The organism is Streptomyces sp. NPDC001410, from assembly GCF_042895235.1.
Classification (GTDB): domain Bacteria; phylum Actinomycetota; class Actinomycetes; order Streptomycetales; family Streptomycetaceae; genus Streptomyces.
Map to the genome: position 1 here is coordinate 170,935 of NZ_JBIAWE010000007.1, position 55,067 is coordinate 226,001.

Annotated in this window: 58 protein-coding genes and 3 pseudogenes (2 of these 61 only partly in view); 24 read left to right on the plus strand and 37 right to left on the minus strand. The window is 70.1% G+C overall.

Features of this window, described 5'->3' with window-relative positions; translation table 11 throughout:
• Both ACFY3C_RS16935 and ACFY3C_RS16940 read right to left on the minus strand, forming a co-directional pair.
• Nucleotides 1–314, minus strand: the 5' end (the start) of a protein-coding gene (locus ACFY3C_RS16935; RefSeq protein ID WP_390771251.1) for a hypothetical protein. It extends 358 nt beyond the left edge of the window; the window shows 314 of its 672 coding nt (coding positions 1–314); the start codon lies at nt 312–314; its stop codon lies off the left edge, out of view.
• A complete protein-coding gene (locus ACFY3C_RS16940) occupies nt 311–799 on the minus strand; it encodes a sigma factor-like helix-turn-helix DNA-binding protein (protein ID WP_390771252.1) in 489 nt (162 codons plus the stop codon). The genes ACFY3C_RS16935 and ACFY3C_RS16940 overlap by 4 nt, the downstream gene beginning before the upstream one ends.
• Before the next feature lie 115 nt (nt 800–914).
• On the opposite strand from ACFY3C_RS16940, the gene ACFY3C_RS16945 reads away from it, so the two are divergent.
• On the plus strand, nt 915–1,418 hold the full coding sequence (locus ACFY3C_RS16945; protein ID WP_386572827.1) for a SigE family RNA polymerase sigma factor: 504 nt from the start codon (nt 915–917) through the stop codon (nt 1,416–1,418).
• Entirely contained in the window at nt 1,408–2,148 is a 741-nt protein-coding gene (locus ACFY3C_RS16950; RefSeq protein ID WP_390771253.1) for a L,D-transpeptidase, read from the plus strand. Before ACFY3C_RS16945 ends, ACFY3C_RS16950 begins: the two co-directional genes overlap by 11 nt.
• A gap of 14 nt (nt 2,149–2,162) precedes the next feature.
• On the opposite strand, the gene ACFY3C_RS16955 is transcribed toward ACFY3C_RS16950, so the two are convergent.
• Nucleotides 2,163–2,945 carry a hypothetical protein gene (locus ACFY3C_RS16955; RefSeq protein WP_390771254.1) on the minus strand — a complete coding sequence of 261 codons (783 nt, stop codon included), beginning with the start codon at nt 2,943–2,945 and terminating at the stop codon, nt 2,163–2,165.
• Nucleotides 2,946–3,306: 361 nt separating this feature from the next.
• On the opposite strand from ACFY3C_RS16955, the gene thrS reads away from it, so the two are divergent.
• Nucleotides 3,307–4,581, plus strand: a complete 1,275-nt coding sequence (gene thrS, locus ACFY3C_RS16960; protein WP_390771255.1) for a threonine--tRNA ligase — start codon at nt 3,307–3,309, stop codon at nt 4,579–4,581.
• Between the two features lie 40 nt (nt 4,582–4,621).
• Nucleotides 4,622–5,587, plus strand: coding sequence for a nucleoside hydrolase (locus tag ACFY3C_RS16965; RefSeq protein WP_390771256.1), 966 nt, complete (start codon nt 4,622–4,624; stop codon nt 5,585–5,587).
• On the opposite strand, the gene ACFY3C_RS16970 is transcribed toward ACFY3C_RS16965, so the two are convergent.
• Nucleotides 5,584–5,877, minus strand: coding sequence for a hypothetical protein (locus ACFY3C_RS16970; RefSeq protein WP_390771257.1), 294 nt, complete (start codon nt 5,875–5,877; stop codon nt 5,584–5,586). The two genes, ACFY3C_RS16965 and ACFY3C_RS16970, sit on opposite strands and share 4 nt — an antisense overlap.
• 252 nt (nt 5,878–6,129) lie before the next feature.
• Between ACFY3C_RS16970 and ACFY3C_RS16975 the strand changes: the two genes are divergently transcribed.
• Nucleotides 6,130–7,776: a glycoside hydrolase family 13 protein gene (locus ACFY3C_RS16975; protein ID WP_390771258.1), complete on the plus strand. Its 1,647-nt coding sequence runs from the start codon at nt 6,130–6,132 to the stop codon at nt 7,774–7,776.
• On the opposite strand, the gene ACFY3C_RS16980 is transcribed toward ACFY3C_RS16975, so the two are convergent.
• On the minus strand, nt 7,773–8,525 hold the full coding sequence (locus ACFY3C_RS16980; protein ID WP_390771259.1) for a DUF4142 domain-containing protein: 753 nt from the start codon (nt 8,523–8,525) through the stop codon (nt 7,773–7,775). The two genes, ACFY3C_RS16975 and ACFY3C_RS16980, sit on opposite strands and share 4 nt — an antisense overlap.
• A 252-nt stretch (nt 8,526–8,777) precedes the next feature.
• Between ACFY3C_RS16980 and ACFY3C_RS16985 the strand changes: the two genes are divergently transcribed.
• The 3 genes and pseudogenes from ACFY3C_RS16985 to ACFY3C_RS16995 form a co-directional block, all read left to right on the plus strand.
• Complete coding sequence (locus tag ACFY3C_RS16985) at nt 8,778–9,464, plus strand: DUF6445 family protein (RefSeq protein ID WP_390771260.1); 687 nt, start codon at nt 8,778–8,780, stop codon at nt 9,462–9,464.
• Nucleotides 9,465–9,585: 121 nt separating this feature from the next.
• The gene (locus ACFY3C_RS16990) at nt 9,586–10,002 is read left to right on the plus strand and encodes a hypothetical protein (RefSeq protein WP_390771261.1); all 417 of its coding nucleotides are present in this window, start codon (nt 9,586–9,588) and stop codon (nt 10,000–10,002) included.
• Between the two features lie 123 nt (nt 10,003–10,125).
• Nucleotides 10,126–10,275: pseudogene (locus ACFY3C_RS16995) on the plus strand (FAD-dependent oxidoreductase); the annotation flags it as partial.
• Here the strand turns inward: ACFY3C_RS16995 and ACFY3C_RS17000 are convergent.
• A pseudogene (locus ACFY3C_RS17000) lies at nt 10,275–10,667 on the minus strand (hypothetical protein); the annotation flags it as partial. The pseudogenes ACFY3C_RS16995 and ACFY3C_RS17000 sit on opposite strands and share 1 nt — an antisense overlap.
• Before the next feature lie 180 nt (nt 10,668–10,847).
• Between ACFY3C_RS17000 and ACFY3C_RS17005 the strand changes: the two are divergent.
• Nucleotides 10,848–11,153, plus strand: coding sequence for a hypothetical protein (locus tag ACFY3C_RS17005; protein WP_390771457.1), 306 nt, complete (start codon nt 10,848–10,850; stop codon nt 11,151–11,153).
• On the opposite strand, the gene ACFY3C_RS17010 is transcribed toward ACFY3C_RS17005, so the two are convergent.
• A complete protein-coding gene (locus ACFY3C_RS17010; RefSeq protein ID WP_390771262.1) occupies nt 11,089–11,643 on the minus strand; it encodes a DUF2871 domain-containing protein in 555 nt (184 codons plus the stop codon). The genes ACFY3C_RS17005 and ACFY3C_RS17010 overlap by 65 nt on opposite strands.
• Before the next feature lie 58 nt (nt 11,644–11,701).
• Between ACFY3C_RS17010 and ACFY3C_RS17015 the strand changes: the two genes are divergently transcribed.
• The 6 genes from ACFY3C_RS17015 to ACFY3C_RS17040 all read left to right on the plus strand — a co-directional run bounded on the left by ACFY3C_RS17015 (nt 11,702) and on the right by ACFY3C_RS17040 (nt 19,018).
• Complete coding sequence (locus ACFY3C_RS17015; protein WP_390771263.1) at nt 11,702–12,628, plus strand: LysR family transcriptional regulator; 927 nt, start codon at nt 11,702–11,704, stop codon at nt 12,626–12,628.
• A gap of 353 nt (nt 12,629–12,981) precedes the next feature.
• Nucleotides 12,982–15,711, plus strand: coding sequence for a magnesium-translocating P-type ATPase (gene mgtA / locus ACFY3C_RS17020; RefSeq protein ID WP_390771264.1), 2,730 nt, complete (start codon nt 12,982–12,984; stop codon nt 15,709–15,711).
• Nucleotides 15,712–15,909: 198 nt separating this feature from the next.
• Entirely contained in the window at nt 15,910–16,443 is a 534-nt protein-coding gene (locus tag ACFY3C_RS17025; protein ID WP_386573123.1) for an NUDIX hydrolase, read from the plus strand.
• A gap of 60 nt (nt 16,444–16,503) precedes the next feature.
• A complete protein-coding gene (locus ACFY3C_RS17030; protein WP_386572841.1) occupies nt 16,504–17,229 on the plus strand; it encodes a DUF4328 domain-containing protein in 726 nt (241 codons plus the stop codon).
• Nucleotides 17,230–17,300: 71 nt separating this feature from the next.
• Nucleotides 17,301–17,966: an SDR family NAD(P)-dependent oxidoreductase gene (locus ACFY3C_RS17035; RefSeq protein WP_386572842.1), complete on the plus strand. Its 666-nt coding sequence runs from the start codon at nt 17,301–17,303 to the stop codon at nt 17,964–17,966.
• Nucleotides 17,967–18,061: 95 nt separating this feature from the next.
• Nucleotides 18,062–19,018, plus strand: coding sequence for an MIP/aquaporin family protein (locus ACFY3C_RS17040; protein ID WP_390771265.1), 957 nt, complete (start codon nt 18,062–18,064; stop codon nt 19,016–19,018).
• A gap of 17 nt (nt 19,019–19,035) precedes the next feature.
• Here the strand turns inward: ACFY3C_RS17040 and ACFY3C_RS17045 are convergent, their stop codons facing one another.
• The 7 genes from ACFY3C_RS17045 to ACFY3C_RS17075 form a co-directional block, all read right to left on the minus strand.
• On the minus strand, nt 19,036–19,389 hold the full coding sequence (locus tag ACFY3C_RS17045) for a winged helix-turn-helix domain-containing protein (RefSeq protein WP_386572844.1): 354 nt from the start codon (nt 19,387–19,389) through the stop codon (nt 19,036–19,038).
• A complete protein-coding gene (locus tag ACFY3C_RS17050) occupies nt 19,386–19,850 on the minus strand; it encodes a hypothetical protein (RefSeq protein WP_390771266.1) in 465 nt (154 codons plus the stop codon). The genes ACFY3C_RS17045 and ACFY3C_RS17050 overlap by 4 nt, the downstream gene beginning before the upstream one ends.
• A gap of 147 nt (nt 19,851–19,997) precedes the next feature.
• Nucleotides 19,998–21,422 carry a DUF6177 family protein gene (locus ACFY3C_RS17055; protein ID WP_390771267.1) on the minus strand — a complete coding sequence of 475 codons (1,425 nt, stop codon included), beginning with the start codon at nt 21,420–21,422 and terminating at the stop codon, nt 19,998–20,000.
• Nucleotides 21,419–25,414 (minus strand): type VII secretion protein EccCa, encoded by a 3,996-nt coding sequence (gene eccCa, locus ACFY3C_RS17060; protein ID WP_390771268.1) that lies wholly within the window; start codon nt 25,412–25,414, stop codon nt 21,419–21,421. Before eccCa ends, ACFY3C_RS17055 begins: the two co-directional genes overlap by 4 nt.
• Entirely contained in the window at nt 25,411–26,769 is a 1,359-nt protein-coding gene (locus ACFY3C_RS17065; protein ID WP_390771269.1) for a type VII secretion protein, read from the minus strand. The genes eccCa and ACFY3C_RS17065 overlap by 4 nt, the downstream gene beginning before the upstream one ends.
• A 10-nt stretch (nt 26,770–26,779) precedes the next feature.
• A complete protein-coding gene (gene eccD / locus ACFY3C_RS17070; protein WP_390771270.1) occupies nt 26,780–28,126 on the minus strand; it encodes a type VII secretion integral membrane protein EccD in 1,347 nt (448 codons plus the stop codon).
• 31 nt (nt 28,127–28,157) lie between these two features.
• Nucleotides 28,158–28,451: a hypothetical protein gene (locus ACFY3C_RS17075; protein ID WP_386572850.1), complete on the minus strand. Its 294-nt coding sequence runs from the start codon at nt 28,449–28,451 to the stop codon at nt 28,158–28,160.
• 208 nt (nt 28,452–28,659) lie between these two features.
• On the opposite strand from ACFY3C_RS17075, the gene ACFY3C_RS17080 reads away from it, so the two are divergent.
• Nucleotides 28,660–29,109 carry a hypothetical protein gene (locus ACFY3C_RS17080; RefSeq protein ID WP_390771271.1) on the plus strand — a complete coding sequence of 150 codons (450 nt, stop codon included), beginning with the start codon at nt 28,660–28,662 and terminating at the stop codon, nt 29,107–29,109.
• A 111-nt stretch (nt 29,110–29,220) separates the two neighbouring features.
• Here the strand turns inward: ACFY3C_RS17080 and ACFY3C_RS17085 are convergent, their stop codons facing one another.
• Nucleotides 29,221–29,499, minus strand: coding sequence for a hypothetical protein (locus tag ACFY3C_RS17085; RefSeq protein ID WP_390771272.1), 279 nt, complete (start codon nt 29,497–29,499; stop codon nt 29,221–29,223).
• A complete protein-coding gene (locus ACFY3C_RS17090; protein ID WP_390771273.1) occupies nt 29,499–29,810 on the minus strand; it encodes a hypothetical protein in 312 nt (103 codons plus the stop codon). Before ACFY3C_RS17090 ends, ACFY3C_RS17085 begins: the two co-directional genes overlap by 1 nt.
• Nucleotides 29,811–30,024: 214 nt before the next feature.
• On the opposite strand from ACFY3C_RS17090, the gene ACFY3C_RS17095 reads away from it, so the two are divergent.
• Together ACFY3C_RS17095 and ACFY3C_RS17100 are read left to right on the plus strand one after the other, a co-directional pair.
• On the plus strand, nt 30,025–30,801 hold the full coding sequence (locus ACFY3C_RS17095; RefSeq protein ID WP_390771274.1) for a GntR family transcriptional regulator: 777 nt from the start codon (nt 30,025–30,027) through the stop codon (nt 30,799–30,801).
• Between the two features lie 10 nt (nt 30,802–30,811).
• The gene (locus ACFY3C_RS17100; RefSeq protein ID WP_390771275.1) at nt 30,812–31,324 is read left to right on the plus strand and encodes a GNAT family N-acetyltransferase; all 513 of its coding nucleotides are present in this window, start codon (nt 30,812–30,814) and stop codon (nt 31,322–31,324) included.
• Nucleotides 31,325–31,356: 32 nt separating this feature from the next.
• On the opposite strand, the gene ACFY3C_RS17105 is transcribed toward ACFY3C_RS17100, so the two are convergent.
• From ACFY3C_RS17105 to ACFY3C_RS17125, 5 genes are all read right to left on the minus strand, one after another.
• Nucleotides 31,357–32,217, minus strand: a complete 861-nt coding sequence (locus tag ACFY3C_RS17105) for an immunity 49 family protein (protein ID WP_390771276.1) — start codon at nt 32,215–32,217, stop codon at nt 31,357–31,359.
• A gap of 144 nt (nt 32,218–32,361) precedes the next feature.
• A complete protein-coding gene (locus tag ACFY3C_RS17110) occupies nt 32,362–33,228 on the minus strand; it encodes an immunity 49 family protein (protein ID WP_390771277.1) in 867 nt (288 codons plus the stop codon).
• 13 nt (nt 33,229–33,241) lie between these two features.
• Nucleotides 33,242–33,382 (minus strand): hypothetical protein, encoded by a 141-nt coding sequence (locus ACFY3C_RS17115; RefSeq protein WP_390771278.1) that lies wholly within the window; start codon nt 33,380–33,382, stop codon nt 33,242–33,244.
• Nucleotides 33,383–33,386: 4 nt separating this feature from the next.
• A complete protein-coding gene (locus ACFY3C_RS17120; protein WP_390771279.1) occupies nt 33,387–33,734 on the minus strand; it encodes a DUF397 domain-containing protein in 348 nt (115 codons plus the stop codon).
• Nucleotides 33,735–33,744: 10 nt separating this feature from the next.
• Entirely contained in the window at nt 33,745–34,593 is an 849-nt protein-coding gene (locus ACFY3C_RS17125; protein ID WP_390771280.1) for a helix-turn-helix domain-containing protein, read from the minus strand.
• A gap of 197 nt (nt 34,594–34,790) precedes the next feature.
• On the opposite strand from ACFY3C_RS17125, the gene ACFY3C_RS17130 reads away from it, so the two are divergent.
• Complete coding sequence (locus ACFY3C_RS17130; protein WP_390771281.1) at nt 34,791–35,219, plus strand: ATP-binding protein; 429 nt, start codon at nt 34,791–34,793, stop codon at nt 35,217–35,219.
• Nucleotides 35,220–35,617: 398 nt separating this feature from the next.
• Entirely contained in the window at nt 35,618–37,270 is a 1,653-nt protein-coding gene (locus ACFY3C_RS17135; RefSeq protein ID WP_390771282.1) for an immunity 49 family protein, read from the plus strand.
• A gap of 27 nt (nt 37,271–37,297) precedes the next feature.
• Here the strand turns inward: ACFY3C_RS17135 and ACFY3C_RS17140 are convergent, their stop codons facing one another.
• The 10 genes and pseudogenes from ACFY3C_RS17140 to ACFY3C_RS17185 form a co-directional block, all read right to left on the minus strand.
• A complete protein-coding gene (locus ACFY3C_RS17140; RefSeq protein ID WP_390771458.1) occupies nt 37,298–37,495 on the minus strand; it encodes a DUF397 domain-containing protein in 198 nt (65 codons plus the stop codon).
• A 109-nt stretch (nt 37,496–37,604) separates the two neighbouring features.
• A pseudogene (locus tag ACFY3C_RS17145) lies at nt 37,605–37,885 on the minus strand (IS5/IS1182 family transposase); the annotation flags it as partial.
• Between the two features lie 56 nt (nt 37,886–37,941).
• Entirely contained in the window at nt 37,942–38,283 is a 342-nt protein-coding gene (locus ACFY3C_RS17150; RefSeq protein ID WP_390771283.1) for a hypothetical protein, read from the minus strand.
• A 318-nt stretch (nt 38,284–38,601) separates the two neighbouring features.
• Nucleotides 38,602–38,916: a hypothetical protein gene (locus ACFY3C_RS17155; protein WP_390771284.1), complete on the minus strand. Its 315-nt coding sequence runs from the start codon at nt 38,914–38,916 to the stop codon at nt 38,602–38,604.
• On the minus strand, nt 38,909–39,922 hold the full coding sequence (locus tag ACFY3C_RS17160) for a hypothetical protein (RefSeq protein ID WP_390771285.1): 1,014 nt from the start codon (nt 39,920–39,922) through the stop codon (nt 38,909–38,911). Before ACFY3C_RS17160 ends, ACFY3C_RS17155 begins: the two co-directional genes overlap by 8 nt.
• Entirely contained in the window at nt 39,919–42,270 is a 2,352-nt protein-coding gene (locus ACFY3C_RS17165) for a hypothetical protein (protein WP_390771286.1), read from the minus strand. The genes ACFY3C_RS17160 and ACFY3C_RS17165 overlap by 4 nt, the downstream gene beginning before the upstream one ends.
• Nucleotides 42,267–42,671 (minus strand): DUF6507 family protein, encoded by a 405-nt coding sequence (locus ACFY3C_RS17170; RefSeq protein ID WP_390771287.1) that lies wholly within the window; start codon nt 42,669–42,671, stop codon nt 42,267–42,269. The genes ACFY3C_RS17165 and ACFY3C_RS17170 overlap by 4 nt, the downstream gene beginning before the upstream one ends.
• Before the next feature lie 65 nt (nt 42,672–42,736).
• On the minus strand, nt 42,737–43,048 hold the full coding sequence (locus ACFY3C_RS17175) for a pore-forming ESAT-6 family protein (protein WP_390771288.1): 312 nt from the start codon (nt 43,046–43,048) through the stop codon (nt 42,737–42,739).
• Between the two features lie 88 nt (nt 43,049–43,136).
• Nucleotides 43,137–43,469 (minus strand): hypothetical protein, encoded by a 333-nt coding sequence (locus tag ACFY3C_RS17180; RefSeq protein WP_390771289.1) that lies wholly within the window; start codon nt 43,467–43,469, stop codon nt 43,137–43,139.
• 179 nt (nt 43,470–43,648) lie between these two features.
• Nucleotides 43,649–45,016, minus strand: a complete 1,368-nt coding sequence (locus ACFY3C_RS17185) for a hypothetical protein (RefSeq protein ID WP_390771459.1) — start codon at nt 45,014–45,016, stop codon at nt 43,649–43,651.
• Between the two features lie 134 nt (nt 45,017–45,150).
• On the opposite strand from ACFY3C_RS17185, the gene ACFY3C_RS17190 reads away from it, so the two are divergent.
• Complete coding sequence (locus tag ACFY3C_RS17190) at nt 45,151–46,443, plus strand: molybdopterin-dependent oxidoreductase (protein ID WP_390771290.1); 1,293 nt, start codon at nt 45,151–45,153, stop codon at nt 46,441–46,443.
• Nucleotides 46,444–46,789: 346 nt separating this feature from the next.
• Here the strand turns inward: ACFY3C_RS17190 and ACFY3C_RS17195 are convergent, their stop codons facing one another.
• The 3 genes from ACFY3C_RS17195 to ACFY3C_RS17205 are packed head-to-tail and all read right to left on the minus strand — an operon-like array spanning nt 46,790 to nt 49,093.
• A complete protein-coding gene (locus ACFY3C_RS17195; RefSeq protein WP_390771291.1) occupies nt 46,790–47,734 on the minus strand; it encodes a class I SAM-dependent methyltransferase in 945 nt (314 codons plus the stop codon).
• Nucleotides 47,731–48,348 carry a DUF2064 domain-containing protein gene (locus ACFY3C_RS17200; RefSeq protein WP_390771292.1) on the minus strand — a complete coding sequence of 206 codons (618 nt, stop codon included), beginning with the start codon at nt 48,346–48,348 and terminating at the stop codon, nt 47,731–47,733. Before ACFY3C_RS17200 ends, ACFY3C_RS17195 begins: the two co-directional genes overlap by 4 nt.
• Nucleotides 48,349–48,373: 25 nt before the next feature.
• On the minus strand, nt 48,374–49,093 hold the full coding sequence (locus ACFY3C_RS17205; protein ID WP_390771293.1) for a glycosyltransferase family 2 protein: 720 nt from the start codon (nt 49,091–49,093) through the stop codon (nt 48,374–48,376).
• A gap of 113 nt (nt 49,094–49,206) precedes the next feature.
• Between ACFY3C_RS17205 and ACFY3C_RS17210 the strand changes: the two genes are divergently transcribed.
• Both ACFY3C_RS17210 and ACFY3C_RS17215 read left to right on the plus strand, forming a co-directional pair.
• Entirely contained in the window at nt 49,207–49,986 is a 780-nt protein-coding gene (locus ACFY3C_RS17210; protein WP_390771294.1) for a response regulator transcription factor, read from the plus strand.
• Between the two features lies 1 nt (nt 49,987).
• Nucleotides 49,988–51,100 (plus strand): sensor histidine kinase, encoded by a 1,113-nt coding sequence (locus ACFY3C_RS17215; protein ID WP_389179459.1) that lies wholly within the window; start codon nt 49,988–49,990, stop codon nt 51,098–51,100.
• A 19-nt stretch (nt 51,101–51,119) separates the two neighbouring features.
• On the opposite strand, the gene ACFY3C_RS17220 is transcribed toward ACFY3C_RS17215, so the two are convergent.
• Entirely contained in the window at nt 51,120–52,580 is a 1,461-nt protein-coding gene (locus ACFY3C_RS17220; RefSeq protein WP_390771295.1) for an FG-GAP and VCBS repeat-containing protein, read from the minus strand.
• Between the two features lie 40 nt (nt 52,581–52,620).
• The gene (locus tag ACFY3C_RS17225) at nt 52,621–54,027 is read right to left on the minus strand and encodes an FG-GAP repeat protein (protein WP_390771296.1); all 1,407 of its coding nucleotides are present in this window, start codon (nt 54,025–54,027) and stop codon (nt 52,621–52,623) included.
• 256 nt (nt 54,028–54,283) lie between these two features.
• On the opposite strand from ACFY3C_RS17225, the gene ACFY3C_RS17230 reads away from it, so the two are divergent.
• On the plus strand, nt 54,284–54,895 hold the full coding sequence (locus ACFY3C_RS17230; RefSeq protein WP_390771297.1) for a nucleotidyltransferase family protein: 612 nt from the start codon (nt 54,284–54,286) through the stop codon (nt 54,893–54,895).
• Between the two features lie 82 nt (nt 54,896–54,977).
• Here the strand turns inward: ACFY3C_RS17230 and ACFY3C_RS17235 are convergent, their stop codons facing one another.
• A protein-coding gene (locus ACFY3C_RS17235) for a hypothetical protein (protein WP_390771298.1) crosses the window boundary here: on the minus strand, nt 54,978–55,067 show its 3' portion. It continues 411 nt past the right edge of the window; the window shows 90 of its 501 coding nt (coding positions 412–501); the start codon falls outside the window, past its right edge; it ends in the stop codon at nt 54,978–54,980.

Sequence of the window (55,067 nt, forward strand, 5' to 3'; positions counted from 1 at the left end):
AACTCCTCGCCGGACAGCGGCCGTACGTGCTCACCGGCCGCCACCACGCGCACGGTCCCGGCGGCCACCGACCGTCCGGGCGTCACGGGCCCGCCCCCGGACACGCCCGCCAGCCGCCAGACGGCGTAGCCGAGCGGGCCCAGCACCAGCAGGCAGCAGGTCAGCAGCAGGGTGATCCGGCGCCGCCGGCGCCGCGCCCGGCCCTCCCGCACGATGGCGGCGAGCGGGACGGGCGTGCGGGGCGCCTCGTCGCGGGCGGCGGCGAAGACCTCGCCCAACTCGCCGTCCAGGGAATTCAGTTGCTTATGCCTCATGTCGCCCCCAAGGCCTTCAGCCCCCGTCGTTCGTACGACTTCACCGCGCCCACCGACCAGCCGAGCATCTCGGCGACCTCCAGCCGGCCCAGGTCCTCGCCCAGCCGCAGGACCAGCACCACCCGCTGGCGCGCGGGCAGGGCGGCGAGGGCGCGGGCGAGCGGGGCCTGCGGGGCCTGCGGCGCGGGTCCCGTGTGGTGCGGCCGGCGGCCGAGAAGCCGGCCGAGGTGGCTGCCGAGGTGGTGGCGCACCAGCAGCCGTCGTACGTAGAAGTCGGTGTCGTCGCCCGGGATGCGCCGCCAGTGGGCGTACGCGTCGGACAGGGCGGTGCGCGTCAGGGCGTCGGCCTCCGCCGGGTCGCCGGTCAGCAGATGAGCCGTGCGCAGCAGACGCGGCCAGGCCACGGCGGCGTAGCCGCCGAACTCGGTCCGGCGGCCGGAGCGACCGGCGCGATGACGGGTTCGGCGGTCGGCTCTGGTCGTCATCGGGTTCCCCCTGCGATGTGTTTCGATGTGCGGCGTACGGGACCTGTACGCACCGCGAAGCGATCCGGGTTGCACGGCGGTACGGGGAAGTTGGGGCACGAGTGGCAGGGGAGGCATGACCGAGGACGAGTTCGACGCGTTCTACGCCGCCGCGTTCCCCCGGCTGACCGGCCAGCTCTACGCCTTCACCGGGGATCACGGCGAGGCGCAGGACGTCGTGCAGGAGGCGTTCGTACGGGCCTGGGACCGGCGGCGCGACTTCCTCGCGGACGGCGCGCCCGAGGCATGGGTCAGGACCGTCGCGATGCGGCTCGCCGTCAGCCGGTGGCGGCGCGCCCGGCGCTGGCTGGAACTGGTGCGGCGCACCCCGCCGCCGGAGTCCGTGCCCGGGCCCGACCCCGAGCACGCCGCGCTCGTCTCCGCGCTGCGCACCCTGCCCGAGGCCCAGCGGATGGCCGTCGTCCTGCACCATCTGTGCGACCTGAGCGTGGAGCAAGTAGCCTCGGAAACCGGTGCCCCGGTGGGGACGGTCAAGGCCCGTCTGTCCCGTGGCCGCGCGGCACTGGCCCGGGTGCTGGCCCCGGGCGAGGGGGAGAGGGAGGGCGACCGTGTCCGATGACCGCGACTACGACGCCGACCTTCACCCCGACTTCCACCCCGAACTCTCCGGCGGGCTGCGGACGTTGGCCGAGAGCCACCAGTCCTCGCCGCCCGTCGCCGGTGCCGAGGTCCGCCGTCTGGCCGTACGGCGTGGCCGTCGCCGGCGTACGACCGTCGTGGTCGGCGGGGTGGCCGCCGCCGCGGCCCTCGCCGTCACGATGACCGTCGGCCTCACCCACGGCCACGACTCCGACTCCGGCCGCCGCACCACTCCGGCCGCCAGTCCCCGGCTGCGGACCGGCCCGGCACCCACCCCGACTCCGACCCCGGCCGCCGCCGACGCCGTGGTCGACCTCACCAAGATGACGATGACCGTCGACGGACGGATGATGCCCATCTCCTCCGGTGTTTCCGAACTGCCCACGCCCACCGGCCGGTTCACCGTCGTCGCCAAGTCCCCGAAGGCGGAGATGGAGTTCGGGAGCGGCGGTGGCAGCGGCAGCGGCGCGTCGATGCCGAGCGTTCCATGGGTGATCGAACTGCGCTCCGCGGACCGGAAGAGGAGCACCGCCGTCGTCGCCCTCACCTACGACCTGAAGGCCCCCGGCAACTACGCGTCCACCGGCGGCTGGATCGGACTGCCCGAGGCCGACGCGAAGTGGGTGTACACGCGGCTGGACAAGGGCGCGGTGGTGCTGGTGACGGGGAGGACGCCGTCGCTGCGGCCCTCCGCGTCGACGCCGTCCTAGCGGAAAGGCGCAGGTCAGACCTGGGCCCGGCCCTGCTTGCGTACGTCCGCCAGGCGGAGTGCGCCGATCTGGACGGCGAGCTGTGTCGCGTCGTTCGGTACGTCGCCCAGGCCGGCGTTGGTGAGGGCGAAGGCGTCCTCGCCGACGCGGACGGCGGCCAGGTCCATCGTCAGGAAGACGTCCTGCTCGTCGGACGTGGTGGTGGCGACGGTGACGTGCAGACCCTGGCGCACGTCCCCGACCTCCGGCAGCGGGGCGTCCTGGACCTGGACGTCCTCGACCAGGCCGTTCTCCGAGGTGGCCGTGAAGCGGGCGCACTGGACCGGCATCGTCTGCAGCCACTCCAGCGCGGCGTCGACGTCCGACGGGCGGCGGGCGGCGATCTGGTAGCGGAGCTGGGCTTCGGTGTCGTCGTCGTCGAGGCCCACGGCGACCCGGGCGGGGGCGCCGAGGAGTTCGTCGGAGTAGAGCGCGTCGAGCAGGCGCTGGCACTCCCCGGCCGTGGTGGTCGCCTTCAGCAGGGCGTCCCGCCAGGTGGCCGCCCCGCGCGTCGCGGTCCAGGGGGCGCCGAGGTCGGTCTCCGTGATGAGCGCGGCCCGGGCCTGGTCGTCGGTGAGCGTGGATCCGTCGGCCCGGGCCGAGGGCTTCGCCGAGGGGGAGGGCTTGTCGACGGTGGGCAGGGGCTGCTGCGCGGACGGCGGGCGTTCCAGGCCGAGGGCCGCGCAGCCGGTGAGGGTGAGGAGGCCGGTGGCGAGAGCGGCGAGAGGGAGGGCGCGGGGGCGTATGGCGGCGGTCATCTGGGGTGCCTCCCTGGCGGGGCAGGTGGGGGTGGAGGTGCCTCCTCTCACGGCACCACCGCCGCGACCCGCCCACCAGCGCTCCGGGCCGTCCGGGTGAGGGCGGGAAAACCCGTCCGGGTGAGCGGTGGGGGAGACGTCCGGGTGGGCGGCGGGAAGGCCCGGGGAAAACCGATGGCCCTACGACAGGGGCCGTCGTTACGGTCGCTTCATGAAGCGCGCCCAGCCGTGTCCGCAGAGCACGACGACGCCGGAGACCGTCCCGGCGCGCTGACACCTGACCAGTCCGAAGCCCCGGGGCGAACGCCCCGGGGTTTCGTCATGCCCCGGGGTGTTCGCCTCCCGCACCAAGGAGACCCCGATGACCGACCCGATCAGCGACATCAGCGACATCAGTGACGTCAGCGCCATCAGCGACCGCGTCCCCGACCACCGCCGCCTCGGCCGTGAACTCGGCCTGTTCGACACCGACCCGCTGATGGGCGCGGGCCTGCCCTACTGGCTCCCGGACGGGGCCGTCGTACGGCACACCCTGGAGGAGTACATCCGGGAGGCGGAACGCGCCGCCGGCTACCGGCACGTGTACTCGCCCGCGCTCGGCAAGCGCGAGCTGTACGAGACCTCCGGACACTGGGACCACTACAGCGACGACATGTACCCGCCGATGAACCTGGGCGCGGAAGAGGTCGTCCTGCGCCCGAGCCTGTGCCCCCACCACGCCCTGATCTACCGCTCCCGCTCGCACAGCTACCGTGAACTGCCGCTGCGCATCGCCGAGCTGGGCACCATGTACCGCGCCGAACGCTCCGGCGTCCTCGGCGGCCTGACCCGGGTGCGCGCCATCCAGCTCAACGACGCCCACATCTTCTGCACCCTGGAGCAGGCCGTCGACGAGGCCCGCGCCGCCCTGGAGCTGATCGCCCGCGCCTACGCCGACCTCGGCATCGAGGCCGTACGCCACCGTCTCTCGCTGCCCGGCGAGGGTGGCAAGTACGTCGCCGACCCGGAGCTGTGGCAGCGGGCCACCGCGCTGCTGAAGGAGGTGCTGGCCGAGTCCGGCGTGGCGTACGAGGAGGCGGAGGGCGAGGCCGCCTTCTACGGCCCCAAGATCGACGTACAGATCGCGGACCCGGCCGGCCGCGAGTCCACCCTGTCCACCGTGCAGATCGACTTCCACCAGCCGGCCCGCTTCGACCTGCACTACATCGGCGCCGACGGCGCGAAGCACCGGCCGGTGATGGTGCACCGCAGCATCATCGGCAGCGTGGAGCGGGCCGTCGCCCACCTCATCGAGGCGCACGGCGGGGCCTTCCCGGCTTGGCTCGCTCCTGTACAGCTGGCTGTGCTGCCGGTCGCGGAGGAGCAGGTGGAGCGGGCGGCCGCGGTGGTCCGGGAGGCGGCCGCGCTGGGCCTGCGCGCCGAACCGGCCGCCCCCGAGCAGGGCACCCTCGGCGCCCGCATCCGCGCGGCCCGCCTGGTCCCGTACCAGGCGGTGATCGGCGACCGGGAGGCCGGCGCGGGCCTCGCGGCTCTGCGCCTGCGGGACGGCCGCCGCCCCGGCGCGCTCCCGGTACCCGAGCTGCTGCGCCGCGTCGCCGACCGCGTGGCGGCGAAGGGCACCGCACTGTGGCCCTGAGGGTCCTCATCTAGTGTCGGTACGACGGAAGGAGTCCGACGTGACCGGTCAGCCCATCCCCGTGATCATCGACTGCGACACCGGCGTCGACGACGCCCTGGCCCTGCTGTTCGCCGTACGCCACCCGGGCCTGGACCTCAGGGCGGTGACCTGTGTGGCCGGGAACACCGATGTCGACGGGGTGGTCCGCAACACCCTGACCGTGCTGGAGGAGGCGGGCGCCCCCGACGTCCCGGTGGCGCGCGGCGCCGAGCGCCCGCTGATCGAGCCGGCCCGCTCGGCCCGGCACGTGCACGGCGCGGACGGCATGGGCGACCTCGGCCTGCCCGCGCCCAGACGCGGCCGCGCCGCCGTGGACGCCGTGACCCTCCTGTACCGCGAGATCCTGGCCTCCCCGACCCCGGTCACCCTGATCCCGACCGCACCGCTCACCAACATCGCGCTCCTGCTGCGCACCCACCCGGAGGTGACCCGGAACATCGAGCGGATCGTGTTCATGGGCGGCGCGGTCGCCACCGGGAACGCCACGCCGGTCGCCGAGTTCAACGTCTGGCACGACCCGGAGGCGGCGGCGGTCCTGCTCACCGCAGGGGTGCCGATCACCATGTACGGGCTCGACGTGTTCACCCAGGTCGTCGTACCGGGCCCGGACGTACGACGGCTGCGGGAGAGCAGGGAACCGGGCACCCGGCTCGCCGGCGAGCTGCTGGCCCACCGCCCGTCCGCACCCGAGCCCGACGGCGACGACCCGGCCGGCGGCCTCGGTGACGCGGGCGCGGTGTGCGCGGTCGCGGACCCGGCCGGCATCACCACCCGCCGGCTGCCCGTCGAGGTCGCCCTGGCCCCCGGCCCGACCCGCGGCCAGACGATCGTCGACCGCCGCCCCCGCCCCGGCGAATCCGAGATCCACGGCGGCGCCCGCGAACAGGCCCTGGTGGACGTGGCGTTGGCGGTGGACGTGGAGCGGTACGTGAAGCTGTACCTGGAGACGGTGGAACGCCGCTAGGGCAGCTCCGGCGGACCGGATGCCGGATCGGACGTCGGACCGGCCGACGGGACGTCCGGCGGCGGCGCCCACCGGGACATGTCGGGAGGCGGGCTCCATTGGGTGGGTGTGGGGTCCGACGGCCGTGCGAAGGGGCCCGCGTGGTGTTGCATGAGCAGCAGCATCACGACGGCGAAGGCCACGCTGAGCACGATCAGGGCGAGGCCGAGGGGGTTCTGCGGGTTGTACTCGTACCGGTTCGTCCCCCACTTGCTCCGCTTGAAGACGGGTTCGTTCTCGTCGAAAGGCACGGGCGGCATTCTTTTCGCCCGTCGCCACGGGGGACACGGCGGCCCCCCCCGAACCGGCCGGGACTCAGTCGGGGGCGGCCGGCACCCGGGTCGCGACCTTGCATCGACTTCCCGAGGACCACGGCCCGTTCACCGTAGGCGGCGATCCTTTTGCCGGCAAAGCCGCACACCTGCCCAGGTATTGAAGATTACGCAACAGGGCAGACGAACGACCAAGGTTCCGTTCCCGGGCAAGGTGGACAGAGTCCGGGTATGCCAGACCTCTCCTCCAGGAATCCCGACTGGTGGCGCCAGGCCGTCATCTACCAGGTCTATCCGCGCAGTTTCGCCGACGCCGACGGTGACGGCCTCGGCGATCTCAGGGGCGTCACCGAGCACCTGAACCACCTCGCCACGCTCGGCGTGGACGCCCTGTGGCTCAGCCCCTTCTACCCCTCCGAACTCGCCGACGGCGGCTACGACGTCGCCGACCACCGGGACGTCGACCCGCGCCTCGGCACCCTGGACGACTTCGACGCGCTGGCCGCCGAGGCCCACCGGCTCGGTCTGAAGGTCGTCGTGGACATCGTCCCGAACCACACCTCGCACCTGCACCCCTGGTTCCAGGAGGCCCTGCGGGCCGGGCCCGGATCAGCGGCCCGGGAACGCTACGTCTTCCGCCCCGGCCGCGGTGCCGACGGCGAACTCCCGCCCACCGACTGGCAGTCGGTGTTCGGCGGCAGCGCCTGGCGGCGCGTGGCCGACGGCGACTGGTACCTGCACCTGTTCGCGCCCGAACAGCCCGACCTGAACTGGGAGAACGAGGAGGTCCGCGCCGACTTCCGCACCACCCTGCGCTTCTGGTCCGACCGGGGCGTCGACGGCTTCCGCATCGACGTCGCCCACGGCCTGGCCAAGGACCTGGCCGACCCGCTGCGGGACGTGGGCGGCCTGGGCGCCACGGGCGAGGAGGCCCTGCAGCGGGTGGAGCCCGGCACCCACCCCTACTGGGACCGTGACGAGGTCCATGAGATCTACCGCGACTGGCGCAAGATCTTCGACGCCTACAGCCCGCCCCGCACCGCGGTCGCCGAGGCCTGGGTCCCGGACGCCCGCCGCGCGCTGTACGCCCGCCCGGACGAACTCGGCCAGGCCTTCAACTTCGAGTATCTGCAGGCGGGGTGGGACGCGGACGAACTCCGCGGGGTCATCACGGGCTCCCTGGCGACGGCCCGTGCTGCCGGAGCCTGTGCCACCTGGGTGCTCTCCAACCACGACGTCGTCCGCCACGCCTCGCGCCTCGTGCTCCCGCGCGGCACCGACGAGAACGCCTGGCTGCTGTCAGGCGGCACGGCCCCGCCGACCGACCGGGAGGCGGGCCTGCGCCGGGCCCGGGCCGCGACCCTGCTGATGCTGGCGCTGCCCGGATCGTCGTACGTCTACCAGGGCGAGGAACTCGGCCTGCCCGAGGTCGCCGATCTGCCCGCCGAGGTGCTGCGGGATCCGATCTGGGAGCAGACGGGTCATGCCCGCAAGGGCCGCGACGGCTGCCGGGTGCCGCTGCCGTGGACGACCACCGGACCGTCGTACGGCTTCGGGTCCGGGGCCGCCTGGCTGCCGCAGCCGGCGTCCTTCGCGTCGTACGCCGTCGAGGCCCAGTCAGGTGCCGAGGGCTCCGCCCTGGAGCTGTACCGCACCGCGCTCAGGCTGCGCCGCAAGCTGCTGGAGGGCGAGACGCTGACCTGGACGCCCGACGCCCCGGCCGGGGTGCTGGACTTCACCCGCACCGAGACCTGGCGCTGCGTCACCAACCTCACCGCGGAGCCGGTACGACTGCCCCCGGGCGAGGTGCTGCTGGCCAGCACCCCGCTCCCGGAGCCGGACGTCCTCCCGTCGGACACCACGGTCTGGCTGGGCTAGCCCACGGTCGGGCTCGGGCTGGGGGCGGCGGGCGAGGCGCCTCCGGCGCCGCCGCCGCTGAGGCCGTTGATGTCCACCGGTGTGGACGTGGCGTTCGGCGGCGGCGTGAGCACCACCTGAGGCTGGCCCGCCGGCGGGGCCGGCGGGGTCAGGTCGGAGCTGGGCAGCTTCGGCGGGGTGGTCTGTTGGAAGAGGGTCTGGTCGAAGTCGACCAGACCGGTCTTCTCCATCACCGTGATGTGGTCGAGCACCGTGTCGTTGGCCTGGTCGGCCAGGGCCCGCACCAGCGAGTTCTTGGTCGTGGACCGGATCGACGCGACCGTGTTGAAGATCGAACCGTGCGTCATCCGCAGGATGTTGGCGAAGTCGCTGTCGAACTTCTTGCCGCTCTCCGACTTCAGCGTGTTCACGAAGCCCAACTGCTGGGGGCTCGCCACGTTGGGCAGCGTGATGTTCAGCATCGGCGCGATCTTGCGGCACGTGATGTCCAGGGCGGCATGCCCGTCGACCAGATGCTTGCTGGCCTCGATGACGCCCTTCGTGGTGCCCTTCTGCAGCCCGATCTGGCCGACCGGGTACTCCCACAGACCGGCCGCCCGCACCTTCACCACGAAGTCCCGGTCGGCCTCGGTGAGCGGACCCCACTGGGTGTTGGCGATGACCCGCGACGGCGCACTGGAGACGGTGCTCACGCCGAGCATGCTCGGGTAGGCGAGCGCGCCGAGGGTCAGGGCCATTGCACCGCCCACGAAGAGAGTTCCCGTCGCGTTCCGCGAAAAGCGCACCGTGCCTCCTGCCCGGCCATGGATCCGCCCATAGGCGGTTCGGACGCACAGCAGTACGGATGCGGAGGTCATTTGTGTCAGTGGTTTCGGGTAAAGATTCGTCCCGGTCCTGCGGGAGGGGCCGAGGACCGCAGTTGGTTAAAAGTTGACCTTTCCGCAGGAGAGTTGACTCTTTCCCGGGAGAAGCGAGGGGAAACGCAGGCCTAGATTCGCCGCATGCCCCCACAGCCACCCGCCAGGGTGCCCGCCGCGCTGCCCGTCCTGCCCTACCGCAAGCCCACCAAGGGCCGCGACTACTGGGTCCTGGACGACGTCCTGCCGGACGTAGACGCCGTACGCGAGCGGTGTCTGGCCAAGGACGACTGGGTCAAGGGCTACCCGTACACCTCGGAGACCTGGCCCGGACTGCGCGCGATGCCCGGCCTGGAGGCCGGTGAACTCGCCCGCATCGAGCGGCTGGTGAAGCAGGCGACCGGGGCCAAGGAGCTGTGGGTGCAGCAGGCACCCGGCGGCGGCACCCTCAACCACAACTGCGTGCAGGTGGTCGGCGAGGGCGAGAGCGAACCGCGCCCGCACACCGACTCGCGCGCGCTGTGCCGGTACGCGGCCGTGCTGTACCTCAATCCGCACGTGCCCAAGGACTGCGGCACCAGCTTCTTCCGCCAGTCCCTGCCCGGCGGCCGGCTCGGCGGCAACGTCGTGCAGGCCCCGCACAACAACCTCGTCGAGGCCCTGGGCACCCGCTTCGTCGCCCCGGATGCCTTCGAGGAGGACGGCCGGGTCCCGCACCGGTACAACCGCCTCCTGCTCTACAACGCCAACCTGGTGCACAGCGCGACCGGCTACTTCGGCAAGGAGCTGGCGGAGAAGCGGATGACGGCCGTCTTCTTCTGGATGGCCTGAGCCGTTCCGCCCCCGGCCCGCCGGCTCACCCGTACGGAGCAACCCCCGTGGTCTCCCGGCCGGGTGGGCCGGATCGTCGTACGTACGACCGACTCGGGACGACGACGGCGGAGGTACGGCCATGACGCAGCAGACCCGACCGGCACGGGCGGGGACCACCGACTGGGCCGAGGGAGGGCTCGTCTTCGCGGGGGTGATGCTCCTGGTGGAGGGTGTTCTCGCCATCCTCCAGGGCATATCCGCGCTCGCGGCCGACGACGTGTACACCCGTATCGGCGCCTACGTGTACAAGATCAACCTCACCGGCTGGGGCTGGATCCTGCTCATCCTGGGTGTCGTGGCCGCCGTCACCGGCGCGTTCATCCTCAGACGCGCCGCGTGGGCCCGGGCGGTCGGCATCGGTCTCGCCTCCCTGAGCGTGATCGCCCAGTTCCTGTTCCTGCCGTACTCGCCGGTCTGGGCGCTCATCATGATCGCCATCGACTTCTTCGTGATCTGGGCGCTCGCCACCTACCAGCCGGGGCACCCCGCCGACTGACCTTCGCGCGTGACGCGGGTCACACAGGCGGCCTGTCACGCACGGCGGGGCTCGCCAGTCCCATGGTCGTCACCGGCACCGGACGAGGCCGATGTGCCCGGTGACCCGACCCCGGGAGTGGACATGCCGAAGCAGCCGAAGACCGGACGACCGGCGCAGGACGGCCACCGGGTCGTGGTGCTGGGTGCCGGCTACACCGGCATGCTGGCTGCGATCCGTCTGGCCCACCGCACGCGCCGCACCGTCGTCCGGGTGACCCTGGTCAACCGTTCCTAAAGACTGAGCGGGAGTGAGTCCTGGTGCCAGGAGTCATGCTCAGCCGTGTGCCCCGAACGGTGTTGGGCACACTGGTCCCCCGCTTTCGCTCCGTGTCCGGTGCGCGCGGATCGTGTCCGTGGTCCGGGAATACGCGGGCGGGTTCCCTCACGCCCCAAGGTGCCCGGTTGGGCCTGGACGGTCCGATGCCCGCATCCATCGCTCTGGTGGGTGCGGGGCGGTGCCGTCCGTCGCCGGATCGGGTGTCCCAGGGCGCGCCTTCCGATCGCCACGGCTGCCGCGTCGTGGCGGGTGGTCTTCCCCTTCTTCGTGGTGAGGGGTTTTTGCCGGTGCTGGGCGCCCCACTTGCTGGTGTAGGCGGGATCGACTGCGACGACGGGGATGCCTACTCCCATGCGGAGATCGCCGACATCCTGGACCGCCCGGAACCCACCGTCCGCCAGATCGCCCACCAGGCCCGCAGCCACGTCCAGTCCCGCCGCCCCCGCTACGACACGGACCCGGACCGGCGGGCCCGGGTCACCACCCAGTTCATCGAGGCGTGCGCGGGCGGCGACCTGAACGCCGTGATGGAACTTCTGGCGCCGGATGTGACCTGCTGGTCCGACGGCGGCGGCAAGGTCACCGCGGCCCGCCGCCCGCTGTACGGCCCCGACCATGTGGCGCGCTGGATCCTCGGCGTCCCGGCGAAGCCGCAGTCGGCCGGCATCACCCTCCGACAGGCCGTCGTCAACGGCGAGTTGGGCATCCTGTTCACCCTGGGCGAGATGCCGGTGGCGGCCCTCACCTACGACATGTCCGAGGGCGCCATCAGGAATCTGCGGCTGCAGGTGAACCCGGAGAAGTTGACGGGGCTGCGTCCTTCGCGCGAGTGACGCCGGCGTCCTCCGCCCGGGAGGCGCCGGGCAGGCACTTGCCCACCGTGATGAAGAACAGCACCAGGCCCACCGTCAGCAGGACATGGCCCAGACCGGCGATCCCGGCGATCGCCTCCGAGTCGGAGTGGCCGAGGACCGTCAGCGTTCCGTGCAGGGTCATCATGCCGACGGTCACCGCCAGACCGGCGTTGTAGATCCAGAAGAACCAGTTGAACAGCCGGTGGGAGGTCAGCGCGAACTGCTTCTCCAGCGGCAGGACGACAAGGAAGAACAGCATGCCGAGCGCCAGTACATGGGTGTGCACGACGGCGAGCTGGGTGTCGCCCTCGAAGTCCTTGGCCTTGGTCAGCTCGCGGTAGTACAGGCCGCTGACGAGCCCGATGATCATGTAGATGTGAGCGGTGTTGAGGATCTTCCTCATCTGCGTCTTCCCCCGTGAATCCGCGTCGGTGTCGGCCCCCACCTTGCGCCGGGCCCGTTCGGGCATCAACGATGAACCTGATAACGAGTCATAATCGTCGGCTAATGAGTCCGAAGGGGCGCGAGTGGAGCTCCGCGACATCGAGATCTTCCTGACCCTCGCCGAGGAACTGCACTTCAGCCGCACGGCACACCGCCTGCACGTCACCCAGGCCCGGGTCAGCCAGTCGATCAAGAAGCAGGAGCGGCAGATCGGCGGCCTCCTGTTCGAACGCACCAGCCGCGCGGTAAGGCTCACCCCGCTCGGCGAGCAGCTGCAACGCGAACTCGGCGCCGGGTACCGGCAGATCATGGACGGTGTCGCCGCGGCCAAGGCCGCCGCCCGCGGGACGGACACCCTGACGGTCGGCACCGTCGGCCCCCACTCCTGGATGCTGTCCGACGCCGTGGCCCTCCTGGAGACCCGCTCCCCGGAGATCCAGGTCCGCTTCCGCGAGATCCAGCCCTCCGCCCCGCTGGACCTGCTCCGCTCCGGGGACGTCGACATCGCCGTGCTCTGGCTGCCGGTGGAGGAACCCGACCTCACCGTGGGCCCGGTCATCTACGCCTCACCGACCCTGCTCATGACCGGAGCCTCCCACCCGTACGCCCGCCGCGACGCCATCCGCCTGGAGGACCTCGCCGACTGTGCGTTCGTGGCCGGCCGCTCCCTGCCGGCCTACATGGAAGAGGCCCTCCACCCCTTCCACACCCCCTCCGGGCGCCCCATCCCGCGCGGTCCGCAGGTCTCGACGTGGCAGGAGGCCCTCACCGCCGTGGCCACCGGTCAGGCCGTCGCCTCGGTGTCGGGCGACATCGCGGACTTCTACCCGTGGCCCAACCTGGCCTTCATCCCCATCCTCGACGCCCCGCCGTCCCGTTGGGCCCCGGTCTGGCGCAGGGTCTCGGAGAGCCCGCTCATCCGCTCCTTCACCCAGGCGCTGTCCGACGCGCCGCCGACGGTGGGCGAGGACTGCTGGTGCGCGTTGCCGGCGCAGAACCCGGAGGCCTGACGACTTTCCGCCAGGGAAGTTCCATGGCCGGTGAAGTCCGACGGCCTTTATCCGGGCCTGACGGCCTTTTGCCAGGCCATGACGGGAAGGCCCCGGATGCTCGATCGCTGACGCCTCGGAGGCGCCCGACGTTGACCTGGCGGGCGCGCTGGGAAGCAGGTCCCGGAGGCAGGGCCCGGATGGCCCCTTGGAGGGCGAGCGAGGAGGACCGATGGTGGAACGGTGATGCCGATCTCCACCCATCCGTGGCCGTGCCCGTGCCCCAGCCCCGGGGGCACTGTCGGGCGCTCGTCCGGCTCTGCGCCGACGCGGCCCGCTGCGCGGGTGGGCAGGCGCCCGGGGAGTGGTCGGCGATGGTGACGACCACCGTGCCGGTGCGGCCGGTGGCCGCGGGCCGCGCTGCCTCGGCAGCCGCCCGGCCCACCGCGGACGTACTGCGTGAACTCGACGTTCCAGGCGGCGGCCTGTCGTCGGACGAGGCGGCACGGCGGCTGAAGCGCTGGGGACCGAACGCAGTCCACTCGCACCGAGCGAGGGCGTGGCTCGTCCTGTGGCATCAGCTGCGGTCCCCGCTGCTGGGCCTGCTGCTGGCCGCGGCCATCGTCTCGTACTTCGTCGGTGAGCGCAGCGACGCTGTGATCATCGGGGTGATCGTGGTGCTCTCCGCCGGCCTGGGCTTCGCCAATGAGTACCGGGCGGAGAAGACCGCCCAGGCGCTGCATGCCAAGATCCGTCATCGTGCGGTCGTGCTGCGCGACGGGCGGCCGCAGGAGGTGGAGGTCACCGGCCTGGTTCCGGGCGATGTGGTGGAGTTGCGGCTGGGCGACATCGTGCCCGCGGATCTGCGGCTGCTCCAGGCAACCGGGCTGGAGTGCAGCGAGTCGGTACTGACCGGTGAGTCTTTGCCGGTCGCGAAGGACACCGCTCCCGTGCCGGCCGGCACGGCGCTGGCCGATCTGTCCGGATGCGCTCTGATGGGCACCGTGGTCCACTGCGGCAGTGGCCGTGGAGTGGTGGTCGCCACCGGTGCGGAGGCCGAGTTCGGGAAGATCGCCGCCGGGCTGAGCGGACACCAGCTGGAGACCGAGTTCCAGGTGGGGCTGCGCCGGTTCTCGATGCTCCTGGTCTACGTCGCCGGCGCGCTGACCACGTTGATCTTCATCATCAACGTGGCGCTGCACAAGCCGCTGATCGACGCCCTGCTCTTCTCACTGGCCATCGCGGTGGGCATCACCCCGCAGCTCCTGCCCGCCGTCGTCTCCACCAGCCTGGCCGCCGGCTCCCGGCGGATGAGCCGACGCAAGGTACTGGTCAAACGGCTGGTGTGCATCGAGGACCTCGGCGATGTCGACGTGCTGTTCACCGACAAGACCGGAACACTGACCCTGGGCCGTATCGACTTCATGCGGGCCGTACCGATCGACGTCACCTCGGCGGAGGAGGTGCTGCGCTTCGGGCTGCTGTGCACCGAGACGGAGGTGGACGACCAGGGTCGGCCCGTGGGCGGAAACCCGCTCGACGACGCCCTGTGGGACTCCCCGGCCGCCGCCTCCCAGCGCCGGGTGCTCAGCGGCTGGAGGCGGGTCGGAGTCCTGCCCTTCGATCATGAACGGCGGATGGTCACCGTTACTGTCACCGACCCCTCCGACGTCACCATGCTGATCACCAAAGGCGCCCCCGAGACGGTACTGGAACGCTGCGCAGACGTGCCCGAGCCGGTCCGCCAGGCGTTGGACGCCGAGTTCGCCGCCGGGAACCGCGTCGTTGCCGTGGCGACCCGTCCCGCCCGGGCGGCCACCGCCCCCACGGCCGCCGACGAGTGTGACCTCCGCCTGGCCGGTCTGCTGGTCTTCCTCGATCCGCCCAAACCCCACGTGGCCGAGGCACTGGGACGGCTGGACAGGCTCGGCCTGACGGTGAAGATCGTCACCGGGGACAACCCGGCGGTGGCCGCCAAGGTCTGCCACGACCTGGGACTGGCCGATATCGGCGTGCTGACCGGGACCGACCTGGACGCCATGGACGACGAGCGGCTCTCCGACGCGATCCGGCACACCACCGTCTTCGCCCGGGTCAGCCCCGAGCACAAGGCCCGTATCGTCCGCGTCCAGCGGCAAACCGGCGGCGATGTCGCCTTCCTCGGCGACGGCGTCAACGACGCGCTCGCGCTGCACGCCGCCGACGTGGGCATCTCGGTGGATTCGGCCACCGACGTGGCCAAGGACGCGGCCGACGTGATCCTGCTGGAGAAAGACCTCGGGGTCCTGGCGGACGGGGTCGCCGAGGGGCGGCGGATCTTCGCCAACACCATCAAGTACGTGCTGATGGGGACCTCGAGCAACTTCGGCAACATGTTCAGCGCGGCCGGCGCCTCGCTTTTCCTGCCGTTCCTGCCGATGCTGCCCTCTCAGATCCTGCTCAACAACCTTCTGTACGACACCAGCCAGCTCGCCATCCCCACCGACGAGGTCGACGAGGAACAGGTGCACCGCCCGGCCCACTGGGACATCGCGTTCATCCGGCGCTTCATGGTGTGCTTCGGACCGATCAGCTCGCTGTTCGACTTCGTCACCTTCGCGGTGATGCTGTGGGTCTTCCACGCAGGCCCGGTCCAGTTCCACACCGGCTGGTTCGTGGAGTCCCTCGCCACGCAGACCCTGGTGATCTTCGCCATCCGCACCCGCCGCATCCCGTTCTGGCGCAGCCGTCCCAGCCTTCCCCTGACACTGACGGCACTGGGTGTCGTCGCCCTCGGCGCCGCCCTGCCGGCCACCTCACTGGCTGACGTCCTCGGCTTCCAACTCCTGCCGGCCGGCTTCTTCGCCGCGGTGGCTGCCATGGTCGTGGTCTACCTCCTCCTCGTCGAGATCGGCAAGCGGATCTTCTACCGGGCCGCGCGCGCACCGGCTCGGCCCCAACCGGCCCTCGGCCACCGGCACATGCGGCGCCGCGCGGCACGGTTCAGCACGGTCACCCGACCGCGGCGACCGAGAGCCATCCGCCGTCCGTCGGCGGACACACCGCACACAGGGGGCGCCACCGGGTCCCGCCAGTCAGAAGCTCCTCGGACCTCATCTCGGTGATCCGTCGGATGCCCGGAATCCCGAGCCGCCGCGAGGCGTGAACCTGGACTCCCACAGCCGCCTCGATCTGACACCGTACCCACCGGGTTCGTGCCGGTACTGCCGATCTGCGCTGTTTCATCCGCACGGGATATGGAGAGGCGTGTCCTCGTTGCCCTCTCTGCGAAGCTGCAGGCAGTCGGCGGAAAGGGTGCGTTGATGGAGTGGAAGACCTTTGGGGAGCGGCGGATCTACTCGAATCCGTGGGTGAATCTGTGCCTGGTGGACGTGCAGCAGCCTGATGGGCTGCGGTGGGAGTACCACGTGGTGCGGCTGCGGCACCTGGCGGTGGGGGCCGTCGTCAATGAGCGGCGCGAGATCCTCATGATGTGGCGGCATCGGTTCATCACGGACTCGTGGGCCTGGGAACTCCCCATGGGTCTGATCGAGGAGGGGGAGACGCCGGAGGAGACGGCGGCGCGTGAGGTGCTGGAGGAGACCGGTTGGCGTCCCGGGCCGCTGAAGCCTCTCATCTACGCCGAGCCGGCGAATGGGATCACCGACTCTCAGCATCATGTGTTCCGTGCGGAGGGGGCTTCGTACGTCGGGCCGCCCGTCGAGCAGAACGAGTCGGATCGGATCGAGTGGGTTCCGCTCGGTGAGGTGCGGGGGATGATCGACCGGCGGGAGATCGTGAGCAGTGGGTCGCTCGTCGGGCTGCTCTACGTGCTCATGGACGAGGGCATTCGCTGATCGTCCGCGCGGCTGGCGTGTCCCTGGCAAGTCTGTGTCGGCGTGGGTCAGGATGATGCGGTGAACGAACAGATAGTGGAGCCTGCCACGCGCTCCCGCTCCCTCGGCCTGAGGCCCATCAAGGTGTCCGGGCAACTGACTGCCGGGGCCTTGCTGCTCGCGGGGCTCGCGTGGGTCGTGCGGGCCGTGTGGGAAGTGCGGCTGGCCATGGCCGGGGAGCCTGCCTCGGGGCCGCCGGACCAGGGGAACGGGGTGCATCGGGCGCTCAACGGGCTGGAGGACTCCTACCACCTCGTCACCAGCCTCGGGGGAGGCGCCGCCTTCCTCTGCGCGCTCCTCTTCCTCTCCTGGATGTGGCGGGTGCGGGACAATGCGCGTGCCCTCACGGGGCAGGCGCCGAAGTACGCCGGGATCTGGGTCTACTTGGGGTGGATCGTGCCCGTCGTCAATCTGTGGTTCCCGCGTGGGATCGTCGCCGACGCCTTTCGGACCACCGCTCCGGGGCGGAAGCTGCCCGTCTCCGTGAATGTGTGGTGGGGGCTCTGGGTGATCGGGATGCTCAGCGGGGCGGGCCTCGTCTACCGCGATTCCACCGACGAGATCATCGCGCGGGCGTACAGCGAGGTGTGGCCGCTGCTCGTGTCCGACGCCGCTGTCATCGGGGCCGCCGTGGCCGGTGCGTTCGCCGTGCGGGCCGTCACCGCCGTACAGGTGGAGCGGATCCGGCAGGGGCAGCAGCAGGGCGTGGTGGCGGAGTCCGCCGCCGCTGGTACCGCCGAGGGCTGAGGCGACCGGGTCACCGGCCTCCTGCCCGGGCGTGGGTGGTGGTGTGCCGTCGTAGGGGCAAGGATTTGCCCATGAGCACCATTGCCATCGTCGGCGCCGGGCCCGGGCTGGGCGCCGCCGTCGCGCGTCGGTTCGGGCGGGAGGGGTACGACGTCGCCCTGGTCGCACGGGACCGGGAGCGGCTGCAGGTCCTGGTGGGCGAGCTTGCCGACGAGGGGGTCGCCGCGCGTGGGTTCCCTGCCGATGTGCGCCGGCCGGAGCAGTTGGTGGCGGCCCTGAAGGATGCCGCCGCCGTGCTCGGGACCGTCGAGGTGTTGCAGTACAGCCCTGTCCCGCACCGGGACTTCATGCGGCCCGTGCTGGAGACCCGGCACCAGGATCTGCTCGGGCCGATCGAGTTCTCGGTGTACGGGCCGGTCGCGGCGGTGCAGCAGGTGCTGCCTGGTATGCGGGCGCTCGGGCGGGGGACCATCCTGTTCGTGAACGGGGGGACGGCCGCCGTGCCGCGTCCCGAGCGGGCGGGCACGTCGATCGCGTTCGCCGCGGAGAGCGCGTACGGGCATCTGCTGCACGACCGGCTCGCCCCTGAGGGGATCCATGTCGCCCAGCTGGTGATCCCCGGGGCCATCACGCCCGGGCATGTGCGCAAGGATCCGGCCGTGCTCGCGGAGACCCTGTGGACCATGCATCGGGAGCGGCACGGGTTCCGGCACTACGCCGACGATCTCGACAGCTGACCCCGCGGCCCGGAGATCGCGTCGCCCTGCGTGAAGAGCATTTGTGGGCCAATATGGTCGTGTCGGGCCGTATCGCTCTCTTCGAGGGGGCCTCAATGGCTGTCGAAATCCCCCCGCTCATCAAGACCTCCCGGCTCAGCCGCCGGGGTGGCCTGCTGGGCGAGTGCATGGCCGAGTTCCTCGGGACCTTCGTCCTCATCTCCTTCGGCTGCGGCGTGGTCGCGATGGCGGTGGCCGCACTGCCCGGTTCGGGCCGTGCGGCCACCCCGACGACGATCTTCCTCGCGGCCGGCGACTGGCTGCTGATCACATTCGGCTGGGCGTTCGCCGTAGTCTTCGGTGTCTACGTCGCCGGCGGCGTGAGCGGCGCCCACATCAACCCGGCGGTGACGCTGGCCATGGCCGTGCGCCGCGGGTTCTCCTGGGCCAAGGTGCTGCCGTACTGGTTCTCGCAGCTGGCCGGCGCGTTCGCGGGGGCGGCGCTGGTGTACCTCGTCTACCACAACGCGATCACCGCCTTCGACAACGCCGTGACGGATCCGAAGGTGGAGAAGATCGACGGGCATACCAACATCACGTTCTCCATCTTCGCGACCTTCCCGGCGGCGTACTTCCACGGCGGCGTCTGGGGGCCGTTGATCGACCAGATCGTCGGTACGGCCTTCCTGCTGATGCTGATCGCCGCCATCGTCGACCTGCGCAACCAGGCCGTGAAGGCCAACCTCGGGCCGCTGATCGTGGGCTTCGTCGTCGCTGCCATCGGCATGTCCTTCGGCGCCAACGCGGGGTACGCCATCAACCCGGCCCGTGACTTCGGACCGCGGCTGCTCACCTATGCGGCGGGGTGGCAGAGCTTCGCCTTCCCGGGCAGCGTGACCGGCGCGTACAGCGACTACTGGTGGATCCCGATCGTCGGGCCACTGATCGGCGGGGTCATCGGGATCCTGATCTACGACCTGTTCATCGGCGACGTCCTGCTCGTGCGTTCCGAACTGCACGAGCTGCCCGAGCCGGGCCGGACCCGGGGGACGGAGGAGGTCGACGAGGAGTAGGAGGTCGACGAGGAGTACTAGTCCTCTTCGGGCTCCGACCGGTCCCCCTCGGACCCCGCTCCCGCCCTGCGGGCCGCCGACGCGATCTCCTCCAGCGCCGTCAGGTGGCCCGCCAGCGCGCGCCGGCCGGTGAGCGTGAGGGCGGCCCAGGTGCGCGGGCGCTTGCCCAGGTAGCCCTTGCGGATGCTGACGTAGCCCGTCTTCTCCAGGGCGGAGAGCGTCTTGCTCAGCGTCGAGTCGGACACCTGGCAGTAGTCCCGCAGCACGGCGAACTCCGCCTCCCCGCACGCGGAGAGGTAGGCGGCGAGGGCCAGCCGGGTGGGGTGGTGGAGTTCCCGGTCAAGGGCGGGTGGCTGAGAACCGCCGGTCATGCCGTGCCCACCCCGGAGGCCCGCAGCAGGTGTTCCAGACCGCCCGCGAGACCGAAGGCCACCAGCCAGCCCGTCGTGCCGTACGGGATCGCGGCCAGCAGGCTCACGGCGATGGCGGCGAGGGGAAGCAGCAAGGTCCGCCAGGCGGACCGTCCGGGCTCGCGGCGCCGGTCGAACCAGCCCGTTACTCCGCCGTGGTGCGCGCCGAGCCAGACCAGGACGAAGAACGCGACCAGGCTCAGCAGCCCGCCGGCCAGCAGCCACGCGGCCCACCCCGGCCGGCTGGCGGAGAGGCCAAGTGCCGTGAAGCCGACCGCGAACGTCAGGGCCTGGCCGACGGCGTAACCCCGGGGCCTGGTCCGTCGGTCACTGGCCGTGCGTGCGGCGGCCTGGGCGGCGCGAGCGCTGTCGAGTGCGGCCTCCGCCTGTCGTGCGTCCATGGGGTCCCCCGTCATGTCCATGTGCGTTCCTCTGCTGTCGGAAGGGGTGGCTGGTCGGGCCGCCCCTGACTGTTATCAGCATGGACAGTACTTTCCATGAATGCAAGTACTTTCGATGACGGGAAGATGCGCGCTCGTACCGGCCGACGTTGCCGACGTCGACCCCGATCAATCTGCCGAGCCGGGCCCGGACTCGAGGTGTGCGGTGAGGATCTGGAGCGCGGTCCAGGCAGCGGGGTCGGTTCCGTCGCCGAGGGGGTAGTGCAAGGCTGGGTCTCGGGCTGTGCCGAGCTGGACGGGTTTCACCGCGAGCGGGGGCCGGCGGGCGTGGGCGAGTCCCGTGGCTCCGACGTCCCTGGCGCCGAGCGTGAACGCGACCGGGATCGGCGGGGCGGTGAGGAGAGGGCGCAGCGTCAGGTCGGCGCGGGCCGCTGTCAGGGTGGTCAGCATCGCCGTCAGGCCGTAGCTGTCGACGAGTTCGGCGGCCAGCGGCTCGATCGCGTCCAGGGGGACGTGCTGGGCCGCCGGGTATCCGACGGTGAGCGTGACTTCTTCGGCGACGCCTGCCGTGGTGCGTGTCGTGCGGTGCGTCGCGATGGCCGGCCGGTCGGGGGAGCCGACGGCGAGGGTGTGGGTGGGCTCGGGGGAACGTCTGCGGGCCAGGTCGGTCAACTGGCGGGGTGACCAGGGGAGATTGACCGGCTCGGCCGTGCCCCATCCGGTCGGCGGTGCGCCCGTCAGATGGCGCCAGGCCGTTTCCAGGGCGCCGCCCAGCACGAGGTCTGCCTCGGGGGAGCTGATGGTGCGCAGTGTCACCGTGAGCCGGCGATCGTGGGTGGGCGCCGCGCCCTCGGTGAAGGCGTCCGCAACCTTCGCGGGCGGGCCGGAGGGCGCGAACGTACCGTTCTGCCAGGTGAGTTCGGCCCCGGACAGACCGTCGTAGTACCCGCCTGCCGGGTTCTTGACGACCCAACGGTTCGGTGTGCCGCCGAGGGCCGTGCGCAGGGGGAGGGTGAGGCGGACGTGGGGCGGGGTGACGATGTGCAGGGCCCGGCCGGCCGCTGCTGTGGCGCGCAGTACGCCGGACAGCCAGGTGGTGAGGCCGAGGACCGGACGGTCGGCGAGCACGACGGCGGTGGACTCGGTCAGGACGTCGACGGCGGGCAGGGCCCCGTCCGGCAACTGCGTCGCGGTGATGCCGTCGGCTTCCTGGGCCGTCTCCACGACCGCCGTGCTGGTGGCCTCGCGTGGCCAGGTCGTTCCGCCGAGCAGCATCGTCAGGCGCCCGCAGATCGAATCGGCGAGGGGTTCGGCCTCGGGGACGGCCGTGGAGGCGCGGGCCTCGGTCCACCAGTACGGCGGCTGGAGTGTGGTGACGTGCGGGCCGAGGAGGCGTTCGGCCTCGCCCGGCACGTGGACCAGGAGGGGAGCCTCCACGGAGACCAGGGGGCGGCCGGCCGCTGTGCACAACTGGATGACAGCGCCGTCGTCGTCGGCGGTCAGGCTCAGGTCGGGGCCGCCGGCGTGCAGAGCGGCGAGCAGGGCCGGGGTGTGGGGCATCTTCTCGGTGAGCGCGATGACGTCCTTGGTCATGCCCGCGCCTCCGTGGGCTCGCCCTCGGGCGCGAGGGCGGTCTGGACCAGCTGGTGGCGGCGTCCGCGGCGGACCAGGGTGCCGCGGCCGGGCGGCTGCGCGGAGGCGTACAGGCCGGGGAACAGCTGGCCTTCCATGCGGTCGCCCGTCATCACGAGTGCCGCGGCGCCGGTCTCGCGCAGTGCCGTCAGGAACGGCTCGTACAGGGCCCGGGAGGCCCCGGCGACGCGGCGCGTGACCACGAAGTGCAGGCCGATGTCCCGGGCCGAGGAGATGTACGGCAGGAACGGTGTGAGGGGCTGCTGCCCGGCCGCGGTGAGGATGTCGTGGTCGTCGACGAGGATCACGATCCGCGGCCCGGTGAAGGACGGTTCGTCGGTGAGGGCGTCGGGGTCGACGGTTTCCGGCAGGCGCTTCTTCAGCTCGGTGGCGATGCCGGTGGCGAGCGCGTTGGAGAGGGCGGCGTTGTGCGCGTAGCCGCCGCGATAGGGCTCCGGGACGACGCCTCGCAGGCCGCGCCGCGGGTCGAAGACGCCGAAGACCAGCTCGTCCTCGTCGTAGCGGTCGATGAGAGCGCGGGAGATCAGCTTGAGCAGGTTCGTCTTGCCGCACTCGTTGTCGCCGAGGACCAGCAGGTGCTGGTCGGTGCCGAACAGGTCGAGGACGGTCGCCGAGAGGGTCTCCTGGTCGACACCGATCGGGACAGCGCGCGGTTCCGCCACGGCGGAGGGCAGTCGCCCAGCAGCCAGCCTGGTCGGCAACACCCGTACCGGAGCGGCGAGTTCACCGTGCCAGGTGGCGCGCAACGTGGCCGTCGCCTGCTCCAGGGCCGGGCCGAGGCCGTCCGTCGTGGCCTGCGCGTCGATGCGGGGAAGTGCCGCCTGGGCGAACAGCTTGCCGTCGGTCAGGGCCCGGCCCGGTGTGTCCGCGGACAGGGTCTCGGAGAGCTTGCGGTCGATGGAGGAGTCGGCCGGGTCGTTGAGGCGCAGTTCGATGCGGCTGCCGAACAGGGACTGGGTGGCGATGCGTACGTCGTTCCAGCGGAGCATGCCCGCCACGACGTGGATGCCGTAGCCGCTGCCGCGCTTGAGGAGGTCGGCCACATCGTCGTCGAGGTGGGCGAACTCGTCGCGCAGAGCGCCGAATCCGTCGATGAGCAGCACCACGTCGGTGGAGCCGAGCCCGGGCAGCTCGCCCCGGGCACGCAGGGTGCGCACCTGGTCGATCGAGTCGATGCCCTGCGCACGGAAGATCTCCTCGCGCTCGGCGAGCATGGCCCGCACCTCGGCGACGGTGCGGGCGGCGCGCTCGTGGTCGGCGCGGGTCGCGATGCCGCCGACGTGCGGCAGACCCGCCAGGGCGCTCAGTCCGCCGCCGACCAGGTCCAGGCCGTAGACGGCGACATCGCGCGGCGTGTGGGTGAGGGCGAGGGAGAGCGCCAGGGTGCGCAGCAGCGTCGTCTTGCCGGAGGCCGGGCCGCCGATGACGGCTGTGTGCCCGCCCGCCGTGTTCAGGTCGTGCACCCACGTGGCCTGCCACTGTCTGGCCGGATCGTCGAGGAGCCCCAGCGGCACCCGCAACGGGCCGTCCGCACGGGCGAGCCGGAGGCCGTCGGCGGACGCCTGTACGGGGCCGGCGGCCGTGTCGAGGGAGAGGGCTGCGGGCAGCGGCGGGAGCCAGATCCGGCGCACCGGTTCGGCGGCGCCGGCGAGCCGGTCGACCGCGACGGCCAGGACCGTCGGGCCCGTTTCGCGCTCACGTGCTGCCGGCGTGTCCTCGGGTGACGGGACGGCAGCGGGCGCGTTGAACGCCGGATACGTCCGGGCGAGCGGCTCGGTGGCGGCTCTCTCGCGCACGGCGGGACCGCGGTACGCACCGGAGACGAAGCCCGCCTTGAAACGGGTGTACGTGGAGGTGTCGACCTTCAGGTAACCGAAGCCGGGCAGCGGCGGCAGATGGAAGGCGTCTGTGGTCTCCAGGACCGTACGTGACTCGTCGGCCGAGAACGTGCGCAGACCGAGCCGGTAGGACAGATACGTCTCCAGGCCCTTGAGCCTGCCGCCTTCGATGCGCTGGCTGGACAGCAGCAAGTGGACGCCGATGGAGCGGCCGATGCGGCCGATGGACAGGAACAGGTCGATGAAGTCCGGCTTCGCAGTGAGGAGTTCGCCGAACTCGTCGATGACGACGAAGAGGTGGGGCAGCGGTTCGAGGTCGGGGCGGGCCGTGGCGCGCAGGGTGCGGTAGTGGCCGATGTCGGCGATGTTGCCCGCGTCCTTGAGGACCTGCTGGCGGCGTTTGATCTCACCGGCGAGGGAGGTGTGGACGCGCTCGACGAGGCCGGCCTGGTTCTCCAGGTTGGTGATGACACCGGCCACGTGCGGCAGACCGGTGAAGGGGGCGAAGGTGGCGCCGCCCTTGTAGTCGACAAGGACCAGCGCCAGGTCGTCCGGGGAGTGTGTCGTCACCAGCGCGAGCACGAGGGTGCGCAGCAGTTCGCTCTTGCCCGAACCTGTCGCGCCGACGCACAACCCGTGTGGGCCCATGCCGAGTTCGGAAGCCTCCTTCAGGTCGAGCAGCACCGGCTCGTGCCGGTCGTCGAGCCCGATGGGCACGCGCAGGAAATCCCGGTCGCCGCGCGGCGCCCACTGCCGCCCCGGATCGAGGGTGCCCATGTCGTCGATGCCGAGCAGTTCGGGGAAGTCGACCGGCCCGGCGACGGGGGTGCCCTCGGCGGCGGACTCGGCGGACAGCCGCAGCGGTGCGAGGGCCCGTGCGAGGCCTTCCACACCGGGAAGGCCGGCCCGGTCGGCCACCCCATGCATGCGCACGACCTGTTCTGCGCGCAGGTCCTCCACCGTGACCTGGTCGCCGTCGACGGTGATGCGCACGCAGACGTGATCGGGTTCGTGGACCTGGTCGGCGAGCAGGTGCAGGGCCGTGACCCCCATGTCGTCCAGGGCGACCGCGCTGTCCGGACGCGGAAGGTCGACGGCGTTCTCACCGTACTCGTCGCTGAGCACGAGCAACCGGTCGCTCAGCCCCAGCGCCTTCTTGTCGGACAGGCCGCGGCGCACCTCGGCCGCGTACGCGGCCCGCCGCTTCAGATCCGTGCCGATCACCTGGGCCAACTGGGCCAGGTCGGGTGCGACGCGCCGCGCGGCGAGGCCACCGTCGCGGGTCTCCGGGTCGAGGACGTGCGGGAGCCACTTCGCCCACTCCCACTCCTCGATACGGTCCCCGGGCACCGCGAGCGCGATGGCCACGTCGTCCGGGGCGTGTGCCACGGCGGCCTGCACGAGCAGAGCCCGGGCGACGCGCAGCACACCAGCACGGTCGCCGACGATACTGACGTTGCCCGCCCGGTCCAGCGGCACGGTCAGCGGATGGTCGGACACGGCGGTGTAGCGGACCTGCAGGGCGCGCGCCTCGTTCAGCATGAACGGGTCGGGCGGGGTGAGCACGCCCCCGGCCGCCTGCCGGGCGATGGTCAGCTCCTGTACGGGTACATCGCCGACACCGACCCGCACGTGGAGAAAGTCCGCGTCGGTGCGGCGCCGCTCCCACAGCCGAGCGGGATCACGGACAACGTCGTACAGGGCCGCGGGGGCGGGGTGCAGGAACCGGGCGGCATGGCGGCGCTCGCGCTCCGCCGCGCCCAGCTCGGCGCGCAGTTCCTCCAGGTACTCCAGGTAGCGCTCACGCTGAACACGCCGCTGCCGCTGCGCCTTGCCGCGCTGCGACAGGAACAGGGCCACCGCGCCGAGCAGAGCGACGACCAACACGACGGCGCCCAGGCCCGCGAACTGGCTGGAGCGGATCACCGTCATCATCACGACCGAACTCATGACGCCGGCCATCGGCAGCAGAGCGGTCGCCGGGCTGCCGGTCCTGCCTTCGGGCAGGTTCGGCGGCGGCTCGATCGTGCGGGCCGGAGGCGGGAGAAGCGGCCGCGTGGAGCGGGCCGGGCGATGGACCGGATGCTGAGTCAACGGACGCGCACCGCCCGCTGCAGTGCCTCGGCGGCGAGCTGGGTCGCGGCGCGGCGGGTGGCCTCGCCGAGCCGGTCCGTCCTGATCGGTCCGCCACCTGCCAGATGCCGGTCGTAGGGAAGATGCACGAGAGTGACCCCGGTTTCCCGCAAATGGGCCGTGGCGGCCTTCAGGTCGAGGTTCGCGTCCGGCGTGTTCGAGGTGAGGGCCACGACGGTGGAGGCGAGCGCGGAGTGCGGCAGTTGACCGAGCCAGTCCAGGACGATCCGGGTGCCACCCACGCCCTCGGCGGTGAGCGGGGCGACGACCACACGCGCGTGCGCCGTGTCCATCGCCGTACGGGACACTTCGCCGGGCAGCGTCTCGCAGTCCACGACCGTGACGGCGAAGTAGCGGCGCAGAGCGAGCGTGACGGTCCGGTAGGTCGGGACGTCCAGCGGGGCACCGACCCGTCCCTGACTCGCGGGCAGCAGCCAGCCGCCGTCCGCCACCGGCACCAAGTATCCGGTGACATCGGTCAGTAGCATCGACGGGGTGAGGATCTGCGCGAGCTCCACGCACGACCAGCGCACGGACTGGGCGCCCATCCGCACCGGCAGCGTTCCCAGGGCGGCGTCCGCCTCCAGGGCGAGCACCGGATCGTGCCGGTAGTGGCTGAACGTCCGCGCCAGCAGCGCGGCGGTCGTGGTCTTGCCGACACCACCGCGGATCGACGTCACCGCGATCACCCGGCCGGTGGTCACCGGCTGCTGCAGCCAACTGCCCAGCCGGGTCTCCTCGGTGACCTCCCGCGCGGCCGACGAGGTCAGCTTGCGCAGCGACCGGCCTGAGCGGCGGGCCAGCGAGTCGCCGTGCGGGGGCGAGCCGAGCGCGAGGGCGAGGCGGGGGTCGATGGTCGGGACGGACTCCGGCGTTGCGATCGGCAGCAGGGGCCGGCGGGAGGGCCGTACGGCGGGGGAGGTGTTCGGTGCCTGGGGCTGCGATGTCGGTGCCTCGGTCGCAGGGCGGGGCGTTGCCTGAGCCGGGGCCTGCGGTGTCGGCCGGCTCGGCACGGCGGTCGAGGCCTGCGGAGCGGGCGTCTTGGTCGCGGGGTGCGGTGGTGCCGGAGTGGGGGTATGCGGGATCTGCGGGGCGCCGTCCGCGTGCGGGGCCGGGACGGGGGTGCGCTGCTCGCGGGGCACGGTGCTGCGGGGCTCGGGCTGCCCTGGACGGGGACGCTCCTCGTCCGGGTCGCGCACCGGCAAGGGAGGACGACCGTCCGCCGAGGAACTCCTCTTGGCCGCGCCCTCGACCTCGACCGAGTCAGCGGTCAGCTCGCGCAGGACTTCGTCCTGCCACCGCCCGGAAGTCGTCATCACCGCCACCTCACGCGAAGGTGCCGAGCAGCCGCCCGTACACGCCGAACACCCCGAGCACCAGCGGGAACAGAGCGATCACACCGACCGACTCCAGTACGTCGCCGGCCCTGCGCAGTCGTACCCGCACATGCTCGGCGGGCTGCACGGCCAGCACACCCAACGGCACCACGGCCAGCACCACCAGCACGGCGAGCGGAGCCGCGGTCCCGGAGTGCTCCAGCCACAACCAGGCCAGCCGCAGTGCCACCGCCATGGAGGCCGCGAGGAGTGCGACGACCTGCCCGACCAGCGGGTAGGCACGCGCTCGCAAGGCGAGGACGAGCGTGACGGCCGCCGCCAGCAGTACGGTCCACACCGTCACTGCGCGCACCGCCAGCACCCCGGCGACGGCACCGGAGACCGCGGTGACGACCGTCGCCAGCGCCAGCCCTCGATGCGTGGCGGCCAACGCGGTCGCCACCTGGTAACGACTGACCGACGCCCCGGCCGAGCGCCGGTCGTCCAACCCGGACAGCCCCGACGCCGCCAAGGCCAGCCGGGGCAGTACGCCCAGCGCCACCACGGACACCACCGCGAGCAGTGCCCCGGCGCGCGCGGACCCGGCGGCGCTCGCCCCGCCGGACTGGAAGGCGAGCGCGACCTCCCAGCAAGCCCCGGCCCCGGCAAGCGCCCCGGCGCCGACCAGGGCACCCCGCCCGAACGGCGAGAACCAGCCGAGCAGCACCAACGCCGCCACGACAACGGCGAGGACACCGGCCAACCGCACGGTCCCCGCCCACGCTTGGGCGTCGGCGAGCGACCACACGCCCTGCACACCCACGACGGCGCTGACGACGACCAGAGCGGCGGCAAGCCCCTTGCGCCCTGACCGCCCCAACAGCGCACCGGCCACCGCAGCCACGGCCGCGCTCACGAGGAGCGCCACTCCGGCGGCCTCGGCCGCAAAACCTGCCCGCGTCATGAACCCGGCGGCCAACGCCCACACCACACTCGCGCCGGCTGCCACGATCCGCCGCGCCCGCGCGTCCCAGCGCCAGGCCCGCACATCCAGATCGCCGGCCGCTTCATCGCTCACGTCGTGGACCACCGGAGCGGACGGCGCGTCCTCGACACGCACCAGTCGCAGCACGGCCCCGTCAGGCACCCCCGCCGACTCCAGCGACGCGTCCGGCTCCAGAACACTGCCGTCCGCCGTCACGAGATGACGGGCCTGCGGCCGCTCACCCACCCGGTCGTCGAGAAGCCGCATCACCTCGGGCAGCAGCAGCCCGACCGGCTCCCGGGACGGCAGCACCAGATCCACCCGGCGCCGCTCACCGACCAGGGTTATGCGGCTCAGCGCCGTACGGCTCACAGTCCCCCCGGATATCACGCGTTCGAACCTATCATCGGCCTGAATCCGCACTCGGCGGCGTCTTGGTGGCCGGAGCGGACGGCGTCGACGCAGGCACAGAAGTCCCGTACGGCGCCTTCCCGATCACCCGGTGCGAAACGAACGACCATCCCACGCACCCGGCACACACCACGGCAGCGATGACGACACCCGCGAACACTTTCCCCAGCCGCTCGTCCACCGTCCGCCGCTGCCGCTGCGCCCCGAACAGCACGGCGTCACGTAGCCGTCGACGCCGCACCGCCACGGACTCGAGGAGTTGGCTGTCGTAATCCTGGGCTGACATGGCTCAATTCTGGTTCGCCGGGTGTGCGGAGTTCATCGAACATCCTCTCGCCTTACGGATTGCAGACGCAACGGGGGATGGGTGGAGTGGCGAGATGTCGCTCATGAGCGTCCGTGCACGTCGAAGGCTGCTATCCGACGCAACACCCCTCAGCCCGAACGTGATTGGATCTCGGGGCACCGAGTCATCGCGACTAGGAACGGGGAACATGTTGAAGACGCTTTGGGGTGTGATCGCGGGAGTCGCGACGGTGGCGCTTCTCACGGGCTGCGGCAGAGGAGACACCGGTAAGACCGCGGGCAGCGACGACGGTGAGGCGCCCGCGTCGAAGACCACCTCTCCGAGAACCGGGGCGGACGGGGCGACCCATAAGGTGACGCTGCAAGTGACGGGTACCGGCACCGCCACGGGGGTCATGTATCACGCGGCGAGCAGCGGCTATGGGAATCAGAAGCTCCCCTGGACCAAGACGGAGACGATCAAACTCACTGAAGCAGAGCAGAAGATCGGCTACCTGGTGTCGGTGGTGCCCGGCTCGGTCCTGACATCAGACGGGACCTTGAAGGCGGCGGCCTGCGTGATCAAGGTCGACGGCAAGCAAGTCGCCGACAACGACGGCGGCAAGTCTCCTGAGCCCTGCGAGTACAAGGTCAAGTAGCTGCACGCGACCTGGCACGCTCGTCTGCTGGCCGACCCAAGACCACTGCATCGCAGCTCGGCAACGAGCGGCCCTCAAAATGATCCGGGCCGCTCGTCCAACCGCCTGCCGTCAGTTCAGGTGACTCAGGCGTCGGCCGCGGCTCTCGGCGATGCGGAGGGCGTCCCGCAGTGCCTCCGTCAGGCACTCGGCGAGGAAGCGGAGTTCACCGGGTGGGGTGTCGGGGAGCATGTCGAGGGCATGGGCGAGGAGTTCTTTGCCCATGCCGAGTTGGATCGACTCCGTGGCATCGGCGAGCCGGGACACCGGACCGCCATCGACATCGGTGATCAGGTAGCAGCGCTTGCCCTCGGTGCCGGACCAGGGAAGCAGGCGGGGCTCGCTCGGCATCAGGCCACCTCCAGCCCGTGGATCCAGTACGGGCCGGGCATGTCCTGGCCCAGGGTGGCCAGGGCGAGTTCGCGCCGCCTCTGACGTTGCTCGTGGGCGGTCAGGTAGGGGCGTACGGACCTGGCGGCGGTGGCGTCCAGTGGAGCGATGTCCAGGGCGTACGGGCTGCGGTGGGGCGGGAGTGGTGTGTCGTACCGCTGAGGAACGCCGATCGGCAAGCCGATTGCTGGAGGCCTGGGCCGCAGGTCCTCGTCGCGTCCTCCTAACGTGCAGAACACCCAGGCGACGAGTCGGCGGATAAGGTCGGTCATGTCATCGGCTCCGATCGCTTTTGCTGGTGGCCGCGCCCCCGGACGGCGGCATCCGTCGCGGGGGTCTCGCATGCTCACCCGTTTTCGCGGTGACCGGCTTCGACACCGGTACGGCGAGGCAACTGGCTTAAGCCACTTAATTGCCAAGCCAGTTGAGCACAACGGCCCATAGTGGGTCAAGCAACTGGCTCAAGCCAGTTGCTAGACTCGTCGCATGACACGCTCCGCCTCATCGCCGCAGCAGCCTCCGAGCCGGCGTATCGCCGGTGATCTCCGTCGCCGGATCGAGGCCGGGGAGCTGTGCGCCGGTGACAAGCTGCCGTCCGAACGAGCACTGGCGGAGCAGTACGGTGCCGCCCGCAACACCGCACGCGAGGCGATCCGCCTGCTCGCCGAACAAGGGCTTGTCACGGCCAAGCACGGGAAAGGCGTCTTCGTTCGGGAGCCTCGGAAGCTGTTCCGGTTGGGCAGCGACCGCTACTCGGTCAGGAACCGGGAGACGGGACTGACTCCGTTCCGGCTGGAGGCCGAACGGCAGGGCAAGGTCGCAAGGATCGAAGTGCCCTCGATCACCAGGGAGCGGCCGCCGGCGGACGTCGCCGAACGATTGGAGGTGTCTGCGGACGAGGAGAGCGTCGTCCATCGCGAGAATCACTACTTCGCGGACGACGAACCGGTGCAGATCGTCTCGACGTACCTGCGCTGGGACGAGGCTCAGGGAACGTTGTTGATGCAGCCCAGGACGGGAAAGGACGGCATCTACGGCTGTCTTGAAGAGCTTGGGCACCTGATGACGCGAGTGCGGGACGAGATCAGCGCACGGATGCCCACACCGGCGGAGGCCACGACACTGGAGCTCTTGCCGGGCGTACCGGTTCTGGAAGTGCTGCACACAAGTTTCGATCAGGACGGCGTGCCCTTCGAGGTCTCCCGCTACGTGCACCGAGCCGACCGGACCGGACTGCTCTACGAACTCCCCATCGAGAGGTAGGGACCTGCTGGTGGAACCTGTCGTCGTGCGCCCCTTCCAACCCACTGATCTGCCCGGGGCCACCAAGGCGCTCGTCGAAGTCCACAAGACCGACGGATACCCGGTCGAAGGTGTCGATGACCCACAGGCGTGGCTCAGGTCGGAACAGGTGGTGGCGGCATGGGTGGCCGAAGCGGACGGCGTCATCGTGGGACACGTGGCCATCATGCGTCCCGACGGTGAGGACGCGGCGTCCCTGTGGGTCCGGCAGAGCGGCGAGGACGAGGCACACATCGCGGTCCTCGCCAGGCTGTTCGTGGTCCAGGCCGCGCGCAGGCGCGCTACGGGCAGACACCTGATGGCAGCGGCGATGGGCCACGCCCTTGCCAACAATCTTCGCCTGGTGCTCGACGTCATGGCGAAGGACGTTGCCGCCATACGGCTCTACGAACGCCTCGGATGGCGCAAGATCGGCGAAACCACTCATCACTTCGGAACAAGCCAGAGCATCCCGGCTGTCTGTTACATCGCCCCGAACGCCTGAGCCGGAATCAGCTGGTCAGCCGGTCGTGCATGTCAGGTGGGGAACTCTCCGAGCCAGTCGTGCTGGAGGAGGTGCTTGGGGAGGTAGTCGGACTCGACCTCGATCGGGATTCGACCGTCGTAGGCCAGGCAGGCGATGGCGAGGGGGCCGAGGGCGATGGTGCCGTCGAGTTTGGCCTGCCGGTCCTCGTTCAAGGTCCAGTACATCTTGTGCAGCTTCAGAGCCTCCACCAAGGCCGGGCTGAAGCCTTCCTCGTCCTTGCGTACGAAGTGGTAGAAGAGGTTGATCGGCGGATAGAGCTGGCCATCCAGAAGGTCACGCGGCGCGATCCGCGCCACAGCGGGGTCCGACGCCTGGAACGTGGCGGTGAGCTTCTCCACCAGTCCTGGGCGACGCAGCCAGTACGTCTGCAGCGTGTCTACCCAGTGGTAGATGTACTCGTCGTACTGCCCTGCCGGCGAACGTAGCCGCTCCAGTGGGATCTCACAGAGTTGCGTCATCCGCTGCTGCTCACGGCAGATGACCGCAAGCCAGAACGCATTCAGCCAGGTCCCCGCGTCGGCTGTCGACATTGGGCCGACGGCCGGAAGATTCCGTACTTTTCCGTCAATGCGACACGCAACGGTCCCCTCGTCTGCCCCAGTCACGGCGAAGAGGGCCGAGCCCAGCTGCATCGCGTTGATCGCGGCCTCCCACGTCTCGATTGCCGCAGCCTCTGGGTCGATGAGGCAGCGAGCACGCAGGTTCATGAGAGAGGTGCCGAACGCGAAGTCGATCATATCTGGAGACTCTTCGAGATCGCCGATCTTCCCGGTCAGATGCTCACCGAGCCGTTCTGCATAGCTCTCGGGGTCGGGCCTCGACAGATCGTGTCGGGCAATGGTCACAGTCACGGAAGTCCCCTTGCTAATGTCGATCCGCCGATCTCGCCATCAGGACGAATCCGTACTCTGCGGTGTCTCGGTGCCCTGATCGGTAGCGGGAGCGGAAGGCGTCGACACAGCCCAGAAGTTCCGTACGTGCCCTTTCTGGGCTCATCAGGTGGGGATTTGACCGACCCACCTACGCTCCAAGAGGTGCTTGGGTAGGTACTCGGATTCGACTTCGACTGGGATATTCGCATCGAAGGCCATACAGGCGATGGCAAGCGGGCCCAGAGCCGCCAGCCCCTCGCCGCTCTTGACCCGTGTCTCATCGCCGGTCCAGTACTCGCGATGCCAGGTGAGCGCGTCAGCCAGGGCTGCATTGAACGGTTCCGGCTCTTGCCGCTGGTAGCGATGGAAGACTTCCAGCGGCGGGTAGAGGACCTTCAGCATGAGTTCGGCACTGGCGATGTGAGGTGCCGCAGGGTCCGTGCCGTTGATGGCGGTGACCAGGGTGTCCCAGGTCTCCTGGCGGCCGAACCAGGCGTTCTGCAGGGTTTCCACCCACGCATAGATGTACTCGTCGAACTCCACCCCGGACGCGCGAAGAAACGAGACGGGCACGCGGGCCAGTTGGTCGAGGCGTTCGTTTTCGCGGCAGATGACGGACAGGTAGTACGAGGTAAGCCAATTGCCCGCATGCAGGTACTCCCGAGGGCCGGTCGCTGGGAGGTTCTTGACCTGGCCGTTGCGTCCAATACGGCACGGGACGGGGCCTTCCGTAGCAGCGCCCGAGATGAACAGGCCCGATCCGACCTGCATCGCCGTGACCCACGTCTCCCAGGTCGCGAATTCCCCTGCCTCAGGATCTGTCAAGCAGGACCACTTGGCGACGGTAAACGAGTAATCCAGAGCGTCGAAACGGTCGAATTCTGACGTTTCGATTTCTGAGAGTGCCTCTTCGGTGCCCTGGATGATCGGCGCCATGGCTCTGTCCACGTTGTCCACGGGGAAGTCGTGGCGGGGAATGCGGATGGCCACGTGCCCCACTCTCTCAATAGATCTTCATTTCTTCCACTATGACGCCGGCATAGAGGGAGCCACCGGGCTCCATGGCCTGCACCAGGACGTGTTTCAACTTTCCTGCCCTCAGCGAGCCCTCACTGACTGGGGCCTGCATGTCTATGTCGGGCATGGAGCTACAGCTTGACGGGCTCCACGAAATGGTCGAACTCGCCTGCACGGACGCCGAGTGCGAAGGCTTCCCACTTGGGGTGGTCGGTGGTGACGACGGCGGCTGGGGCATCGGTGTTGCGAAGGTGGAGGGTGTCCGCATCGCCGGCGGTGACCTCGATCGAGGGGCGGCTGGGGTGCGGTTCGTTCTTCAGCGCGGCGAGGAGGGCGGCGAAGGCGGCGGGGGTGGCGGTGAGTATGGAGCCGGTGGGGTCGCTGCTTTCGGTTATGTGGATGACTTCGGGGGTGGCGGCGACGTGGACGCAGGCCTCGCCCTCGGAGCAGTAGGACGACTTCTGCCAGCTCGGATTCATAGGTGTTCCTTCACAGCTCTCGCATCACGCCATGGATGAGGTTGCGGGTCTTCTCAGGGCCGAGGGCGACGGCCCCAACCCGCTCGAAGAGTGTCCGGTACTTCTGCAACTGGGCTTCGGTGTCGAGGAACGCGGGACCGTGGGACTGGTCGAGGTAAACGGTGTCCAGCTGCGGTACCGGGCCGTGCGCGTAGTAGATCGACTGCCCGGAACCCGGGTAGGCGCCGACGCTGAAGGTGATGGATCGCAGTGTGATGTGCCCGCGTTCGCTCATGTCGAGGATGTGCTGCAGCTGCTGCCTGGCGACTGAGGAGCCGCCGACCTCCATGCGCAGGGCTGCCTCGTGGATGATCGCCTCGTACGGGACGGGGTTGTCCTCGCGATAGAGGATCGCCTGTCGCTTGATGCGGAACGAGAGCCGGTGCTCGATCTCGGGCGGCGAGAGTTCGATGACCGCCTGGCGGAAGATCTCACGTGCGTAGTCGTGGGTCTGGAGAAGCCCTGGGATGCGGGCTGTGTTGGCCGCTCGCAACGACTGGGCGTGGTGCTCCAACTCGGCCAGGTCGAGAAGTGCGTTGGGGAGCAGCTCTCGGTACTCCTCCCACCAGCCGCGCTTGCGGTCCGGTGTCATGGCGACGAGCCCCTCGACGAGGGCCTTGTTCGAGCAGTCGTAGCGGCAGGCGATGGTGCGCAGACGGTCGGGGCTCACACCGTGGCGTCCGGCCTCCATGTTGCTGACCTGGTTCTGCTTGATCCCGAGGAGTTGCGCGGCCTGGGTCGAGGTCAGGCCTGCGCGCTCGCGCAACTTCCGTAGTTCGGCCCCCAGCCGGAGTTGACGGCCGGTGGGGGCGCTTCTCATGGCCAACGTTCGTCTCCTGGGTCACCCACACGCGTGAATGTCAAAGCTATTCAGGCTTCTGAGTCTAACAACTTACAACTTGCCGCTACCTTCGTTCATAGGCGCCCCTCGCTCAGAAGCGCACCGTCCGACGGGGTGGCAGGCCACTGGGCAACTCACCGCACGTATCCAACTTCCCTCAGTGATCGGAGACTTCCATGGCCACCGTATCCCCGTCCTGGGCCTACACCCTCCAACTCCCGCATGATCCCCACGCCCCCGGCATCGCCCGTGCGACCCTCCGCGCGGTCCTGGCCGCCCACGGTCTCGCCCAACTCATCCCTATCGCCGAGCTGTTGGCCTCCGAACTGCTCGCCAACGCCCATCTCCACACCCGGGGTCCCTATGCCCTGCGCGTACTGCCGATGGAACCCGGTCGGCTCCGGGTCGCCGTATGGGACACGGACCCGAGGGTGCCGCGCGGGTTCGTCGACAACGTGCTGCCGTCCGCCCTGCCGCCGGATGACGTCGAGAGCGGCCGTGGGCTGCACCTCGTGCGGGCCTGTGCGAATGCCGTCGGGGTATCGGTGCTGCGTGAGCTGGGCGCGTCGAAGGGCGGGAAGCTGCTGTGGGCCGAGTGTCAGTGACGTGTGCGGAGCGTGACGTGGTGACTGCTTCGCCTGATCGGGTGAGTGGGAGGCCTCTTCCCTGGTCAGCCGTATCGCCATACCTACTGTGATCACGCTGTTCGGTCTTCCGCCCGCGCAGCGAATGGAGTTCGGCTGGGCGTCGTCGGCCTGCACTGCTGATCGCCACCAGGGTTCGCCGTTCGCTTTCCGCTAGCGGGATGAGCGGCAGTGCCCAGGTGATGGCTTCCGTCTTGGGTGCCGACTGCTTTTAGACTGGCTCACGAATGTTGGCTACGGGGAGCGGGAAAGTGCGAATAGAACGGCACCAGGTCAGCGAGGCTATGGTCTCAGCGGCTTGTGACGACTTCGCCAACAGGATCGGCCGTCAGGTCCGGTCCCTGTCGAAGGCCGGTCCGGTGACCGCCTTCGACTGGGGACTGCTCGCCGAGGAGTTCCTCGACTACCTGGGCGCACTCTCCGTCGAGACTCCTGATCTCCACACTCCGGAAGCCAAGGCTGTGCTCGAGGACGCCACAGAGGCCGCCGCCGGAGCCGTTGCATACGCGGCCTACTTCCCGCACAACCACTTTCAGGTATTCCTCAACTACGTGAACTGGGGGCTGGACTACGAGCCGCGGTCCGAGGGACGCCCCGAGTCCGTCTCCCTGTCCGAGTGGCTCGACGCCTTCTGCCTGGCCGTCCTCACGGACAAGGCCGAATGGCACGGCGAAGCCTTCCACTTCGCCCGCCAGGAACAGCAGAAGGGTCAGGCCGGCCGCCCCGACTCCGAGCTCGTCAACGGATTCATGGCCTATGTCATCGGTGACACCGGAGACGACGATGCCGACTACCCTCCCTCGCGAGAGGAGAAGCTCGCGGCGATCGATGCGGCGATCGCCCGGGTCCGGTCCCTTGACAGCGAGACGGCGGAAGGGCTCCTCGACCGCCCGTACAGCATCGGTCTGTTTGCCTTGCGTGCCCTGGCCGCCCGGGACCAGGAGGTGTTCCGCACCGCTGTGGTGCGGCTGCTGGTCCCGTATACCTCGTTCCCCGCGCCGGGGACCCCACCGAGAACCCTGCTGCCGCTTCTCCCGATCGCATTGACGGCCCTTGCCTACCGTCGAGAGGGCTGGCCTCTGCCTGTCGACACCGACTACCTGCCGCGCGCCCTGGTAACCAGTTTCGAGACCGTGGGGCCGAGAGTGGGGGCGTATGGACGAAACCGACGCAAAGATGCTCTTATCGAACTTGCTGACACACCCGTCGAGTTCGAACGAGCAATACGCCCGAATCCCCTGAACCCCGAGAACGAGGCCCTGTTCGACAAGTACACCAGAGAAGCCTTCACTCCGGTGCCCGGAGAGCAACTTGCCACCTGGGAACTGGCGCACGCCATGACCAACCAGGAAATCCTCTTCAAGGCCCGCGCCGCGCACTCCACCGACGCCACCGACCCCCAGTTCGCAAACCTGCACCTCGGCGCGCAGTTGGGTGCCGCACTCTTCCGTACGGCACTGGCCGAACCCGGCACCGACGTCGAAGTGACCATCGACGGCACGACGGTCATGTTCCTCGCAGACCACGACGAGGATGCTGGGCCCAGTACCTGGCACACAGCGGTGAATCTCGCCTTGATCACAGGCCGGCGCCAAGACCTGGCGCCGCTGATTCTCGCCGGCCCGGCACGGGTCGTACAAGACAGGTCCATCTTCGCCTCGTATCGGCAGGCCCTGCACGACTACCTACGAGGTGAGGATCCCGAACCAGCCACCGGCCGCGCCCTGCGCGACTGCGAGAAGGCGAAGAACCAGACCTTCCTGCCGCCGCCGGCGGTGCTCTTCTCCCAACTGGTGGAGGGTGACGAGGAGAGCTTCAATCTGGCCCTCCTCGACGCGCTCGAAGCACACCGCGACCACCATCAGATCGCCGACCGCGCCACCAAACCCGACGCCGCGATCAACCTCGACATCCTGGCTTTGACCTGCCACGCCCGCCGCCGGAGCTGGACGATCAGGGTCACATCTCCCTATCTGCCGTCCCGCATCCTCCAGGCAGCGGAACCTTTTTGAGGCTCTGAGGGTGGCTGAAGCACGTCATCACCCATCAACCGGCAATCGGTTCCTGGCCTCCGCCAAGAACACCGCCCACGGGGACGCACCGAACACGAGCAGCGGCCGTCCGGAAACCTCGCTGGCCCCGGCCGACACAAGGCCAGCGCAGCCGCCGGCGGCCTCGACGCAGTTGTTGGCTCCCCCGTCGCTGTAGTTCGAGTTGCGCCAGACGGCGATGCTGATGTCGGGGTGGTACCGTGCGCAAGCGCGCTACAGGCAGAAGCCTCGGGAAAGCGGCGACGGGCCATGCTACTTAGCCCCGAACGCCCAAGTCGGCATCATCTGTCCGGCCGTTGATGGCGCACCGCGACCAGTCCAACTCGCCACTCGCGCCGAGCCGGTCCAGCACCACGCGATGCAGCTTGGCCCACACCCGGGCCTGGGACCTATTGGAGATGCGCCGCTGGACCGTTTGCCAGGAGGTACGGAAGACCGGTGGCGGTTGCCGCCAGCTATCGCGCGGTCATCACGTCGCCGCCGACCCCGACCCTGGGCGCGTACCGGTGGCTCCGGCGCCATATCCTGGAAGATCTCCCACAGCCCGTCCGGCACCAGCCGCTCAACTATGCCCATGCCAGACGATCGAGCCACAGTCAGTCAAGACACCGCCATAATCAGGTGGAAAAGTCTCACCCACCCTCGCCGACCTGCGAGGTGAGGCGCAGGTTGAGTTCCGCGATGGCCAGCATGCGGACGATCTCGATAGGGCGGGCGGAAAATTCCATCTTGACAATGTTGAAGGGGTCGATCCGGTGAGTTTGTTCATCGAATCCGGTTGCCTCGATGGCATAGTGGTATGCGAAGGGCCCTTCGGGATCGTCCACGAGCGTCCAGCGTGCGCCGTATCTCTGGATGAGGAAGTCGGCGAGGAAGGACACCAAGTCGACATGCGGCGTTATCCAGTCGGACTCCCCGAATTCATCGAGGGGCGCACGTGACACATAGTCGTCCAAGGCCGGAATGACGCTCATTGGGTCACGGGTGTAGGTCTCTGGAGGCGCCCCGAGCATGTCCGCTACATCGATGATGGTCCGGCGTCCGTCCTCTGCCCACACTGGGAGATTTGGACTACTCACGTTCACTGCTCGACATCATGGGGTGTCTCCCAGTCGCCAACTCCTTGTCGGCCGGCCCTGCTCGTCCCACTCGTGTTCTTCGCGGAGCGTGAGGCCGTCATCGTCGAAAACTTTCCGCGATGCCAACACCCCATTCGGATGCCACTCTTTGAACTCCCCGCGGGGCAAGCCATTACGCACGGTTCCCTCTGATCGGAGGGTTCCGTCTTTGTGTCACTCGCTCGATGGGCCGTCCTGAATGCCGTCGACGTAGACCTCCAAACTCACGAGTTTCCCGGTGAGGTGCTCCGTCACCTCACCGGTAAGTGGCGTTCCTCGGTAGAGCAGACGTTGCGCCTCATCCATGTCCACTTCCGGATCATCGATGTCGATTCGCTGAGCAGTATTCATCAGAGGGGTGTGTCGGCCGTCGCGCCCGGGGAAGTGAGGGTGGGAGAGCGGGTGACCGCGTTCATGCCAGGTGGGGAACTCTCCGAGCCAGTCATGCTGAAGGAGCTTGGACAGGTACTCGCACAGACCATCACTCACGTCCCGAGAGATCCTGCAGAGCCTCGAGAGATGGCGCCTCCCGCAGTCCGCCGGGTACGACAGCTCCGGATGTCTCGTCACCCGGCCACGATGCAATTTCACGCAATGCCTGGGTCGGGGATAGTCCGCGTTGCTTCGCCTGGCTGAGGCGCGCCAGCCACTCCTCTGCGGCATCAAGGGCAGCATCACCAGCAGGTGTACGGGGTTCATAGCCAGCCGCATCGTCGTCGTCGGCTGCCCAGAGGTAGCCGACAACTGTGCCATCAATCGCAACTTCTGCGAATGTAACAGGCAAATCGGTTTGCGTCTCGAACTGGGACACGTCAGTGGGGATATTCCTCCGGAGCCAGTCGGTACGCCGCGGCACCTCGAACATGTACCAGGAATCCAGGAGATCCGGATCTTCGTCCGGAAGGTCCTCAAAGCCGTCCTCGGTCGGGATGGCGTACGGGGTGGGGTCCGCAGGAATGACGTCGGCTTCGGTCAGCCGAGTAATTGCGGCAAGAGCACGCGTGAGGCGGGGGGTGTTCTCCTCCCTCACCTCGGGTTGCTTGTGACCACGCAAATCGTGGGACAACCAGGCATCGGAAAACGTGCGGAGCGTCACCGTTGCCGCTCCACTCGACCATGCGTCGACAGAGATTACGAAGAGCTTCTGAACGGGATGAGCCACGTCCTGTCGCAGACAACTTCCGGGGGTGGCCAGGTCGATAGTGACGACACCGGCGCGCTCCTGATCCACCGATCGCGCAATGCGCAAGAGTCCGGCCTCGGCGGCCGCATCAGACGGGTCTACAAACACTCCCCTCCGGCTCAGCAACACTAGGCCGTCGTCCTTGGCCTCAACGCTGATGTCAGCCCGAGCGCCTCCCTCGGAGAGGCCGAGAGACCGCAGCACCGCCCACACATCCATCAGCTGCCGCACGCACCGCCCGGCAGGGTCGGCACCCGGGCTCTCCAGCTTGGTCTCCCAGGTCCAGCTACCGACCGGCATCGTCGTAATCACAGAACACCTCGCGGATCGACCTTGGCTCCCGGCGGAATCACGAGCGTCCCGTCGTCGAGCCGAAGTACGAATAGAATGCCACGACCCTTTTCGCTCTTGAACGGGTGCTCGCCGAGATGCACTTGGAGAAGCTCCTCCGGGATGCCCTTGGCTTGCCACTCGGCGACGGTTCCCTGTCCATCGACCAGCATGATCTTGTGATCGGCCTCCGACTTAGAAAGCTGACCCAGATTGTCCGGCTTGGCGATCGAATCGAACGGATTCTTCGGATTGTTCAGCCGCTTCATCTGATAGCCGTAGCTGTTTCCCGTGTCGTCCGTCACGCGCACATCAAGATCTGCCTTGATGCCTGGATTCTTGACTTCGAATTCAATGTTACGCAAGCCGCTCTTGTAAAACTGGTCACCGAGTCGGATTTGGTCGATGGCGCGAGGGAACTGGTCGGGCCTACCAGATCCCAACATCGAGACTGTGTCTCTGAAGCCGGGCGAGTGCGACAGGTGTCCGGAACTGATGATCTCGGCTATCTCCCGACCGGACGGGTTTTCCGCCAACCTACCGACGATCTTCTCCAACACCTTCGGCTTGATGTTGTTCTTGGGAATGCCGCGCATCCCGTCCCGGAATCGGCGCTCTGCTTCGCCGCCCAGTTCCAGAGGTCCTGACGAACCTGAGCCAGGTGTATCCCCCGTTCCACTACCGCTGTCTGATTGTCCTGCGTGGTCCCCACTTCCGTCGTCCAGCGTGCCATTCGAGTGCTCGCCGGAATGAATGTGTCCGGAATCTGGTCCTCCGACGCCGCGTTCGTGCCCTGTATGCGCGTCCGACCCAGTGGTGTGGTGGGCATGCCCGGAGCTTGTACTTGGTCGGCTGTCATGCCTCGGAGCCCCATCAGCAGAGCCTCCACCACCTGGCATTTCGTGGCTGGCCCGAGGTGCCAAGTCGCCGCCCTCGTGGGCGATGGTTTCGGGAGTCCGCGCACCCGCGCCGACCAGTTCGTGGTGATGAGGAGCCTCGGTCGAGGGCGCTCGCTCGGCGGCCGATGGTTCGACCTTGGCGTCCTTGCCGTGCTGGACGAGCTTGCCCTCGGCGTCGTAGACGTGGCCGCCCCTGACCATATAGATGAGGTTGCCCTTGGCATCGACGTCCGGAACGGCGTCGTGCGGGATCTTGGGCGGCCGGAGTGCGTCTGCCTGCTTGAGCAGGTCGGCTGTCGCACCGGAGTGCAGGTTCTTGAGGGTGGTGAAGGTGTCGCCGACCCTGATGTACGCGAACTTGCCTGCTTTGCCGGCATACGTCACGGGGTCGAGAGCCCGGCCGACCTTGCCCACGGTCGAGAGGGCGCGGGCCGCTGCCCCGGCCTTGCCTGCGCCGGAGGCCGCGGCGCCGGCTCCGTCGGTGCCGACGGCGGTCAGGATGTTGAAGCCAGTGGCACCGGCTGCGCGGGCGGGGTTGGTCTTCCACTGGTCCCAGGCGACGAGGCCCTTGACGGCCTGATTGTGGGCGGTGCGCGACTCGCGCAGCCAGGACGGGAGGTTCTTGTCGGGGATGAGCCACCAGGCGCCCATGGTGGCGCCGGTCAGGCCGGAGGCGGTGCTGACCTTGGCGAGGTTCTTCCAGGCCTCGCCGGCCTCGTCCCAGCCGTCCTTGCCGAAGAGCGTGCCGATGCCTTTGATGGTGCCCATCACGCCGTCGTCCCAGACACCGTGCCACACCTGCTTGCCCTGGTGGACCAGCCAGGCCACGCCCTCGTACTCGCGCTCGGCCGGGGCGCCCCACGGGGTTTCGGGCGCGTGGTCGAGGTCCTCGGCCGTGTAGCCGTACATGTTCTCGCCGTGCGAGCCGTCGTCGGTGGTCAGCGGGGTGCCGCCGATCAGGGCCATGATCTTGTCGTAGGCAGTGCGTTCGGCGGCCATGAAGGCGACGACGGTGTGGTTGACGTCGTACCACAGGTCATTGTTGTGGTCGACCTTGTCCTGGTCCTTGTGCCAGTCGTCGTCGCCCTGTACCGAGTTCACGAACGCGGTGGCGTCCGCCTTGAGCGCGTCCAGCTTCTTCACCAGTGGCTGGACTTCGGTGCTGTAGTCCGACAGAGCGGAGGCGACCTTCTCCAGGTCGTCGGCGAACGCGTCCGACTTCCTCTGTACCGGCAGCGTGGTGGCGAACAGGTCTTCCGCCTCGGGTGCGCTGTAGAACGCGGACAGGCCCTGGAAGGTGGTGTGCACGTCCGAGCCCGACGCGCGGAACTGACCCGCGTCCGCGGTCAGCAGCATCACATCGGTGTCCAGCGTGGCCAGGTCGCCGATGAAGTGCGGTATGCCGGAGGGGTTGATCAGCTTCTCGGTCACGACGAACCGCCCTGAGTGCGGTGCCCGGTTCCGCCCTTGCCCGGCATGTCGATCTTCGGCTCCTGGGCCGCCGTGTGCTGGGCGTTCGCCGCCTGTTCCAAATCGCCCTTCACGTACTCGACGGTGGCCTGATCCGCCCCGTGCAGCGAATTCGAGGCGCGCTTGGCGATGTAGAGCAGGTCAGGGCTCCAGTGCTGGAGGAATTGGGCCAGTGCCGAACCGACCTTCCCCGCCGTGCTGGTGTACGGCCCGTACTGGCTCGTGAGGGTGCCCGCCGCGTCGGCGGCCTCCCGAAGGTTGTCCTGCATGGCGCTGTGCGCGTCCGACAGGTTCTTCGCCGCGGTTCCCGTCTTGGACAGCACGCTGTGCACCCCGGCCGGGTCGATGTCCCACCCCGTCACAACAGTCCCCTCATCCTCCGTAACTCCCCCGCCCCTGGCTCAGGTGGCCGACTTCCCGTCGTCCGTCAGCCGATGTTCGCGACCGCGGCCCGGGCCTTGGCCAGCGTGGACTGGGCGGTGGAGTCGTTCTGCTCCAGCGTGGTGCGCACCAGATGGATGATGGAGCGCACCTCGTGCGCGGCCTTGTGCCAGCGGACCTCCTTGCCGTGGTACTCGTCCGAGACCCCGTCGGCCTGGAAGTCGGCCATCGCGGCCTTCACAGCCCGGTCGCGGTCGGACAGCACACTCTCCAGCTGGCCGATCACGGCCGCCAGGGTCATCTGCACCTCGGCCGAGGCATCGGTGTCGTACGCACGGCGGTCCTGGTTCTGGCCCACAGTCAGATCCCCCTCGGAGGTTCGAAAGGTTGGAACTCGAAAGAACGGTGGTGGTTTACGTGAAGGCGAACGTTTCGGCGACTGGCCGTCAGCGCGCGCCGAATCGGGCGGCGGTGAAGTTGGCCGCGCCCATGTTCTGGTGGGAGTTGTCCTGCATCTCCACATCACCGGAGCCGAACGCGGTGTCCATGCCGGACTGGCCGCCCAGGATCGCGTCGAGCGAACTGTTCAGATCGCTCGTGATCTGGTCCGTGTGCGTCTTGAACCGGTCGAACGCGGCCTTGCCCGCCCCGTTGAACTTGCCTTCCAGCGGCTCCGCCGCCTGGACGAGCAACTTGATCAGCGTGCCCAGGTCCTCGATGGAGCCGACCGTGTTCTTGCCGAGTTCCGACAGGGTCGTCGACCCCATGGCGAACTTCATGCACCCACCCCCGTATGTGCGTTCCCCGTATGTGCGTTGTGCTGTCATCGAACACCCTCTCGCATCGCGCATTGCACACGCAACGCGGTATGGATGGAAGTGGCGTGATCTCGTCATGAGCGGACGCGAAGGGAGGCTCTTCTGTTCCGAATACCCCACACCGTGTGGATGACGGTCGCTCACCATCCCGTCAACAGCAGGTGGTTGAGGAGCAGCGCGAGCACCGTCTGCGCGGTGAGCCAGGCCCGGGGGTGGGGCAGATACGCGCAGGCCGGCAGCAGCCACAGCGCGAACGGCAGCCAGATGCGTTCGGTCTCGGCCTTGCTCATCCCGGAGAGGTCGGCGACGAGGAGGGCGAGGAAGGCGGTGGAGACGAGGAGGGCCAGGCGGACGGCTGCGGGGTCGGTGCGGTGGGTGAGGGTCGTGGCCGTGCGGCGCAGGCCCGCCGCGGTCGCCAGGCCCGTGATCAGGACCGTGCAGGCCAGGTTGGCCCACACCCAGTAGCCGTAGGGGCGTTTGCCGCCGACGCCCTGGTAGTAGCGGGTCACCAACAGGTGGTACGTCGTCCACCAGTTGAAGCCCGCGAGCGTGAACGCCAGCGGGACGACGGCGAGTCCGGCGAGGAGGGCCAGGAGGAGCGCCGGGCGCTCGCGCACCCCGTCCCTGCCCAGCAGCAGGACCGCCGCCGCGACGAGGGCGAAGAGCGTGAGGCCGTACGACAGGTAGCAGGTCAGGCCGAGGAGCAGGCCGGAGGCTGCCGCCCAGGAAAGGGAGCGGCGCGTGACCGCGAGGGCGAGCAGGGCCACGGACCAGGCGGCGGTCGCCGCGAAGTACGCGTCGGCGGAGGTGCCCAGCCAGACCGCCGCCGGGGCCAGGACCAGGAAGGGGGCCGCCCGTCGGGCCAGGGTCTCGTCCGCCAGGGCGCGGACGGCGACCAGGACCGCCACGCAGGCCGTCGAGCCGAGGGTCACGCACCACATCCCGGCCCATCCGCCGCCCCGCAGCCCGATCCGGTCGAGCAGGACGAAGGTGAGCGTCGCGCCCGGCGGGTGACCGGCGACATGGGCCGGCCAGGGGGCGGGGGTGCCGCTGACGATGTGGTGGGTGAAGTCCCGCAGGGCGGCCGGGATGTCGTGGAAGCGGCCGATGACCCGGAGGTACTCCTCGCGGGTGGTGAGGCGGACCGCGATGCCCTGGTGCCAGCCGTCGACGAGGGCGAGGGAGAGGATCCAGGCCAGGGCCGACCCCCAGGCCGTCACCAGCAGGGCACGCCACGGCAGACGGGCGGCCAGAGTCGGGCCGTAGGCCACGCCGGCCGCCGCGAGGAGGACGGCGGCCGGGGTGCCGGGGCCCACGTGCGGATCCCACTCGGCCAGTACGGGCGGCCAGTGCACGAACAGGATGCGGTAGGTGTCCTGGAGGTGGCGGCCGACCAGGACGGCCGCCGTCACGAGCAGGGCGGCGGCGCCGGCGGCGTACAGATCACGGCGGAGGGATCGGCGCGCGTCGGGACGGGAGCAGGGCGCATCGGAACGGGAACGCGGCACGTCGGGGCGGGAGCGGGTCACGTCGGCACGTTAGGCCGCACGGCCCTGGACGGGTCGTCGTCCGGGCCGGACGTCAGTGTTTCGTCATGGGTCGCGCCCCCTTTCCCGGGCGTTTCGCGGCTTACGGTCGGGGCATGCGCGACCTTCCCCGGCTTCCCACCTCCCCCGGTTTCTGGCGCAGCCCGCTGCGCGGCCGCTGGTTCACCTCGGTGCTCGGTCTCGTGCTGCTCGTCGGCATCACCGTGCTGTTCGTGACCGGCCTGGTGTCGTACGCGGCCTACAACCCGGACCTGCACCCCGTGAACGACACGACCCCGGACAAGGGGATCCTCGGCTTCTACCTCTTCGCGTGGCCGACCGGCCCGGTGTGGCTGTACCGGTTCACCCAGGGCCTCCACGTCACCCTCGGCATCACCCTGATCCCGGTCCTGCTGGCCAAGCTGTGGTCGGTGGTGCCGAAGCTGTTCACGCTGCCGCCGGCCCGCTCCGTGGCGCACGGGCTGGAGCGGATCTCGCTGCTCCTGCTGGTCGGCGGCGGGCTGTTCGAGTTCACGACCGGTGTGTTCAACGTCCAGCTGAACTACGTCTTCCCCGGCTCCTTCTATCCGCTGCACTTCTACGGGGCGTGGGTGTTCTTCGCCGCGTTCGTGGCGCACGCGGTGCTGAAGACGCCGGCCGCGGTGCGGACCGTGCGGGGGCGGCTGCGGGAGGGGGACGAGAAGGGCGAGAGGGGCGAGAAGGTTGAGAGGGGCGAGAAGGGTGAGAAGGATGTGGACGACCTGGCCGCGGCTGAGCCCGACCCGCCCACCGTGTCCCGGCGCGGGGCGCTGTGGCTGGTCGGCGGCGGCTCGCTGCTGCTGTTCCTGACCACGGTCGGGCAGAGCCTGGGCGGACCCTTCCGGCGTACGGCCCTGCTCGCGCCGCACGGCGGGGCCGACCCGGCCGGCGGCCCGAACGGCTTCCAGATCAACAAGACGGCCGCGTACGCCGGGATCGACGCGGCGGAGACCAGCGAGGAGGCGTGGCGGATCGTCGTCACCGGCCGCACCGGGACCGTGCGCCTCAGCCGCGCCCAGCTGCTCCAACTGCCCCTGCACAGCTCGTCGTTGCCGATCGCCTGTGTGGAGGGCTGGTCCACCGCCGACCAGTGGTGGCGCGGGGTGCGGCTGCGGGACCTCGCGGCGCTCGTCGGGTACGAGGGCGACCCGCCGGACGTGTTCGTGGAGTCCCTGCAGCGGCACGGCGCCTTCCGCCGCGCGGCCCTGCGCGCCAACCAGGTGGCCGACCCGCGCTCCCTGCTCGCCCTGTACGTCAACGGCGAGGAACTGTCCCCCGACCACGGCCACCCGGCGCGCGTCATCGTGCCCGCCGCACCAGGCGTGCTCAACACCAAGTGGGTGGCCCGGCTGACCTTCGGAGACCTGTGATGCGCCGCCTGCCTGTGATGCGCCCCCTGCCTGTGGGCAGTCCGCTGCAGATCCTGCTGCTCTGCTGCTCGTTCGCGCTCGCCGCGTACGCCGGTGTACGGCTGCTCGCCGGTGACTGGTTCGGGGTGGCGCTGTGGGTCGTGGGGGCGGCCCTGCTGCACGACCTCGTTCTGGTGCCGCTGTACTCGATGGCGGACCGGGCGGTCGTGCACGGTCTCGACGCGGTCGGGCGGCGGGGGTGGGTGATGTACGTGCGGGTGCCGGCCGCGCTGTCGGGACTGCTGCTGCTCGTGTGGTTCCCGCTGATCTTCAACCTGGTGGACCGGCGTTACCGCCTGGCCACCGGTCAGTCCGCGGACGTCTTCCTCGGCCGCTGGCTGCTGATCACGGCTCTGCTCTTCGGCGGCTCGGCGCTGCTGCTCGCGGTGCGGGTGCGCAGGGCGACGAAGCGGCGGTCGCCGGCCGTCCACTGAGCCTCCGGGCGCCACTCGGGGGCCCGGTCGGCGAGTTGGAGCAGGGCCGGGGTGCCGATCCGCGCCCACGGGAACGGGTCGCCCATGAGGGCCCGCCCGTGGGTGACGTCGACGACCTGCACCCGGGCGCGCTCGTCGAGGTCCAGTTGGGCCGTCTCTGCGATCAACAGGCCGCCGGGGGCGAGGAGTTGGCTCATCCGGTGCAGCAGGGCGCGCGGGTCGCCGCCGATGCCGATGTTGCCGTCCATGAGCAGGACGGTGCCCCAGCGGCCCTCGCCGGGCAGCGGGTCGAACACCGAGCGGCGCAGGGCCTGGCCGCCGACCGTGATGGTGCGGGTGACGGCCGCCTCGCTGACGTCGACGCCCAGGACGGTACGGCCGCGGGCCGCCAACTCGGCCACCAGCCGGCCCGGGCCGCAGCCGACGTCCAGGACGGCGCCCTCGCAGCGGTCCAGCACCGCAGAGTCCACCGTGTCCGCGTCGGCGCACCAGCGCTCCACCTCCAGTGGCAGGAGCCAGCCGTCTGTGCGGCGCAGGTACAGCGGGCCTCGGCCGGTGCGGAGGGCTGTGGCGTAGGGGTCGGAGAGGGCCCAGGCGGGGCCCTGCGGTGCCTGGACCGATGCCGCCTCGGCTTCGCCTTCGGCGGATTCGTTCCCACCCGCACCACCCGTGCTGCTTTCGTTGTCGGGTGCGGGTGGCCCCAGTGGGGCGCGTTCGCCGTCGGCGGCTTGCGGGTCGACCTGCGCCTCGGCTTCGCCTTCGGCGGCTGCCGGGCGCCACGTGCGCCGGGCCGTCGTAGGGCCGGATGCGGGGGTCATCGGGCATCGGCCGCCGTGCAGTCCGCCAGCCGGGCGGCGAAGGTGCCGTGCGGGGCGAGGGCGGCGACGGCGCGGGCGTCGGCGGCGGTGTCGACGTCCCGCAGCCGGGGCAGGTCCCGTACCCGCAGCCCGGCGGCGACCAGCCGCTCCCGCTGCACGGTCCCGGTCTCCGGCGTGGACATCGGCACGCCCCGCAGCAGCGCGGGCTCCGGGCGGGCCAGGCCCAGCGCCCAGAACCCGCCGTCCTCGGCCGGGCCGAAGTACGCGTCGCAGCCCGCGAAGTCCACGGTGAGCAGATCCGGGGTGACCTGGGGAGTGTCCATGCCGATCAGCAGGGCGGGGCCGGCGCAGCGGGCGAAGGCGTCGGCGAGGCGGGCGTCGAGTCCGCCGGTGCACTGGGGGACGACGTCGAAGCCGGGGGGCAGCCAGGGGCCTGGCCGGCCGTCGAGCACGAGCACTCTGCGCGTGGCCGGGGTTTCGGCCACGGCCCGCAGGGTGTCGGAGAGCGAGGCTTCGGCGAGGGTGGCGGCCTGCTCGGGGGAGAAGGGGGGAGTGAGCCGCGTCTTGACCCGCCCGGGCAGCGGCTCCTTGGCGATGACGAGGAGGGTGGTCATGTGGGCTTTCCTTGGCTGGTGACAGCTAGGCACGGACAACGGGCGGCTCGTTCAGGACCTTGCTCATGTCCCGTATCGCCTGCCACGTCCCCCGCCAGGTCCCCGTGACCTTCGAGGCGCCGGTGCGCGGGAGGTACGGGACGTCGTGTTCGGTGATGTGCCAGCCCGCGTCGGCCGCGCGGACCACCATCTGCAGGGGATAGCCGCTGCGGCGGTCGGTCAGGGCCAGGGCGAGCAGCCGCTCGCGGCGGGCCGCGCGCAGAGGGCCGAGGTCGTGCAGGCGCAGGCCCGTGCGGCGGCGCAGGAGGTGAGCCACCGCGAGGTTGCCCGCGCGGGCGTGGGCCGGCCAGGCGCCCCGGGTCTGCGGGCGGCGCCGGCCGAGCACCAGGTCGGCCTCGCCGGCCCGGACCTCGCGGACGAACGGGACCAGCTGCGCGGGGTCGAGGGAGGCGTCGCAGTCGCAGAAGCACACCACGTCGGCGGTGGCGGCCAGCAGTCCGGCGTGGCAGGCGGCGCCGAAGCCGCGCCGCTCCTCGCGCACGACGGTCGCGCCGAGGCCACGGGCCAGGTCGGCGGAGCCGTCGGTGGAGCCGTTGTCGACGACGAGGGCGCGCCAGCCGGCCGGGACGCGGGCGAGGACCCACGGCAGCGCCTCGGCCTCGTTCAGGCAGGGCAGCACGACATCCACGTCGTAAGGGGGAGGGTCGCAAGGGGGGCCGTAAGGGGGAGGGTAGGTGCTCGTCACGGCGTTCACCCTACGAAGCCGAATCGGGGCAAAGGGGGCATCGCCTCCTTACGAAACGCGGACGTCCCAGCCGCGGCCGAGCCTCCCGGGCGGCTCGGTGCCAGGGTGGAGACATGCAGCAGCCGTACGCATCACCGGACGCCGGGCCGCGACCCGGTTCCCTGGGCCGGATCCTCGTCGTGGACGACGACCCGACCGTTGCCGAAGTCGTCGCCGGATACCTGGACCGGGCCGGATACGCCGTGGACCGCGCCGCCGACGGCCCGGCCGCCCTCGCCCGGGCCGCCGCGCACCGGCCGGACCTCGTGGTGCTGGACCTGATGCTGCCCGGGATGGACGGCCTGGAGGTGTGCCGGCGGCTGCGTGAGCACGGTCCGGTGCCGGTCGTCATGCTCACCGCGCGCGGTGACGAGGACGACCGCATCCTCGGCCTGGAGGTCGGCGCCGACGACTACGTGACCAAGCCGTTCAGCCCGCGCGAGCTGGTGCTGCGGGTGGAGTCGGTGCTGCGCCGCGCCCGGCCCGCCGTGCCGCGCGGCCCGCTGGGCGCGGCCGGTCTGACCGTGGACCCGGCCGCCCGCCGCGCCGCCAAGAACGGCACCGATCTGGCCCTCACCCTCCGGGAGTTCGATCTGCTCGCCTTCTTCCTGCGGCATCCGGGGCGGGCGTTCGGCCGGGAGGAGCTGATGCGGGAGGTGTGGGGCTGGGACTTCGGTGACCTGTCGACCGTCACGGTCCATGTCCGCCGGCTGCGCGGCAAGGTCGAGGACGACCCCGCCCGCCCCCGCCTCATCCAGACGGTGTGGGGCGTGGGGTACCGCTTCGACCCCACCGGAGCCGGAGCCGGAGCCGGACCCGGAGCAGGAACCGGAGCTGGAACGGAGGGCGAGTGACATGCGTGACGCCCTGCTCATCGCCCTCTACGCCTTCCTCGGTGCCGCCGCCACCGGTCTCGTCGGGGCGGCCGTGCTGCGGCTGATCCGCCGGCGTTCCCTCACCACCTCGCTCGCCGTGGTGGCCGCCGTCGGGGTGGTCGCCATGCTCGCCGGGACGATGGCGGTGGCCCAGGCGATGTTCCTGTCCTCGCACGACCTGCGGGTCGTCACCACGGTCGTGGCCATGGCGGCCGTGGTCTCCCTGGTCACCGCGCTGCTGCTGGGCCGCTGGGTCGTCGCCCGCAGCCGCGAACTCGCCGACGCCGCACGGAACTTCGGTGACGGCGGCGCCTTCGCCGCGCCCGAGGTCCCGGCCACCGCCGAACTGGACGCGCTCAGCCGCGAGTTGGCCGCCACCAGCGCCCGGCTCGCCGCGTCCCGGGAACGCGAGCGGGCCCTGGAGACCTCCCGGCGGGAACTCGTCGCGTGGATCTCGCACGATCTGCGCACCCCGCTCGCCGGGCTGCGCGCCATGTCGGAGGCCCTGGAGGACGGGGTGGCCGCCGACCCCGACCGCTATCTCAAGCAGATCCGCACCGAGGTGGAACGCCTCAACGACATGGTCGGCGACCTCTTCGAACTCTCCCGCATCCACGCCGGCACGCTGCCCCTGAGCCCGGCCCGGATCTCGCTGTACGACCTGGTCGGCGACGCCCTCGCGGGGGTCGGCCCGCTCGCCCGCGAGTACGGCGTACGGCTCGTGGGCGACGGGGTGGAGCCGCTGCCGGTGGAGGTCGACGGCAAGGAGATGAGCCGGGTCCTCGCCAACCTGCTGGTGAACGCCATCCGCCGCACCCCGGCCGACGGCACGGTCGCGATCGCCGCCGAGCGTGCCCCCGACGGCGTGGTGCTGTCGGTGACGGACGGCTGCGGCGGCATCCCCGAGGAGGACCTGCCCCGCGTCTTCGACACCGGCTGGCGCGGCACGGACGCGCGCACGCCGCCGGCGGGAGCGGGGCTCGGCCTGGCGATCGTCCGGGGCATCGTCGAGGCGCACCAGGGGCGCACGACCGTCCGCAACATCCCGGGCGGCTGCCGCTTCGAGGTGACCCTGCCGGCGGCGAAGGCGTAGACAGGGTCACCTCGGGGGGCTAGCCCGCCAGGTCGGCCCCGAACGCGGTGTACTTGCCGGCCGGCAGCCCCACCTTCGTCGGGCCGAAGGTCGTGGTCGCCGTCGTGGAGTAGAGCGTGGACGAGGCACCCGGCAGGAACCAGACCGCGCCCTCGGGGTCGTTCTCCTGGGTGGCGACGGCCGTGAGGTCGGCGTGGCCGTCGTGGTTCACGTCGGAGGCGAGGAGGGTGTCGCCGAAGTTGTCGCCCGCCTCCAGGGTGCCTGGCACGCCGGGGCTGTCCTGCGTGAGGAACACCGGGCGGGTGGTGCTGAGGCCGGAGGCCGAGCCCCGGAGCAGGGTGATCGCTCCGGCGGAGGCGCGGTAGTCGGAGTCGTCCCCGAAGGTCTCGCCCGGAGCGCCGACCGCCAGGTCCCCGTAGCCGTCCTTGTCGAAGTCGCCGATGGCCAGCGCCTGGCCGAAGCGGTCGACCTCTTCGGAGGAGTCCGGCACGCCCGAGGTGTTCTGCGTGAGTGAGACCCGGCGGGTGGCGCTCGGGCCGGACGAGGTGCCGTAGATGACGTGGATCTTGCCGCCGGTGGAGGCCGAGGGCTCGTCGGCCGGGTCCTCCGGGTTGCCGAGGACGATGTCGCCGAAGCCGTCCTTGTTCAGGTCGCCGATCGCGGCCGTCTCGCCGGTGCGCAGGCTCGCCGCCTTGCTGATGCCGTCGGTGGTGCCCTTGTAGTAGACGGCCGTGGCGAGGTGGTCGCCGTTGGGCTTCTGTCCGGTGACGACCAGGTCGGCCTTGTTGTCGCCGCTGACCCGGCCGGCGGTGAGGGTCGGCTTGTCGATGCCGGGGGAGTACGTCGACACCCGCCCCGTCGAGCCCGACTTCGCGAACGGGCCCCGGATCAGCCGGATCCGCCAGCTGCTGGGGTTCTGGGTGTCGCTCTGTGCGGAGATCGCCAGGTCCGGCTTGCCGTCGCCGGTGAAGTCCGCCGCCGCGATGCTCAGCCCGAAGTAACTGCCGTACAGAGTCTGCGGGTTCTTCACGGTCGTACCACCGGACAGCCCGCTCCTGGAGCCCCAGACGATGACGACCGTGCCCGCGTCCTCGGCGCTGCCGGACTTCTCGTGCTGGGCACCGATGACGAGGTCGCTGTAGCCGTCGCGGTTGAGGTCGGCGGTGGCGATCTGGTCGCCGAACTCGTCGTCCTTCTCGGCGTCGCCGGGGATGCCGGTGGTGTTCTGGCTGATCAGCTGGTGCTTGGCCGGGTTCAGCCCGCTCGCCGTGCCGTAGACCACGGCGACCTGGCCGGCCCAGGACTTGCCGTTCACGGCGGCGGCGGGGGCCGCGATGGCCACGTCCCGGTAACCGTCGCCGTTGAAGTCGCCTTGGAGCCCGGAAGGGGCCGCCGAGGCGGAGGTGGCCAGGGCCACCGGCGTCAGGCCCGCGACGAGCAGGGCGGCGAGCGCGGTGCTGCCGCGCAGGGGGTACTTCACGTCCGTGTCTCCAGTCGAAGAAGCAAGGGGGAGCAGGGGGTCAGTCGGTCAGGGCTGCGCCGAAGGATCCCCGGTTGCCCAGGCCCAGGGACTGGGCGGTGAGCAGGGCCGAGCCGGTGCCCGTGGGGCCGGAGGCCGTGCCGGGCAGGAGGTACAGGCGGCCGATCTCGTTCGCGGTGGCAACCAGTTCGGCCCGGCCGTCGCGGTCGAGGTCGCGCAGCAGCACCGAGGAGCCGAGCCAGGCGCCGTTCCCGTCGTCGGGGTCGCCCTCGACGCCCGGTGTGCCGACGTCGTACTGGCGGGAGTTCCTGCCGGTGAGACCGCCCCTGCCGCCACGCAGGACGGTGACGGCGCCGTCGCGGAAGTTGTGGTCGCCGAGGATCTCGCCCGGGATGCCCACCGCGAGGTCCGGGTAGCCGTCGCCGTTCGTGTCCGCGGCCGACACGTCGTAACCGAAGTAGTCGACAGACTCGCGCGTGCCAGGGACGCCGGCCGTGTCCTGCGTGAACGAGGTGCCCGTGGTGCTCGGGCCCTGGGAGGTGCCCTTGTAGACCCGGACGGTGCCGCCCTTGCCCGCGCGGGCAAGGCCGACGGCGAGGTCGCCGTAGCCGTCCTTGTCGAAGTCGGCGATCGTGGCGCTCGCGTCCACCAAGCCGGAGTCGCCGAGCAGGCCGATCTTCCGCGTCGGCTTGGTGGGGCCGCCCGAGCCGCCGCGGTAGAACCACGCGCGGTTGGTCCAGGTGTCCGAGTCGTAGCCGAGAACGGCGAAGTCGGCCGTGCCGTCCTTGGTGACCTTGCCGGAGACCACCAGGTCCGGCTTGATGTCCTCGCCGTCGATCGGGTCGAGGTTGGTGGCCGTGCCGCGCGAGCCGGACTTCGTGAACGGGCCGCGCAGGACGTAGATGTAGTCGTCGGTGATCGCGACCACGTCCGGCCTGCCGTCGGCGGTGAAGTCGCCGACCGCGATGTCCTTGGCGAAGCCGCAGTCCTTGCAGCTCGGGCTCTTGAACGAAGTCCCTGTGGTCAGGCCGGACTTGGAGCCCCAGAGGATGGTGAAGGTACCGTGGTAGGAGCTGTCGTCCTCGCCGGGGGCGGTGACGACGAGGTCGCCGTAGCCGTCCTTGTTCATGTCGGCCGCGGTGACTTTGGCGCCGAAATGGTCGTTCGTCTCGGCGGTGCCCGCGATGTACGGCGTGTTCTGCGTGATCACTGAGCGCTTGGCGGGGTCGGGCCCGTGAGCGGTGCCCCACACCACCACGACCGCACCCGCCTCCTTCTTGCCGGCGGTGGTAGCCGTGTGGTCGCCGAGGGCGAGGTCGCGGTATCCGTCGCCGTTGAAGTCGTCGGCGTACTTCGCCGTGGCCGCGGTCGCCGGCGCGGCCAGCGCCAGCGGGGTCAGGCCGGAGGCGAGTAGCGCGGCGGTCAGCAGGTAGGTGCGTTTGCGCAAAAGGTGTCTCCCACGGTCGGGCGGATCCCGGGCGCCAGGTTGGCGCGCGATCAGGAGACCCTCGGCAACAGGCAAGGGTTGTACGTGAGTTCGGTTAATTCTTGGGGTCTTCGGGCCGGTTGATTCACCTGTTTGCTGACCGGTTGGTGACCCGGGCAAGCCGTCCACAGGCTGTGGACGTCGACGGGAGTCACCCCGGTCGCCGGCCGATCGCCAGCAGATGGGAACTCGCCGCGAGCAGTGGTAGTCATGGGTGATGATCGGTCGCCTCCCGCTGGACGAACAGCTCGCCACGCTGAAGTCGGTCCTCTCCCGCAACGAGGTACTTCTGGAGGTGCTGGACCGGACCGCGTCCATGGCATTGCCTGGCTGGTACGTGACGGCGGGGTGCCTGTTCCAGACCGTGTGGAACGTGGTCACGGACAGGCTTCCCACAAGCGGGATCAAGGACTACGACGTCTTCTATTTCGACAACGGAGATCTGTCATGGGAGGCGGAGGACGCAGTGATCAAGGCAGGCGAGGAGGTCTTCGCCGGCCTGCCCGCCGAGGTCGAGATCCGCAACGAGGCCCGTGTCCACCTCTGGTACGAGCAGAAGTTCGGAGTCGCCTGTGCTCCGTATTCGTCCACGGAGGCGGCCATCGACTCCTTCGCGGCGACCACCTGTTGCCTGGGGGTGCGGCTGGAGCCTGCGGGCAGGTGGCGCGTCTACGCGCCGCATGGGCTTTCCGACGTGTTCAACCTTGTCGTACGGCCCAATCCGGTGCTCGCTCCACGGGACGTCTACGAGAGCAAGTCGGCCCGCTGGCGGCAGCAGTGGCCTGAGCTGACCGTACTGGACTGGCCTACGCGCGCTGCCGCGCAGTAGCCCGAGCGGTTCGGGTACTCCACGGGCGAGGTGAGTACGGTGCGCTCCGGCGGCCGTGCCCTCGTTCTGCTCCCTGCCGGCGTCAGCCGCCCACGATCCCTTGGTCGTGCGAGGGCGAGCACTTGGCTCCGATGTCGGCGAACTCCCCCTTGAGCTCTGCCGTCAGCTCATC

Coding starts and splice junctions, on each gene's coding strand:
- ACFY3C_RS16940 (WP_390771252.1), bottom strand. CDS start 799: ATGACGACCAGAGCCGACCGCCGAACCCGTCATCGCGCCGGTCGCTCC.
- ACFY3C_RS16945 (WP_386572827.1), top strand. CDS start 915: ATGACCGAGGACGAGTTCGACGCGTTCTACGCCGCCGCGTTCCCCCGG.
- ACFY3C_RS16955 (WP_390771254.1), bottom strand. CDS start 2,945: ATGACCGCCGCCATACGCCCCCGCGCCCTCCCTCTCGCCGCTCTCGCC.
- thrS (WP_390771255.1), top strand. CDS start 3,307: ATGACCGACCCGATCAGCGACATCAGCGACATCAGTGACGTCAGCGCC.
- ACFY3C_RS16975 (WP_390771258.1), top strand. CDS start 6,130: ATGCCAGACCTCTCCTCCAGGAATCCCGACTGGTGGCGCCAGGCCGTC.
- ACFY3C_RS16985 (WP_390771260.1), top strand. CDS start 8,778: ATGCCCCCACAGCCACCCGCCAGGGTGCCCGCCGCGCTGCCCGTCCTG.
- ACFY3C_RS16990 (WP_390771261.1), top strand. CDS start 9,586: ATGACGCAGCAGACCCGACCGGCACGGGCGGGGACCACCGACTGGGCC.
- ACFY3C_RS17005 (WP_390771457.1), top strand. CDS start 10,848: ATGGAACTTCTGGCGCCGGATGTGACCTGCTGGTCCGACGGCGGCGGC.
- ACFY3C_RS17010 (WP_390771262.1), bottom strand. CDS start 11,643: ATGCCCGAACGGGCCCGGCGCAAGGTGGGGGCCGACACCGACGCGGAT.
- mgtA (WP_390771264.1), top strand. CDS start 12,982: ATGGTGACGACCACCGTGCCGGTGCGGCCGGTGGCCGCGGGCCGCGCT.
- ACFY3C_RS17025 (WP_386573123.1), top strand. CDS start 15,910: ATGGAGTGGAAGACCTTTGGGGAGCGGCGGATCTACTCGAATCCGTGG.
- ACFY3C_RS17035 (WP_386572842.1), top strand. CDS start 17,301: ATGAGCACCATTGCCATCGTCGGCGCCGGGCCCGGGCTGGGCGCCGCC.
- ACFY3C_RS17040 (WP_390771265.1), top strand. CDS start 18,062: ATGGCTGTCGAAATCCCCCCGCTCATCAAGACCTCCCGGCTCAGCCGC.
- ACFY3C_RS17045 (WP_386572844.1), bottom strand. CDS start 19,389: ATGACCGGCGGTTCTCAGCCACCCGCCCTTGACCGGGAACTCCACCAC.
- ACFY3C_RS17050 (WP_390771266.1), bottom strand. CDS start 19,850: ATGGACATGACGGGGGACCCCATGGACGCACGACAGGCGGAGGCCGCA.
- ACFY3C_RS17055 (WP_390771267.1), bottom strand. CDS start 21,422: ATGACCAAGGACGTCATCGCGCTCACCGAGAAGATGCCCCACACCCCG.
- ACFY3C_RS17065 (WP_390771269.1), bottom strand. CDS start 26,769: ATGACGACTTCCGGGCGGTGGCAGGACGAAGTCCTGCGCGAGCTGACC.
- ACFY3C_RS17075 (WP_386572850.1), bottom strand. CDS start 28,451: ATGTCAGCCCAGGATTACGACAGCCAACTCCTCGAGTCCGTGGCGGTG.
- ACFY3C_RS17080 (WP_390771271.1), top strand. CDS start 28,660: ATGTTGAAGACGCTTTGGGGTGTGATCGCGGGAGTCGCGACGGTGGCG.
- ACFY3C_RS17085 (WP_390771272.1), bottom strand. CDS start 29,499: ATGCCGAGCGAGCCCCGCCTGCTTCCCTGGTCCGGCACCGAGGGCAAG.
- ACFY3C_RS17090 (WP_390771273.1), bottom strand. CDS start 29,810: ATGACCGACCTTATCCGCCGACTCGTCGCCTGGGTGTTCTGCACGTTA.
- ACFY3C_RS17095 (WP_390771274.1), top strand. CDS start 30,025: ATGACACGCTCCGCCTCATCGCCGCAGCAGCCTCCGAGCCGGCGTATC.
- ACFY3C_RS17115 (WP_390771278.1), bottom strand. CDS start 33,382: ATGCCCGACATAGACATGCAGGCCCCAGTCAGTGAGGGCTCGCTGAGG.
- ACFY3C_RS17120 (WP_390771279.1), bottom strand. CDS start 33,734: ATGAATCCGAGCTGGCAGAAGTCGTCCTACTGCTCCGAGGGCGAGGCC.
- ACFY3C_RS17125 (WP_390771280.1), bottom strand. CDS start 34,593: ATGAGAAGCGCCCCCACCGGCCGTCAACTCCGGCTGGGGGCCGAACTA.
- ACFY3C_RS17130 (WP_390771281.1), top strand. CDS start 34,791: ATGGCCACCGTATCCCCGTCCTGGGCCTACACCCTCCAACTCCCGCAT.
- ACFY3C_RS17150 (WP_390771283.1), bottom strand. CDS start 38,283: ATGAGCGTCATTCCGGCCTTGGACGACTATGTGTCACGTGCGCCCCTC.
- ACFY3C_RS17180 (WP_390771289.1), bottom strand. CDS start 43,469: ATGAAGTTCGCCATGGGGTCGACGACCCTGTCGGAACTCGGCAAGAAC.
- ACFY3C_RS17190 (WP_390771290.1), top strand. CDS start 45,151: ATGCGCGACCTTCCCCGGCTTCCCACCTCCCCCGGTTTCTGGCGCAGC.
- ACFY3C_RS17195 (WP_390771291.1), bottom strand. CDS start 47,734: ATGACCCCCGCATCCGGCCCTACGACGGCCCGGCGCACGTGGCGCCCG.
- ACFY3C_RS17200 (WP_390771292.1), bottom strand. CDS start 48,348: ATGACCACCCTCCTCGTCATCGCCAAGGAGCCGCTGCCCGGGCGGGTC.
- ACFY3C_RS17210 (WP_390771294.1), top strand. CDS start 49,207: ATGCAGCAGCCGTACGCATCACCGGACGCCGGGCCGCGACCCGGTTCC.
- ACFY3C_RS17215 (WP_389179459.1), top strand. CDS start 49,988: ATGCGTGACGCCCTGCTCATCGCCCTCTACGCCTTCCTCGGTGCCGCC.
- ACFY3C_RS17230 (WP_390771297.1), top strand. CDS start 54,284: ATGATCGGTCGCCTCCCGCTGGACGAACAGCTCGCCACGCTGAAGTCG.